Source organism: Shewanella sp. 10N.286.51.B7 (assembly GCF_002873615.1).
Taxonomy (GTDB): Bacteria; Pseudomonadota; Gammaproteobacteria; order Enterobacterales; family Shewanellaceae; genus Shewanella; species Shewanella electrodiphila.
Window position 1 is genome coordinate 1 of record NZ_MCUF01000053.1, and the last position, 53,919, is coordinate 53,919.

General features: G+C 41.3%; 43 protein-coding genes. 17 read left to right on the forward strand and 26 right to left on the reverse strand.

Annotated features, from left to right (window positions below; genetic code table 11):
- The first annotated feature begins 876 nt into the window (after positions 1 to 876).
- The 3 genes from BCU84_RS14780 (at position 877) to BCU84_RS14790 (ending at position 4,605) form a co-directional block, all read left to right on the forward strand.
- Positions 877 to 1,884 (forward strand): prolyl oligopeptidase family serine peptidase, encoded by a 1,008-nt coding sequence (locus BCU84_RS14780; protein ID WP_102528842.1) that lies wholly within the window; start codon positions 877 to 879, stop codon positions 1,882 to 1,884.
- 1,104 nt (positions 1,885 to 2,988) lie between these two features.
- Positions 2,989 to 3,405, forward strand: a complete 417-nt coding sequence (locus tag BCU84_RS14785; protein ID WP_102528843.1) for a hypothetical protein — start codon at positions 2,989 to 2,991, stop codon at positions 3,403 to 3,405.
- A gap of 606 nt (positions 3,406 to 4,011) precedes the next feature.
- Positions 4,012 to 4,605, forward strand: coding sequence for a DUF1287 domain-containing protein (locus BCU84_RS14790; RefSeq protein WP_102528844.1), 594 nt, complete (start codon positions 4,012 to 4,014; stop codon positions 4,603 to 4,605).
- Between the two features lie 93 nt (positions 4,606 to 4,698).
- On the opposite strand, the gene BCU84_RS14795 is transcribed toward BCU84_RS14790, so the two are convergent.
- The gene (locus BCU84_RS14795; protein WP_102528845.1) at positions 4,699 to 5,757 is read right to left on the reverse strand and encodes a diguanylate cyclase; all 1,059 of its coding nucleotides are present in this window, start codon (positions 5,755 to 5,757) and stop codon (positions 4,699 to 4,701) included.
- Positions 5,758 to 6,058: 301 nt separating this feature from the next.
- Complete coding sequence (gene purL / locus BCU84_RS14800; protein ID WP_102528877.1) at positions 6,059 to 9,940, reverse strand: phosphoribosylformylglycinamidine synthase; 3,882 nt, start codon at positions 9,938 to 9,940, stop codon at positions 6,059 to 6,061.
- A 417-nt stretch (positions 9,941 to 10,357) separates the two neighbouring features.
- Here purL and mltF point away from each other — a divergent pair, with 417 nt between their 5' ends.
- Positions 10,358 to 11,821 carry a membrane-bound lytic murein transglycosylase MltF gene (mltF, locus tag BCU84_RS14805; RefSeq protein ID WP_102528846.1) on the forward strand — a complete coding sequence of 488 codons (1,464 nt, stop codon included), beginning with the start codon at positions 10,358 to 10,360 and terminating at the stop codon, positions 11,819 to 11,821.
- Positions 11,822 to 11,989: 168 nt separating this feature from the next.
- Here mltF and tadA read toward each other — a convergent pair whose 3' ends face one another.
- From tadA to guaB, 3 genes are all read right to left on the reverse strand, one after another.
- On the reverse strand, positions 11,990 to 12,595 hold the full coding sequence (tadA, locus tag BCU84_RS14810) for a tRNA adenosine(34) deaminase TadA (RefSeq protein ID WP_102528847.1): 606 nt from the start codon (positions 12,593 to 12,595) through the stop codon (positions 11,990 to 11,992).
- A 204-nt stretch (positions 12,596 to 12,799) separates the two neighbouring features.
- Entirely contained in the window at positions 12,800 to 14,377 is a 1,578-nt protein-coding gene (gene guaA, locus BCU84_RS14815) for a glutamine-hydrolyzing GMP synthase (protein ID WP_102528848.1), read from the reverse strand.
- A gap of 102 nt (positions 14,378 to 14,479) precedes the next feature.
- Positions 14,480 to 15,952, reverse strand: coding sequence for an IMP dehydrogenase (gene guaB, locus BCU84_RS14820; RefSeq protein WP_102528849.1), 1,473 nt, complete (start codon positions 15,950 to 15,952; stop codon positions 14,480 to 14,482).
- Between the two features lie 121 nt (positions 15,953 to 16,073).
- Between guaB and xseA the strand changes: the two genes are divergently transcribed.
- Positions 16,074 to 17,402: an exodeoxyribonuclease VII large subunit gene (gene xseA, locus BCU84_RS14825; RefSeq protein ID WP_102528850.1), complete on the forward strand. Its 1,329-nt coding sequence runs from the start codon at positions 16,074 to 16,076 to the stop codon at positions 17,400 to 17,402.
- A gap of 137 nt (positions 17,403 to 17,539) precedes the next feature.
- Here xseA and BCU84_RS20850 read toward each other — a convergent pair whose 3' ends face one another.
- Positions 17,540 to 18,625: a choice-of-anchor H family protein gene (locus tag BCU84_RS20850; protein ID WP_241906446.1), complete on the reverse strand. Its 1,086-nt coding sequence runs from the start codon at positions 18,623 to 18,625 to the stop codon at positions 17,540 to 17,542.
- Positions 18,626 to 19,052: 427 nt separating this feature from the next.
- Here BCU84_RS20850 and BCU84_RS14835 point away from each other — a divergent pair, with 427 nt between their 5' ends.
- The 4 genes from BCU84_RS14835 (at position 19,053) to BCU84_RS14850 (ending at position 23,053) form a co-directional block, all read left to right on the forward strand.
- Positions 19,053 to 19,349, forward strand: coding sequence for a PepSY domain-containing protein (locus BCU84_RS14835; protein WP_133146647.1), 297 nt, complete (start codon positions 19,053 to 19,055; stop codon positions 19,347 to 19,349).
- 2 nt (positions 19,350 to 19,351) lie between these two features.
- The gene (locus BCU84_RS14840) at positions 19,352 to 20,032 is read left to right on the forward strand and encodes a response regulator transcription factor (protein ID WP_102528851.1); all 681 of its coding nucleotides are present in this window, start codon (positions 19,352 to 19,354) and stop codon (positions 20,030 to 20,032) included.
- 5 nt (positions 20,033 to 20,037) lie between these two features.
- A complete protein-coding gene (locus BCU84_RS14845; protein ID WP_102528852.1) occupies positions 20,038 to 21,456 on the forward strand; it encodes an ATP-binding protein in 1,419 nt (472 codons plus the stop codon).
- A 151-nt stretch (positions 21,457 to 21,607) separates the two neighbouring features.
- A complete protein-coding gene (locus BCU84_RS14850; protein WP_241906447.1) occupies positions 21,608 to 23,053 on the forward strand; it encodes a DUF3300 domain-containing protein in 1,446 nt (481 codons plus the stop codon).
- A gap of 152 nt (positions 23,054 to 23,205) precedes the next feature.
- Here the strand turns inward: BCU84_RS14850 and BCU84_RS14855 are convergent, their stop codons facing one another.
- The 15 genes from BCU84_RS14855 to BCU84_RS14925 all read right to left on the reverse strand — a co-directional run bounded on the left by BCU84_RS14855 (position 23,206) and on the right by BCU84_RS14925 (position 38,438).
- Positions 23,206 to 24,603: an ATP-binding protein gene (locus tag BCU84_RS14855; RefSeq protein ID WP_102528853.1), complete on the reverse strand. Its 1,398-nt coding sequence runs from the start codon at positions 24,601 to 24,603 to the stop codon at positions 23,206 to 23,208.
- A 33-nt stretch (positions 24,604 to 24,636) separates the two neighbouring features.
- The gene (locus BCU84_RS14860) at positions 24,637 to 25,296 is read right to left on the reverse strand and encodes a response regulator transcription factor (protein WP_102477213.1); all 660 of its coding nucleotides are present in this window, start codon (positions 25,294 to 25,296) and stop codon (positions 24,637 to 24,639) included.
- 73 nt (positions 25,297 to 25,369) lie between these two features.
- Positions 25,370 to 26,197, reverse strand: a complete 828-nt coding sequence (locus BCU84_RS14865) for an FAD:protein FMN transferase (protein WP_102528854.1) — start codon at positions 26,195 to 26,197, stop codon at positions 25,370 to 25,372.
- A gap of 153 nt (positions 26,198 to 26,350) precedes the next feature.
- The gene (locus tag BCU84_RS14870; protein WP_102528855.1) at positions 26,351 to 27,661 is read right to left on the reverse strand and encodes a DUF3570 domain-containing protein; all 1,311 of its coding nucleotides are present in this window, start codon (positions 27,659 to 27,661) and stop codon (positions 26,351 to 26,353) included.
- Entirely contained in the window at positions 27,652 to 27,891 is a 240-nt protein-coding gene (locus BCU84_RS14875; protein ID WP_102440587.1) for a DUF4266 domain-containing protein, read from the reverse strand. Before BCU84_RS14875 ends, BCU84_RS14870 begins: the two co-directional genes overlap by 10 nt.
- 4 nt (positions 27,892 to 27,895) lie before the next feature.
- Positions 27,896 to 28,375 (reverse strand): TlpA disulfide reductase family protein, encoded by a 480-nt coding sequence (locus BCU84_RS14880; RefSeq protein WP_102528856.1) that lies wholly within the window; start codon positions 28,373 to 28,375, stop codon positions 27,896 to 27,898.
- A 333-nt stretch (positions 28,376 to 28,708) separates the two neighbouring features.
- Positions 28,709 to 29,275: a cytochrome b/b6 domain-containing protein gene (locus tag BCU84_RS14885; RefSeq protein WP_157936228.1), complete on the reverse strand. Its 567-nt coding sequence runs from the start codon at positions 29,273 to 29,275 to the stop codon at positions 28,709 to 28,711.
- A 214-nt stretch (positions 29,276 to 29,489) separates the two neighbouring features.
- Entirely contained in the window at positions 29,490 to 30,956 is a 1,467-nt protein-coding gene (der, locus tag BCU84_RS14890; protein WP_102528858.1) for a ribosome biogenesis GTPase Der, read from the reverse strand.
- 79 nt (positions 30,957 to 31,035) lie between these two features.
- Positions 31,036 to 32,223 (reverse strand): outer membrane protein assembly factor BamB, encoded by a 1,188-nt coding sequence (bamB, locus tag BCU84_RS14895; RefSeq protein WP_102528859.1) that lies wholly within the window; start codon positions 32,221 to 32,223, stop codon positions 31,036 to 31,038.
- A 12-nt stretch (positions 32,224 to 32,235) separates the two neighbouring features.
- On the reverse strand, positions 32,236 to 32,856 hold the full coding sequence (locus BCU84_RS14900; RefSeq protein ID WP_102528860.1) for a tetratricopeptide repeat protein: 621 nt from the start codon (positions 32,854 to 32,856) through the stop codon (positions 32,236 to 32,238).
- Positions 32,857 to 32,905: 49 nt separating this feature from the next.
- Entirely contained in the window at positions 32,906 to 34,180 is a 1,275-nt protein-coding gene (hisS, locus tag BCU84_RS14905) for a histidine--tRNA ligase (RefSeq protein WP_102528861.1), read from the reverse strand.
- 160 nt (positions 34,181 to 34,340) lie between these two features.
- Positions 34,341 to 35,456: a flavodoxin-dependent (E)-4-hydroxy-3-methylbut-2-enyl-diphosphate synthase gene (ispG, locus tag BCU84_RS14910; protein ID WP_102528862.1), complete on the reverse strand. Its 1,116-nt coding sequence runs from the start codon at positions 35,454 to 35,456 to the stop codon at positions 34,341 to 34,343.
- 38 nt (positions 35,457 to 35,494) lie between these two features.
- Positions 35,495 to 36,499, reverse strand: coding sequence for a RodZ domain-containing protein (locus BCU84_RS14915; protein ID WP_102528863.1), 1,005 nt, complete (start codon positions 36,497 to 36,499; stop codon positions 35,495 to 35,497).
- Positions 36,499 to 37,281: a type IV pilus biogenesis/stability protein PilW gene (pilW, locus tag BCU84_RS14920; RefSeq protein ID WP_102528864.1), complete on the reverse strand. Its 783-nt coding sequence runs from the start codon at positions 37,279 to 37,281 to the stop codon at positions 36,499 to 36,501. Before pilW ends, BCU84_RS14915 begins: the two co-directional genes overlap by 1 nt.
- Before the next feature lie 35 nt (positions 37,282 to 37,316).
- A complete protein-coding gene (locus BCU84_RS14925) occupies positions 37,317 to 38,438 on the reverse strand; it encodes a bifunctional tRNA (adenosine(37)-C2)-methyltransferase TrmG/ribosomal RNA large subunit methyltransferase RlmN (RefSeq protein WP_102528865.1) in 1,122 nt (373 codons plus the stop codon).
- A 168-nt stretch (positions 38,439 to 38,606) separates the two neighbouring features.
- On the opposite strand from BCU84_RS14925, the gene BCU84_RS14930 reads away from it, so the two are divergent.
- The 4 genes from BCU84_RS14930 (at position 38,607) to BCU84_RS14945 (ending at position 42,898) form a co-directional block, all read left to right on the forward strand.
- On the forward strand, positions 38,607 to 39,785 hold the full coding sequence (locus BCU84_RS14930; protein WP_102528866.1) for a CNNM domain-containing protein: 1,179 nt from the start codon (positions 38,607 to 38,609) through the stop codon (positions 39,783 to 39,785).
- Between the two features lie 183 nt (positions 39,786 to 39,968).
- Positions 39,969 to 41,717, forward strand: a complete 1,749-nt coding sequence (locus tag BCU84_RS14935; RefSeq protein WP_102528867.1) for a bifunctional metallophosphatase/5'-nucleotidase — start codon at positions 39,969 to 39,971, stop codon at positions 41,715 to 41,717.
- A 230-nt stretch (positions 41,718 to 41,947) separates the two neighbouring features.
- Positions 41,948 to 42,250: an NrfJ gene (locus BCU84_RS14940; protein ID WP_102528868.1), complete on the forward strand. Its 303-nt coding sequence runs from the start codon at positions 41,948 to 41,950 to the stop codon at positions 42,248 to 42,250.
- Between the two features lie 138 nt (positions 42,251 to 42,388).
- Positions 42,389 to 42,898 (forward strand): GNAT family N-acetyltransferase, encoded by a 510-nt coding sequence (locus BCU84_RS14945; RefSeq protein WP_102528869.1) that lies wholly within the window; start codon positions 42,389 to 42,391, stop codon positions 42,896 to 42,898.
- 32 nt (positions 42,899 to 42,930) lie between these two features.
- Here BCU84_RS14945 and BCU84_RS14950 read toward each other — a convergent pair whose 3' ends face one another.
- The gene (locus BCU84_RS14950; protein ID WP_055025682.1) at positions 42,931 to 43,143 is read right to left on the reverse strand and encodes a DUF3820 family protein; all 213 of its coding nucleotides are present in this window, start codon (positions 43,141 to 43,143) and stop codon (positions 42,931 to 42,933) included.
- A 716-nt stretch (positions 43,144 to 43,859) separates the two neighbouring features.
- Between BCU84_RS14950 and BCU84_RS14955 the strand changes: the two genes are divergently transcribed.
- The 4 genes from BCU84_RS14955 to BCU84_RS14970 all read left to right on the forward strand — a co-directional run bounded on the left by BCU84_RS14955 (position 43,860) and on the right by BCU84_RS14970 (position 46,848).
- A complete protein-coding gene (locus BCU84_RS14955; RefSeq protein WP_102528870.1) occupies positions 43,860 to 44,606 on the forward strand; it encodes an AAA family ATPase in 747 nt (248 codons plus the stop codon).
- On the forward strand, positions 44,566 to 44,967 hold the full coding sequence (locus BCU84_RS14960) for a CopG family transcriptional regulator (RefSeq protein ID WP_133146648.1): 402 nt from the start codon (positions 44,566 to 44,568) through the stop codon (positions 44,965 to 44,967). Before BCU84_RS14955 ends, BCU84_RS14960 begins: the two co-directional genes overlap by 41 nt.
- Positions 44,968 to 45,500: 533 nt before the next feature.
- Positions 45,501 to 46,325, forward strand: a complete 825-nt coding sequence (locus BCU84_RS14965) for a M90 family metallopeptidase (protein ID WP_102528872.1) — start codon at positions 45,501 to 45,503, stop codon at positions 46,323 to 46,325.
- A 46-nt stretch (positions 46,326 to 46,371) separates the two neighbouring features.
- Positions 46,372 to 46,848, forward strand: coding sequence for a nuclear transport factor 2 family protein (locus BCU84_RS14970; RefSeq protein WP_102528873.1), 477 nt, complete (start codon positions 46,372 to 46,374; stop codon positions 46,846 to 46,848).
- A 165-nt stretch (positions 46,849 to 47,013) separates the two neighbouring features.
- Here BCU84_RS14970 and BCU84_RS14975 read toward each other — a convergent pair whose 3' ends face one another.
- The 4 genes from BCU84_RS14975 to aceB form a co-directional block, all read right to left on the reverse strand.
- Positions 47,014 to 47,922 carry an alpha/beta hydrolase gene (locus tag BCU84_RS14975; protein ID WP_241906448.1) on the reverse strand — a complete coding sequence of 303 codons (909 nt, stop codon included), beginning with the start codon at positions 47,920 to 47,922 and terminating at the stop codon, positions 47,014 to 47,016.
- Between the two features lie 140 nt (positions 47,923 to 48,062).
- Complete coding sequence (locus BCU84_RS14980) at positions 48,063 to 49,544, reverse strand: HDOD domain-containing protein (RefSeq protein ID WP_241906449.1); 1,482 nt, start codon at positions 49,542 to 49,544, stop codon at positions 48,063 to 48,065.
- 271 nt (positions 49,545 to 49,815) lie between these two features.
- The gene (gene aceA, locus BCU84_RS14985; RefSeq protein ID WP_102528875.1) at positions 49,816 to 51,141 is read right to left on the reverse strand and encodes an isocitrate lyase; all 1,326 of its coding nucleotides are present in this window, start codon (positions 51,139 to 51,141) and stop codon (positions 49,816 to 49,818) included.
- Between the two features lie 120 nt (positions 51,142 to 51,261).
- On the reverse strand, positions 51,262 to 52,917 hold the full coding sequence (gene aceB, locus BCU84_RS14990) for a malate synthase A (RefSeq protein WP_102528876.1): 1,656 nt from the start codon (positions 52,915 to 52,917) through the stop codon (positions 51,262 to 51,264).
- Between the last annotated feature and the right edge of the window lie 1,002 nt (positions 52,918 to 53,919).

Here is a 53,919-nt window from a genome sequence, read left to right on the forward strand (position 1 = left end):
TTTTAATGGTTAAATATCAAAAAATAGATTAGTGAACATTAAAATAATTGAATATTGGATTAGTTTTAATAATGGTAAAGATTAATTTTATTCGTTTGAGCTATTTTTTGAACAGATATAGAATTCGTCCTGTGTTGAGAGAAGGTCGATTGGGCTTGAACAAAATGGATTTCAAGTTACATCCCCAACTCTACTAATTTGAATTTATTACTGAGTGGAGATTTTAAAATGACTAAATTATTTGAGCGTTTCATCAATAGCTACAAACGTGTTTTTGTTGAAATGTACCAAGCGTACTAATTAGTTTTATATTGCTGCTGAATTTTGGAAACACCTTTGGGACCATGTTGAGCAGCAATACAACGGGAAATGTCTTGAGCATGCGATTAGCTTGCTATGGACATTGGACGTTACCCTTGATGTTTTGTTAGCGCAAAACAGCTCTTGCGGCTCACTTGCTACATAGAGCTTGACTAGCCCTTTAGAGTTTCGATTCTAAGGGGCTTTTTAATGCCATTCTCACTGTCTTTTTTATATCTAAAGTAAAAGATATTCAAACATACGTTTGATATAGAGTTATTGATCAACTTTGGTTGTGAAATGATTCGAGTTAAACTGGCTTGAGTTAAGTTAAGTTGAGTTGAGTTGAGTTAAGCAGCCGATGTGATGCTTCATGTTGTCATACTCGCCCAATTCCCCCGTTTATTGCCATTCAATTTGAACATTAAAAAAGCCAAAACGTTGTAACTTTGAATTTTTTGACGACATATTTTCTCTGTTGATTTAATTTTATCAATAACTTAAGTTAGTCGACTCAATACATAGACATCAAAAACAGTTTAATCACAGACGTTTAATCACAGACATGGAGTTCACGTGATAAAGTATTTTCTACTATTTACCTTGTTATTCTCTTCCTTCAGTACTCAAGCTATTCATTTAATTAACGATGATCGCATCAGTAATCAAACTGATTGCTTTAGTTCTATCTTTGCTGAATACGATACTTGGCATAAATTCATGGAAGAAAAATATCGAAACAAGATAAAAATCGAACAAAAATTCAATAAAGCACTATCACAATTTAACGCTACTTTTAGCGAAGACGATTTCAATCACTTTAAAGCGAATTTATCCTGTAGCACATTTAGTTATTCGGTAAATAACACCGAGGTGATGGGTTATGTCATAAAGCCCAGAGTATCTGACACTAAGTTACCCGTTTTAATTTATAACCGTGGTGGTAACGGTAATTTTGGCAGTGTCGTCTTTGGCGCAATGATGTACGGACTATTTCCGATTGTAGAGCAAGGCTTTGTCATCATTGGTAGTCAATACCGTGGAGTTCACGTTAAGCAGCCAAGTGCGAAAGATGAATTTGGCGGAAAAGATGTGAATGACGTTATTGCCCTACTCGATTTCATCCCAAATATTGAAGGCGCAGATCCGCAGCGTATTGGCATGTATGGTGGCAGTCGAGGTGGCATGCAAACACACTTAGCAATGAAACAAACTAACAAAATCAAAGCAATTGCTACGATTGCGGGTGTATCGGATTTACAACAAGGGTTAATAGAACGCCCAGAAATGGAAAATGTTTATAAGAAACGTATCCCTTATTATGAACTCAAAAAAGATGCCGAGTTATCAAAACGCTCTGTTATCAACTGGGCCAGCAATTTATCCCCCAATGTGCCTATCTTATTAATCCACGGCACCGAAGATAAACGTGTGGCAGCAAACCAATCTATCGTACTTGCTGATGCATTAACCAAATATGATATTCCCCATAAACTGGTGCTTTATCCTGATAACCATTATTTGAGAAACAGCAAAGAAAAGGTCAATTTGGAATTAGTGAATTGGTTTCAAAAGTATCTTTAGACACAGGGGGATTACTCAAGCTCAAAAGGAACTTACTTGTAGTTAGCCACATTTTCCAAACTTCGTTTGGATTAAGGTCGTGGCGCTTCGCCCACACCTGATTCTGATATCTGGATTTAATCCTGAATTTCCAAACTTCGTTTGGATTAACATCGTGGGTTATCCACCCACACCCGACCAAAAGGGTATCAACAGCAATACCCTCTATACTCCCTGTAAAAGAATTAGGCCCCGCTGCCCCGACGAAAAATGCTGAAAAGCGCATAATTTTCGATGGGGATTACTCCAGTTTCTGACTTCGTTTGTTGCTAACGTCGGTCTTATTCGAAAATGCTAACGCTTCCGGTGGTGCATCTGAAGTAAATGGATTTATGAATGTCACGATGGCATGGATGCCAAGGAGTGACCATGCACCTCGAAAGCTAAGATCACATCCATGTGCGCATCACGCGATTTTCTTCAACGTCCTCAATTCAAATGGAGTCTTTTAAATGTAAGGTCTACTAGCTTTAGCTCTTTAAATTATCACCAACGCAGTCAAATCGAAGAGACAATAAAGCCAGTGTAGATGCGTTCAAGACCTTCGAAAACATGGATGTTTTCGCAGAGCCCACAGGGATGTGTTTACGGCGTGTCTTGGATGTATCTGCACAAAAGCCTGCGGCAGGCAATGGGTTAGATTGAAGTAATGGTCTGCTGTAAGTTAGCCAATATAAATGAAATATAGAATTGGTGGCCTTAAAACGTTTTTGCCCCAAAATGATTTTCACTGATAGAAGTTGTTAGTAGCGCAATTAAAGCTTTAGCCTTATAAAAGCTAATGTGGGACGCAAGATATAAGACCTGCCCCCGAATTATCATATAGGCCGGAGCCTAGTGACTTTTCTTCCTGCGTGAACATTGCATTTTATGCAATGATGGCAGTTCTTTGTTTCACACAGGCAGATAAACTGGGAATCAGTTCTTTCTATGTTATAACTCATTGTTGATACAGTGGTTTACTGTTAGTCTTGAGTGATTAAAGTACTGGCGACCTGTTCTTATTAAGACCGTTCTTATTCGGAATTCAGCCTAATATACTGTTATATTTCAGGAGCAAGTATCGTGGATGCATTGGTAAAACAGACTCGAAGATATTTAGAAGAAAACTGTCAACAACTGGACTTGCATATTATCCATAGATTCCCAGTTGCTAGCTGTGAAACCGCATCATTATTGCTAGGAAAAATTTTGGCAGATAAATATCCAGAAAAAGATATTAAATTAGTTAAAGGTACTAATTCTAAAAAGTATGAAATGCATTTTTGGATTAATGCAGATGGAAATACTTTTGATATAACTGCAGATCAGTTTAAAGGTGTGACCACTCCTCTATATGGGGAAGAATCTCAAGTGATTTTAAATAGATTTGATGATTTAGAATTAATACCAATACAGCAGGCTTTATTAGAAAATGATTTTTCCAATACTAAAGTGGAACAATTCATTGAAATTTCAAATGTCATAAGAAATGAAATATAACAGATAAGGATAGGCCGCGCGTAGCCGCGTCCAACAAGTTGCTTAAACGGACGAAAAACAGTTGGCTATCGTTCGTGCCTCACTCATTTTAGCCAACTATTTTACGCCGCTTAGCAAGGCGTTACGATATATACACTTGCCATACATTTCCTAATAGGACTCATTACTTTAAGAGCTTCAAATCCAACAAGCTTCTGTCCAAACCTGAGTTAGCAGCCGTTCAAAACACACGTTCTGGATTGCATTACCTTAATGGTCACTCGGTCATTAACGGTGGTTAATGCTGTCGTCGCTTTTGGTAAACCATTCACGTTTTGTGAGTATAAGTTGGAACTTCAGCATTACTACCAACATGAGATGTACCACTGTCCCTGCTGCTTAAGCGATTGTGGTTTCAACGGCTGAGGCTTCATCATGCTTAAACCTTTAAAAAAATAACCTATATTAAGTTTATTTTGAGCAGCTACTTTCAAGCACTTACTTACATTCCTCAGCTAAAAACGCTATAAAGAAATAATAAGAATCGAACAACTGTCAACCATCAAAAAATGTTACTGCTAGCATTAGTTGTCTTATTGGTTGAGTCAGTATTTCCAAGGATGGTTAATGAAAAAGTATCTTGTTTTATTAAGTATTATTGGCTTTAACACCCATGCATCTAACTTCAATGATGACATAGTAAAAAGCTTACTCCACAGAACCACTCATCAAGTGACATACGATGGTGCTTATATCTCAATCCCCTATCCAAATGGTGATGTACCCGCCAATATTGGTGTATGTACTGATGTTGTGATCAGAGCTTATCGTGAACTTGGCGCTGACTTACAACAAGCTGTGCATGAAGATATGAAACAGCATTTTTCACTTTATCCTTCAAATAGGATTTGGGGGTTATCCACCACAGATAAAAATATCGATCATCGTAGAGTCCCTAATTTACAGACCTTTTTTAAACGAAAAGGAGAAGTGCTCAGTATCAGTGAAAATGGTACGGATTATAAAGTTGGTGATATTGTCACTTGGATGGTGTCTGGTAACTTACCACATATCGGTATGGTTATTGATCAAATAAGCGATAAAACGGGTAATCCCATGATCGTACATAATATTGGTCAGGGGCCGATAGTTGAAGACATGCTGTTTGATTATGAAATCACAGGTCATTATCGGTATGTACCTGAAAAATACAATCAATAACTCAGCCAGTAAGTCCATGTAAGACATAAAAAACGCGAATGGATTATTCGCGTGTTCGGTTATTTACATGTATTTAGATGAATCTCGTTCAAACTATGCAGGGATCATCTTATGGCTACTAATAAGTCTATCTCTTCCCTGTGCTTTGGCGTCATAAAGTGCGGTATCCGCTTCTAGAATGAAGTCATTAATCAGTTCGCACGGGTTATTAGGCTGAACTTGATTGAAGTTGAAATGACAAGCTCCTATTGAAACAGTGATCGGTGTAGAGGTTAACTTGATTGCGGCGATATCTTTCATGACTCTTTGACAAGCTATCGCGCACTCTTGCTCATTGGTGTCGGGTAACCACAATAAAAACTCTTCACCACCAATCCTGGCAACTAAATCATAGTCTCGTAATGTATTTGTAATCGTTTTGGCTATTTCAACTAACGCATCATCCCCCATTTGATGACCATAGGTATCATTAAGTTGCTTAAACTTATCAATATCAATTAATGCGATTGTTCCTTTACCTTTAACACGGCTTAGTCGGTTAATGTCTCTTTGTAATGTCTTAAGCATGCCACGTCGATTAGGGATATCCGTCAACACGTCGTAATTGGCTAAATGATGTAGCTCTTTATTCAAGGCTTTTAATTGTGTTTCTTGTTCTCTTCGGATCAGTTCAACTTCAATCCATGAGGCCATCAGCTGTAATGCATCAATATCGACTTCACGAAAATGTCTTGGGTATGGTGTTGGACTAGAGAAGTTTAACGTGCCGTACAATTTACCTTTTAATCGAATTGGTATACCAATATAAGACTCTAAACCAAATGCTTTATATGCCGGATGAACAGCATATTTATCATTTTCACCCATATGTTCTATGCCTAAAGGCCCATCAGCAAGACACGTTAAACTGCAATAGGTTTCATCAAAATTGAAACTATCACCAGCTTTAAGTGGCACTTCTTCTGGGGTCACGCAGAGCTTTACACGATAATCCTTGCTATCAATTTTAGATAATATCCCGATATGGAGTCCAAAACGCTCAAGCCCCATTTTAATTAGCTCAATGACTTGGTACTCAAAGCCTTTATGATGATCTTGGGTAATTTGGTACAGCCTGCGAATGACCTTTTCGCTGCTAGATTGCTTCGTCATTATTATTTTCCTTGGTCTAAGCATCACTACTGATTACAACAATGCACTAATAACTGTACGTCACTAAAGCGTGATTTAAGTTATGCCTTTTTATATGTCATATATCACTAAAATGAATCATAACTTACTAAAATACAAGTCACTTTATACTTTAAGAACAATATTTACAGCTTCAAGAGTCATGAGCTTTTCCTAGCCACTTGCATATATTCGTAAAGCTTAACGCATAAAAAAGGCGACCATTCGGTCGCCTTTTGCTGTTATGTAAACTTCAATTAACTCATGTTAGGTTAATTTCAAATTACCCTAACTTAACCCGTGCATTGCGGAACATACGCATCCACGGGCTGTCTTCGGCCCACTCATCTGGGTGCCAAGAGTTAGCAACGGTTCTGAATACACGCTCTGGATGCGGCATCATGATTGTTACTCGACCATCTGTTGTCGTTAGTGCAGTGATTGCATTTGGCGAACCATTTGGGTTTTGTGGGTATTGCGTTGCGATTTGACCATTACCGTCAACATAACGCAGTGCCACTGTACCTGATGCTTCAGCAGCTGCTAAGGCTTCGACAGACTTAAATTCAGCGCGACCTTCACCGTGTGATACGGCGATTGGCATGCGTGAACCTTCCATTCCTTCGAAGAAGATTGAAGGACTCTTTTGCACTTCAACTAAGCTTGCACGTGCTTCGAAACGCTCTGAACGGTTACGGACAAAGTGTGGCCAATGCTCGCTACCTGGAATGATTTCTTTCAGGTTAGATAACATCTGACAACCATTACATACGCCCAATGCTAATGTGGCATCACGCTCAAAGAAACGTGAGAACTCACTGCGAGCACGGTCGTTAAATAAGATTGATTTAGCCCAACCTTCACCAGCACCTAAAACATCACCATAAGAGAAACCACCACAAGCCACTAGACCTTGGAATTCTTCAAGACTAATGCGACCAGATAGAATGTCTGACATGTGAACATCGCGGCTTTCGAAACCTGCGCGATCAAATGCTGCAGCCATTTCAACGTGAGAGTTAACACCTTGCTCACGGATAATCGCCATCTTAGGCGCTGCGCCTTTTAAGATGAACGGCGCGGCAACGTCTTCACTTGGGTTAAAACCTAATTTAACCGTAAGGCCTGGGTCTTTAGCCTGCTGCTTAAGTTCAAACTCTTCTTTAGCACACTCAGGATTATCACGCATTGCTTGCATACGGTAAGTGGTTTCTGACCACATAGTGCGAAGCGCAACACGAGAGTCACTGAATACTGCACGCTCACCATCAACAACGGTAATCTGGTCGTCAGATGTTAAAGTGGCAACGCTATGACAATCAACACCAGCGGCGTTGAATTGTGCTTTGATATCTGCGCTTTCAGCTTTAGATACCTGAATAACCGCACCTAGCTCTTCATTAAATAAACGCTCTAAGTCGTTACCTTTTAATCCGCTAAGATCAATGTTCAGACCTGTGTTACCCGCAAATGCCATTTCAACAAGTGTGGTGAATAAACCACCGTCACTGCGGTCATGGTATGCAATCACTTTTTGCTCAGCCACTAATGGCTGAATCACTTCAAAGAAGCCACGTAAGCTTGCTGCATCATCAAGATCTGGCGCTACATCACCAAGTTGGCTGAATACTTGCGCTAAACAAGAACCACCTAAACGGTTTTGACCTTTCGCTAAATCAACTAATAACAGCTCAGTCTCACCTTTGTTGGTGCGAAGTTCTGGTGTCACAGTATGGCGAATGTCTTTTACCACGCCGAATGCAGTGATAACCAATGACATTGGTGAAGTTACAGTTTTGTCTTGACCTTCGTCATTCCAAGCTGTCTTCATAGACATTGAGTCTTTACCCACTGGGATAGTTAACTCAAGCTCAGGACATAACTCTTCACCGACTGCTTTTACTGCTTCATAAAGACCAGCATCTTCACCTGGGTGACCTGCTGCAGACATCCAGTTAGCTGATAACTTAATGTCTTTGAATGAACCAATGTCAGTACCAGCAATGTTCAAAATTGATTCTGCTACAGCCATACGTGCTGATGCGCCAAAATCAAGTAGTGCCAGTGGCGTACGCTCACCGATAGACATTGCTTCACCGGCGTAGCTATCAAAGCTTGATGCCGTCACTGCGCAATCGGCAACAGGTACCTGCCAAGGGCCAACCATTTGATCACGGTTAACTAAACCCGTTACAGAGCGGTCACCAATGGTGATAAGGAATGACTTATCAGCAACGGTTGGTAAATGTAAAATGCGTGATACTGCATCTTTAACTTCAATACCTGCTTGATTAAGCGCAGGTGATTCAGCTTTTGCTGAAACCACATCACGGCTCATTTTAGGCGCTTTACCTAAAAGCACTTCAAGCGGTAAATCAATTGGCTTGTTGTCAAAATGGCTATCTTCAAGCGTTAGGTGCTGCTCTTCAGTGGCATCACCCACTACAGAAAACGGCGCGCGTTCACGCTCACAAATTTTTCTGAAGGTTTCTAAATTCTCTGGCGCTACAGACATAACATAGCGCTCTTGTGATTCATTACACCAAATCTCAAGTGGGCTCATGCCAGGCTCATCTGAAGGCACGTTACGTAAGTTAAATAGTGCGCCTCGGTCTGCATCATTCACAAGCTCAGGGAAGGCATTTGATAATCCGCCTGCGCCCACATCGTGAATAAATTGAATTGGGTTGTCGTCACCCATCTGCCAGCAGCGATCGATCACTTCTTGACAACGACGTTCCATTTCTGGGTTTTCACGTTGTACTGAAGCAAAATCTAAATCTTCGCTAGATTGACCTGATGCCATTGATGAAGCAGCGCCGCCGCCTAAACCAATGTTCATTGCAGGGCCACCTAATACGATAAGCTTAGCGCCTACAGTGATTTCGCCTTTTTGAACATGGTCTTCACGGATGTTACCTAAACCACCAGCAAGCATAATTGGCTTATGGTAACCACGGACTTCAACGCCGTTATGGCTTGATACTTCTTGCTCGTAAGTACGGAAATAACCCACTAACGCAGGGCGACCAAATTCATTGTTAAATGCTGCGCCGCCTAATGGGCCTTCAGTCATGATTTCTAGTGGCGTAACAATACGGCTAGGTTTGCCGTAATCGCCTTCCCATGGTTGGACAAACCCTGGAATTTTAAGGTTAGAAACACTGAAACCTGTTAAACCCGCTTTTGGTTTAGAGCCACGGCCTGTTGCACCTTCATCACGGATTTCACCGCCTGAACCCGTCGCTGCACCGGGGTATGGGCTGATAGCTGTTGGGTGGTTATGGGTTTCTACCTTCATCAAGATATGCATTGGCTCGGTGTGGTAGTTATACACACCGTCTTGATCTGGGAAGAAACGACCTGCAACACTACCATTCATAACTGCAGCGTTATCTTTATAAGCTGACAATACGTTATCTGGCGTAACTTCAAAGGTGTTCTTAATCATTTTAAATAATGATTTAGGCTGTACTTGACCATCAATAGTCCAGTCAGCATTGAAGATTTTATGACGACAATGCTCTGAGTTTGCTTGGGCAAACATCATTAGCTCAATATCGTTTGGATTACGGTTTAAGCGAACAAAGTTATCCACTAAGTAATCAATTTCATCTTCTGCAAGTGCAAGACCAAGCTGAGTGTTTGCAACTTCTAACGCGCGGCGACCTTCTGCAAGAATGTTGATGCTCTTGAAGGGTAATGGCTCAGTGCGCTCAAACAGTACTGATGCAGCGGCAAACTCAGGTAAAATCACTTCAACCATACGGTCGTGGATTAAGCCTTTTACTTGCTCTAATTGCTCAGCGGTCAATGACGCGCCTGCAACGTAATAAGCAACGCCACGTTCTAGACGTTTTACTTTGCTTAAACCACAGTTTTTGGCAATGTCAGTTGCTTTTGATGACCAAGGAGAAATGGTGCCTGGACGAGGAGTGATAAAAAATAATGAACCTTCTGGAGCATGAGATTCAATGGCAGGTCCGTAGGTTAAAATCGTTTCAAGCTGTTGATATTCTTTATCGTCAAGCTTTTCACTGATATCAGCTAAATGGACATACTCAGCGTAGATTTGCTCAACAGGAAGGGCTGCAGTTTCACAGGCCTCCATAAGCTTTTGGATTCTAAAAGCTGAAAGTGCTGGGGCTCCGCGAATGATCTCAATCACGTCAATTCACCTTATGATTATATTGGCAGGGTAAGAATTGGCGCTATTATAGGGAATCACACTTTATAAATCACCTAAGAAGGCTTGCTAGAACAGTGTTTCCCGTTAACGAAAACAATCAAAACAAAACCACAATCTACCCACGATATATTTCAATAACATTTCATTCGTATTTAATTTTTTTAAATTCGATTTTACTAATAAATTCAACCGTATAATTTAACACTGATTCTCATCGGGCTAGGTGAAATACAAAACTACTGCTAAAGTATATTTATTAGATATTGTTTTTAAATCGTACTTTGAAGCTCGCATTAGAGGCGTTATGGCTTTCAATTAGTGGATAAACGGCCAACAAGCCCACACTCACTGAGATTTCTCGCCATCACTAACATGCTTCATCCATAGAGGGACATGACCAAACTGTTAAAGATCGTCGCAATCATTTCAATTACTTTGCTGCTCAGCGCTTGTCATCAAGCGAATATGAAAGCAACAGAGTTCATTGAAGAAACACCTCAACGTACCGTTCTTAAGGTAGGAACACTCTACGGCTCGCAAACCTATCTCAACTCAGATCAAGGTGAAAGTGGTTTTGACTATGAAATGGCGGCAAAGTTTGCCGACTATCTCGATGTGCCGTTAGAAATGATCCCCTACCATAATCGTCAGCAATTATTTGAAGCATTACGTCTGAAACAAATCGATATCGTTGCTGCTGCTATTACGACGACCAAAAATCGACGTGAACAGTTTTTGCTTGGTCCTACCCTTTATGAAGTTAACCAAGTTCTTATTTACAAATCTGGCAACCTAAAACCGCGAGACTTTAATAAGCTTCAAGGTGATGTCATTGTCATTTCTGAATCAGCTGCCGTTGATACCGTGATAAAGCTGCAGCAAACCAACCCTAATTTAAGCTGGCAGCAGGTCGATGATAAAGATAACGAAGAATTGTTTTCTATGGTGGCTTCAGGTGAGGTGTTATATACCATTGCCGACTCCAACAGCTTGCTAATCAATCAACGTTATTTACCTGAACTACGTGAAGGTATCGTGCTTGACGAAAAAACTGAAGTGGTGTGGTTACTACCGCCGCTTGATAGCGACCGATTAATGAGCGCTTTACTGTCGTTTTGGCATAATCAAAAACGTAACGGCACCCTAGAGCACCTGAACGAAAAGTACTTTGGCCACGTTAAGCGCTTTGACTATGTGGATACTCGCGCGTTTATTCGTGCAATTGATAATGTGCTGCCTGAGTATCAAGCTTTATTCGAAAAACATGCCGGTAATTTAGATTGGCGAAAACTGGCCGCGGCGGGTTATCAAGAATCACATTGGAATCCTAAAGCACGCTCGCCTACTGGTGTTCGCGGTATGATGATGTTAACTCAGCCCACTGCCAGCTCTGTTGGGGTGGATAACCGCCTTGATGCCGAGCAAAGTATTCGTGGTGGAGCGATTTATCTGCAAAAGATGATTGATCGATTGCCAGCGTCCATTCCTGATAGTCAGCGAATTTGGTTTGCCCTTGCCTCCTATAACGTGGGTTTAGGTCATGTTGAGGATGCCCGTAAAATTACCCAAGGTATGGGAAAAGATCCCAGCGCATGGCGCGATGTAAAACAAGTCTTACCCTTATTACAGCAACGTAAGTATTATCAGCACACACGCTATGGCTATGCTAGAGGCAGTGAAGCTGTGCATTATGTGGATAATATTCGCCGTTATTATGACACCCTGGTTTGGGTAGATAATCAGACCAAACAACTGGAGTTAGAGTTAGAACAAACGGAAGCGTTAGCAGAAGAAACAGGTTCGCAGACTGATGATATTGATAACCCTGAAGAACTCATTAACTCAGCTGCGCAATAAATTCGTCATCGAAACGGTTTATCATAAACCGTGCAGTCATACATGCAGTGACACATTTAACCATACAGTCAATATAGGTGCACAATGAGAAGACCCAATATGAATAATAATGCCCGTCGCCGTAGCAGCATTAAATTGAAACAACGTAGAATGCTAAACCGTCAAAAGTTATTCTTTGCCTTTTTGCAGCAACAAGTCTGATTGTTGCTTTAGCAGCTTTTTCAGTGCTTTTTTCTCATCACGTCGACGTTTAAAAAACTGACTCAATTGACTCGCACATTCTTCAGCTAAAATGCCAGAATCTACCGTTAACTGGTGATTGAAGTGCGAGTCTTGTAATAAATTAATCACACTTCCCGCCGCCCCTGTTTTTAAGTCTTTTGCGCCAAACACCACCCGCTCAATGCGGCTGTGGATCATTGCACCTGCGCACATTGGACAAGGCTCTAAAGTGACATACAAGGTCGCACCTAGCATGCGGTAATTGTGTAATATTTTACCTGCCGCGCGAATACACTGCATTTCAGCATGAGCACTGGGGTCGTGTTCTGTAATGCTTAAATTAAACCCTGACGCAATTAACTTATCATCTTTAACTAAAACTGCGCCAACAGGCACTTCACCCAGTGCTTCTGCTTCACTCGCCAACGCTATTGCCACACGCATCCATTTCTCATCTTGAATAGCAAGCAGGGCTAACTCTTCTTCAGTGAATGGCTTGGTCTGACTTGCTTGCTGTTTTTGGCTGATGCTAAGTTTGTTTTCTAACGTCATTAGTGTCTCTTAGGTATACCGATGATTTATATTTCGCGATGTTTAGCTGATTGCAAATGGTTTAAATATTCAGGTGTACAGTGTGTGACTTAGCCTGACTTCAGCTGATTATACGCCAAACAACAATAAATTTATCCCAATAAAAAAGGCGCCTAAGCGCCTTTTTTGTCTTTAATCAAAACTGATTGGAAAACGAATGAAAGTTTATTCCCATTCAATGGTTGCAGGTGGCTTACCTGAAATATCATAAACCACACGCGAAATACCATCGATTTCGTTAATAATGCGGTTAGATACACGACCTAAGAAGTCATAAGGTAAGTGTGCCCAATGTGCAGTCATGAAATCAATGGTTTCAACAGCGCGCAAGGATACAACCCAATCGTATTTACGACCATCACCCATTACGCCAACTGAACGTACTGGTAAGAAAACCGTAAATGCTTGGCTGACTTTGTTATAAAGGTCGGCTTTATGCAGCTCTTCAATGAAGATAGCATCAGCTAAACGCAGTAAGTCACAGTATTCTTTTTTCACTTCACCCAGTACACGTACACCTAAACCCGGTCCAGGGAATGGATGACGGTAAAGCATGTCGTATGGCAGACCTAGCTCTAAACCAATTTTACGTACTTCATCTTTAAATAACTCACGTAATGGCTCAACTAATCCCATTTCCATATCATCAGGCAATCCGCCTACGTTATGGTGAGATTTAATCACATGGGCTTTACCTGTTGCACTGCCAGCAGATTCAATGACATCTGGATAAATAGTGCCTTGTGCTAACCATTTGGCATTAACACATTTCTTTGATTCTTCATCGAAGATATCAACAAAAACATGACCAATGATTTTACGTTTAGCTTCTGGATCTGCTTCGCCAGCCATCGCATCTAAGAAACGGTTCTCTGCATCAACGTGAACAATGTTCAGTCCAAAATGATCGCCAAACATATCCATCACTTGCTCTGCTTCGTTTAAACGCAATAAACCGTTATCAACGAATACACAAGTTAGTTTGTCACCAATTGCGCGGTGAAGCAGCATAGCCACAACAGATGAATCAACACCACCTGATAAGCCTAAGATAACTTCGTCATCACCGATTTGTTTTTTAAGTTTTTCGATAGCATCTTCAATGATTGAAGATGGCTTCCAGTTAGCATCACAACCACAAATATCGAGGGCGAAGTGCTCAAGCATACGCTTGCCCTGGCGAGTGTGCGTGACTTCTGGGTGAAATTGCACACCGTAGAATTTCTTGTCTTCATTAGCCATTGCAGCGAAAGGACACGTTTCTGTTTTAGCAACAGTTACGAAACCTTCAGGAATTTCTGATACTTTGTCGCCGTGACTCATCCATACGTCTAGTAATGGCTTGCCTGTTTCGCTAATGGCATCTTCAATGCTTTTGAATAACGCTGATTCAGTTTGCAGTTCAACTTGTGCGTAACCAAACTCACCTTCACCCACACCTTGAATAACTTTACCGCCTAATTGCTCAGACATGGTTTGCATGCCGTAACAAATACCTAAAACAGGCACGCCTGCATTAAAGACATATTCAGAAGCACGAGGCGAGTTTTCGGCTGTAACACTTTCAGGGCCACCGGCTAAGATGATGCCATTTGGAGCAAATCCTTTGATTTGCTCTTCAGATACATCCCAAGCCCAAAGCTCACAATAAACACCGATTTCACGAATACGGCGGGCGATTAACTGCGTGTATTGCGATCCAAAGTCGAGGATCAGGATTTTATGCTCATGAATGTTGCTCATGGGATACCTTATATCTGGTTTTACTTATAGTAGGTGTACTTTCAATCTCAATGAATTTTAAGATTGAAAAAAGGCGACAATCACATTGCCGCCTTTAATGTATTAAGAACCGCTGCGATAGTTCGGCGCTTCTTTACTGATTGTCACGTCATGGACATGAGACTCGCCCATACCAGCAGAAGTGATTTTTACAAATTCTGCTTTTTCGTTTAACTCTTGAATGGTTGCACAACCAGTAAGACCCATACATGAACGTAAACCGCCCATATGTTGGTGAATAATTTCTTTTAATTTACCTTTATAAGCTACGCGACCTTCAATACCCTCTGGTACTAATTTGTCAGCGGCGTTATCGCTTTGGAAGTAACGGTCAGATGAACCTTGTGTTTGCGTCATCGCACCTAAAGAACCCATACCACGGTATGACTTATAAGCGCGGCCGTTATAAAGTTCAGTTTCACCTGGCGCTTCTTCAGTACCAGCAAACATTGAACCGGCCATGATGCATGATGCACCCGCAGCTAATGCTTTAGCTAAATCACCAGAGAAACGAATACCACCATCTGCAATAACAGGGATATCTAAATGCTTAATCGCAGCTGCGGCATCTGATACAGCAGTAATTTGCGGTACACCAACACCTGTAACGATACGAGTAGTACAAATTGAACCTGGGCCAATACCCACTTTAACGGCATCAACACCAGCATCAACTAAGGCTAATGCACCTTCAGCTGTTGCTACGTTACCGCCAACAATTTGTAAATCAGGGAAAGCTGCGCGAGTATCGCGAATACGTTGCAATACCCCTTCAGAGTGACCGTGTGAAGAATCAATCAGCAATACGTCAACACCTGCTTTAACTAATGCTTCAACGCGTTCTTCGTTGCCTGCACCAGCGCCAACAGCAGCACCAACACGTAAACGACCTAATTCGTCTTTACATGCATTCGGTTTACGTTCTGCTTTTTGGAAATCTTTAACAGTGATAAGGCCTTTAAGCTTAAAGTTAGCATCAACTACTAATACTTTTTCAACACGATGTGAATGCATTAGGGTTTGAACTTCATCTAGCTTAGTCCCTTCAAGCACAGTAACAAGACGATCTTTCGGCGTCATGACTTGCTCAACGGTACGGCTCCAGTCAGTAATAAAACGAACATCACGGCCAGTGATAATACCCACAAGCTCTTTCGCATCGTTAATCACTGGATAACCAGCAAAACCGTTACGTTCAGTCAGTTGCTTAAGTTCAGCTAGCGTGGTGCTTGGCGTCACTGTAACAGGCTGCTGTACGATACCAGCTTCATAGATTTTAACTTTACGAACTTCTTCAGCTTGTTGTTCGATCGTCATGTTTTTATGAATAAAACCTAGACCACCTTCTTGCGCCATCGCGATCGCTAAGCGAGCTTCAGTTACGGTATCCATAGCTGCAGACACAATTGGTGTGTTTAATTCAATTTTTTTAGTCAGACGAGTTTTCAGAACAGCGGTATTTGGGAGGACGGTTGAGTGAGCAGGCACTAGTAGTACATCATCAAATGTTAGTGCGTCATTTCTTAATCTTAACATGCAACATCTCCCAGAAAGTGTAGGGTTTAGAAAGGGTAAATATTGCGGCGGGATTATACCTTGCATATTTAGGTTGGTAAATGGAAAATAGTGAAAAAATACTATTGGTCGGTTGAATTTGATGAAAAGCTCGAAAAATAATGTTTACACCGTTTCCCGATTAAACGGTGAAGTCCGCCAGCTGCTTGAAGGAGAGCTAGGAAAGGTGTGGCTTGAGGCCGAAATCTCGAACTTTGTTTCCCCAAATTCAGGTCATTGGTATATGACCTTAAAAGATAGCCGCTCGCAAATTCGCTGTGCAATGTTCAAAGGCCGTAATCAATCAGTGCCTTTTAAACCTGTTAATGGCCAACAAGTATTAGTTAAAGGCTCTATCAGTGTTTACGAGCCTCGTGGTGATTATCAATTACTCTTGGAATCAATGTTACCTGCAGGTGATGGATTACTCGCACAGCAATATGAAGCACTTAAACTGAAATTAGCCGCTGAAGGCTTGTTTGCAACAGAAACTAAGCGCCCATTACCGCAAAACATTCAACGAATAGGTGTTATCACCTCAGCAACTGGCGCTGCCGTAAGAGATGTGGTCAAAGTACTATCGACGCGCGACCCATCAATCGAAGTGGTGATTTACCCTACACAAGTCCAGGGAACCAGTGCCAGCAAGCAAATCATCAGTGCTATCACTACAGCCAATAAACGCTTAGAAGCCGATGTGATACTGCTTACCCGTGGCGGCGGCTCATTAGAAGACTTATGGTGTTTTAATGATGAAGACTTAGCCCATGCGATTTATAACAGTGCCCTACCCGTTGTTAGCGCTGTGGGTCATGAAATTGATACTACCATCAGTGATTATGTCGCGGATGTACGAGCGCCAACGCCATCAGCGGGTGCCGAGTTATTATCGGACGATAAAGGCAATAAGACGCAAAAGCTCAACCTGACGTTTTCAAGATTACGCCAGGCTATGCGTCATTACTTATTGCATCAAAGCACACTACTGACTGAGTTAAGCCACCAGCTGCAACGTGAAGATCCTAAAAGACAACTACAACAACTTGAGCAACGCTTTGATGAAATGCAGCTAAAACTTGAGTCGGCCATGCAATACAAATTATCTAACGCAGCGTTAAAACAACAACGCTTGAAAGGCCATCTTCAGCAGCAATCCCCAGCTCATAAGTTAACGTTAGAACAAAACAAAGTGAGCTATTTAAGTAATCGACTTAACGATGCCATGAAAACAAGATTAACTAACGCCAATCAACAAGTCAGTTACAGCGCACATCAGTTAGAAACCGTTAGCCCATTGGCCACATTAAGCCGTGGTTACAGTATTACCCGAGACGGTAAAGGCAATATTTTACAAGATGCGAAGCAAGTGAAAACGGGCGAAATACTGACAACTCAACTTAATCAAGGTGAAGTAAAGTCAGTTGTGTCATAGGTGGTAATTGGCAACTGGCAACTGGCAACTGGCAACTGGCGTTAATATCAACACGCCTTATCAAAAACCAGAAAAGTCCCGCATTCGCGGGATTTTGTTTTCATAATCACAAGGTTCATCATTAGAGAGACTGCAACTTAAGCATTCAAGTTTGAACGTCTCATTGCTAGAAGTAGCAACATCAATAATCCACTCCAAGCCAAGCTACCACCGCTAACGATGACCTCAGTTTCAACGACTTCAATATATTCTTCTTCGTACACTTCATCTCTGTCACTACTTTCTAGTGGTAAGGCATATAAACCATCAGACTCATCTGCACTTAATGTCGCGACAATATCTTCATAGCCAAACTCATATAAATCGATAAGGACATCGTAATAATCAGTTTTGTATCCCTGCGCTAAGGTTGTCAGTACTTCATAATCATCATCGGTGGCATCACCATAAATGGTAAACACTTCGGTAGAGTAATAATGCTCCCATGGACCACCATTTCGGCTTAAATACAGCTCAGCATAAACATTAGCAGGCTCACCTTGGGTAAAACCATAGACATCAGCATCAAAGGTCACGCTAAAAGTTTGATAAAAACCATCTTCATCAAAATCATCAAATAGACGGCTATAAGCCTCATAAATATCAAAATCGCGATAACCAATAATAGACTGCTGCGATACGTGATTAGTTAATAATTTACTATTTGATGACTGACTTTCAATGCTGTTATTTGTTGTTACTGTATTGGCTGTTACTGGATTGGTTGCTGCTGCATGAGTTGCAGAAGGAGTTGTTGCTGCATCTGTTGTAACTTCATTTACTGAAGTTTCTAATTTGGAAAGTGCTTGAGACGCTTGGTTGACACTGTGTAATGCATTGACAGATAACTGCCCTGCTTGGCGTAAACTCGTTATGTACTCGCGCGTTGCACGCTTAGGTAATGGCTTTCCTTGCGCCGCATCAGATTTGCGTTTGGCTTTCTCATCCGCAATCAATTGCAGCAAGGTTTGTTTTTGCTCAGGTGATAATGAAGCTTTACCTGCTGGTTCACTTAAAGAGGCAGCACCACTAACTTGCCTCCCCTCACTGACAACAATCATGTCTTGCTCATGTTCGTCAGCGTACGCAGTCGGCGCAAGCGTTAGCATTAATGCGCAACTCACTTTAGTAAAAACACTAATCACCTGACTGAAACGGTTTTGCGTTATCAATTTAATATCCATTTTGTATTCCCTCTCATTCAGATTTAACCGCAAGAGTAAATTGCACTTAATCACTCAAAGCTTGTTATTGATGAGTTGTTATTTAAAAGGAATCAAAATGAATGCAAGCTGAACACGAAAAATGACTTACATGAAATTGACTTAGATAAAAAATGACTGACATAAATAACCAGCAGCTGCGCCACTGCAAGCTATTCATCTTCTATTCATACAAACCAATCCATACTTTGAGCGAATACCAAAGCAATTGATATTCATCGATGCAGATGTTTCTATATTGAAAGGGATCTTTTACACTGATAACTGATTTTAAAGATAAATATTGATGTGGACGCTGATAATGAGCAAATTAAACAAGAGATTATGCACTTCCCTGCTATCGTTTCTATTGTTTTCAATAACAATGGGGTCGGTTCAGGCTGCGCCTATGTCAGTTATTACTAATCTCAGCAGTGCTATTTCAATCAGCTCTTCAGTAAATATTGGTCACCCTGGGTTTAATAACAAAACCAAAGGCGGTTCAGGTAAATCCCAATCTTTAGCCGTGAAGAGTTCTTCACAAGCGGCGCAAATCGCCAAACGACAATACTCCGCAAAAGTGCTATCAGTGCAATCGACAAAAGTGGGTAATTCAACGGGCTACCGAATTAAATTACTCTCTAATAATGGCATGGTGTTTTATGCCACCGTTAATGCGCGTACCGGTTCAATTTCAAGGAATTAGCCATGAGAATATTGTTAGTAGAAGATGATTTAGGCTTACAGAGAAACCTTACTGAGCATTTACAAGCCGCTAATTACAGCGTCGATATATCATCTGACGGTGAAGATGGCTTATTTCAAGCAACTGAATATCAATATGACGCCGCGATTATCGATGTCGGCTTACCTAAAATTGATGGTTTGAGCCTAATTACGCAACTTCGTCAAAAACAGATTGATTACCCAATCCTTATTTTAACCGCTAGAGACGGCTGGCAAGACAAGGTACTTGGGCTAGACTCTGGCGCTGACGATTACCTTACTAAGCCGTTTCAACCTGAAGAGCTTGTTGCCCGTTTAAATGCATTGATACGCCGTTCAGTGGGAAAAGCTAGCCCGACAGTGACTAACGGACCATTTAGTCTCAATACTCGCACCCTTGAGCTAATGCATTTACAAAACCCCATTATTCTCAGTAGTTCAGAGTTTAAATTATTTGAATACTTCATGCTGCATCAGGGCGAAGTCATTTCTAAACCCACCTTGATTGAACATATCTATGATCAAGATTTCGACTTAGACTCAAATGTCATTGAAGTATTTATCCGCCGTCTGCGCAAAAAGCTCGATCCTGACGGTGAATATAAACTGATAGAAACCTTGCGCGGTCAAGGGTATCGCCTGCGACAATTAGCTGCAGGCTAGTCGTCATGAATTGGCTGAGCACATTCAAAACCCAATGGCTTAACAAGCAAGCAAGGTCAAATTTTCTTAGCGGGATTAATTCATTAAAAATCAGATTAATGCTCAGCGGCCTGTTGTTGATTTTGGTATTACTCCCGCTAATTGGCATCACAGTTAATGGTGCTTTCCAACATCAAATTACCCAATCGATTAATAACCAGTTACGCGCTTATGTTTATTCAGTGTTAGCTGTCGCTGAAGTCAAAGATGAACACGTCGTCATGCCCAATTATCTATTAGAAAACCAATTTAATGTGATTGGCTCTGGCTTGTATGCCCTTATATCTTCAGAAGATAAACTGGTTTGGCACTCAGAATCTTTTCTAGGCTTAGATTTACCCACGAATCAATCAACAGCATTATTACTGCCAGCACCTCCAATGGGCCAAGGCCAGCTCACCCAAGTTCGTTTTGATGATTTAGCAGGTAACAGCAACAATAACCATGTTGTGTATAGCTTTAGTGTTAGCTTTGAAACCAATGAAAAACCCCTGGCAATCACAGTACATATTGTTAAAGATGACGCTGACTATCAACAGCAAGTGAGTGAGTTCAGCACCACTCTCTGGACTTGGCTTATCGTGCTCATGATTGTATTGGCTTTGGTTCAGGCTATTTGGTTATTCTGGACATTAAAGCCATTAAACCAGTTCACGAAAGAGCTAGCATTAGTAGAGCAAGGCCAACAAACACGATTAAATCAACATTACCCCAACGAGTTAAATGCTGTCGCAAAACAACTCAATGTATTGCTAAACACAGAGCAACTTCAGCGCCAGCGCTACCGAAATGCGTTAGCCGACTTAGCTCATAGTTTAAAAACGCCATTAGCCGTGCTGCAAAGCCAAACGGACTTAAGTCCTGACTCTAAAGAGCAAGCAAATAATATTAATAACATCATTAGTTATCAGCTCAACAAGGCTAAATCCAGTGCCAATCAAGCATGGCATTTAGGGGTTAGCATTGATGATGTAGCCAGCAAATTAATTAGAACCTTAGCTAAGATATATCAACAGTCACACATTGATATCGACTATCAAGCCCCTGCTAAACTGGTATTTAAAGGCGAAGAAGCGGATTTACATGAACTGCTGGGGAATCTGCTCGATAATGCTTGTAAGGCGGCTAAAACGCAGGTTTGTTTATCGGTAACAAAAACTGACTCCAGCTTAAGTTTTATCATTGAAGATGATGGTAATGGCTTAACTGAAGTGCAGCGCCAAAATATTTTTGAGCGTGGTATTCGCGCTGACACCTACAATCAAGGACATGGCATTGGTCTAGCCATCGTTCAAGACTTGGTTAATAGCTACCAAGGTGAGTTAACAGTTGCTCAATCAGAGCAGTATGGCGGCGCAAAATTTACAGTCACCTTTAGCCATTAAGTCTTTATCCATTTAATTGGCTAAATAGCGACTAAAAGATTATCTCATTTAGTTAGCCCTATCTAATACACTTTCATCTTGTGTTCATTTTCACTTAGTTATTCTATCCCTAACATTCGTAAAGTACCGATGTTTGGTACATGGAGATAAAATGACACTATTATCTATCCCCAATAAACTATTAAAAGCTGGGCTAATGAGCCTGTGCTTACTGTCACCAGCGGCGTTAGCTGTTGATAGCCAATCCAATGGCAATAATGACGCTCAATTTGAGCAGTCTCAGCTTTCTGAAGCGCAGTTAGCACAAATGTTAGCGCCTATTGCACTTTACCCAGACAGCTTATTGACGCACATTTTAATTGCAGCAACGTATCCGCTTGAAATCGTTCAGGCGCGTCGTTGGGAGCAACAAAATAGCAGTTTAAGTAGCAGTCAAAAAATGCAGCAGGCTGAACAACAAGATTGGGATCCCAGTGTCACTGCCCTTGTCGCTTTTCCTACCGTACTTGAGAAACTCAATGAAGATTTAGACTGGACTCAAGAACTCGGTGAAGCTTTCTTGCAAGATGAAGCTATAGTGCTTGCCAGTGTTCAGGCGCTTAGGCAGCAAGCAGATGAAGCCAATAGTTTTGATGATATGGAAAACATGACCATCACCCGTGAAGAAAAGCAGATCATTATTGAGCCTGCCCGTACGGAAGTGGTTTATGTTCCCTATTACGATCCAAGAATTGTTTACGGTAGCTGGCGCTGGAATGCATACCCACCAGTATATTGGCGTTATCCATCTTATGTGCATTACCGCCCGAACCGCCCAATTTATTGGGGACCAAGTGTTTATATCAACTTTAACTACTTCTTTGGCGCGGTGCATTGGTCAAATAGACGCGTGGTGGTGATTAATCATCATAAGACTCGTTACTATCGTAAGCCCCATAAGATTGCCTATAGCCAAGGCTCACACCGCTGGAAGCACAAACCAGCTCATCGCCGCGGGGTTGCTTATAAAGCGCCGAGAGTAAGCCATAAGTATGATCGTGCCCGTTACAATAACAGCCACAAGCTGGCTCATGCTCAAAAACCTGGTCATAAAGGTAAGCCAGCACAGCTGCATAACTCTAAGCCAAGCCATATCGCAAAGCAGCAACGTGTTAATAAAGCATTAAAAAATAATCATAATGCTAAGCCGAGCTATAGCTCAAGACCCAGCACTAAGCCCAGTACTAGACCGAGCACTAGACCAAGTAATACGAATAAAATGCATAATGGCCAGCATGATAAAGCGCTGAGAACGGCAAATAAATCACAGCCAAACCGTTCAAATAAGGCTAATCAAAGCCAAAAAGCGACCAAGCAACCGAGCAGCAGACAAGCGACAAACAGGCAGGTTACTAATAGACAAGCGACCAGCAGACCGACTGTTAATAAACAGCAAAGTAGCAAGCACTATAACCAAACAGCGCGAGTGAATAACAACCGTAGCGCCCAAAACCACAGCATCAAGCCGCAGCAAAGAGCGAGTAATACATCCCACAACAACCGTGGTGGTAGTCGCTCAAGCAGTCATCACTCGTCGTCTAAACAGCGAGTGAAATAAACTGCGCTTTGGCTTAGTCAAAAGCTGGGCCAGAAGTTGAGTCAAAAGCTGAACCAGAAGTTGAGGCAAAAACTGAGTCTGAAATAAATAAAAAGCCTGAATCACATTCACTGTGACTCAGGCTTTTTTATCCCAAGATTAAATAAGTTAGTTTAATTGGGTAACACAATGTTGACCTTTAGCCCTTGAGGCTTAGCTTGATGAAAACTCATATCACCTTGATGCAACATAATGATGAGCTGACAAATGGATAACCCTAGCCCTGCACCTTGGGATACATTTTCATCAACCCGATAAAAACGGTTCTTGGCTAAATCAATTTCGCTTGCAGACATGCCTATGCCTTGATCAATGATATTTATAACGCATTGGTTAGCATCTTGCTCAGCGCGAATGCTAATAACCGATTCTTTAGGGCTGTATTTACAAGCATTTTCGATAATGTTTTTTAATACTAATTCAAGATAAAAGCTATCAGCTTTAACGGTAAATCCCTTAGGAATATCAAGCTGCCACTGATAATCGGCCACAATATGCACTAACTGATTAATCACATTATCAATTAGGCTTTGTAAGTCGCATTCAGTTTTATTAATCGCTTCAATGGCATCAACCCTTGAGAGTAATAACAGTTGTTCAACGGTATGACTCATGCGCGTAATGCCCTGCCCCATGGCTTGAGTATAAGGCATTACTTGTTGCTTTAAGCTTTCATCGGTTGATGAATTAATCACGCTTTCTAAACCATCACCATGAAGTTTGATGATGGCTAAGGGCGTTTTTAACTCGTGGGCGGCATCAGCACTAAAGCGTCGTTCGCGGCTCATCATATCGGCAATACGGGCTAAATAACTATTAAGCGACTGCTGAATTGAAATAAGTTCTGACGGTAAGTGGATATTAATTGGCGCTAGATCTTGAGCGCTGCGATAAGCTAAATGGCGCTCGAGTAGCTTGATGGGCTTAAATAAATAGTAAGTCACCAATAGCATGATAAGCAACATGATAGGCGCAATAATCAGTGGCGTTCGCCAGCTATTGGCGTTAATTTTATCCACCAACTCTTGGCGCACATCATCACGCTGTGCAGTCACTATCCACACCTGTTGCGCCGTTGAAAACAAGCTGTACACATGCCAAGTGTGCTCACCGACGGCCTTATACACATAGCCGTGGTTAAAATCCGTTAACGGTTGCTCGCCAGTATTATCGGAGTATGCAAGTAACTCACCTGCTGCGGTAAACAGTTGAAATGACAACTTACGCTCGTAGGATAGAGTTTCTACCGTAGACTGCTCGGCAAAGGTTTCTATGTCAGACTCTGACACATGAAAGCGAATAGGTTGCTCAATTAAGCTTGCTACTTTGGCGGCAGTAAGCCTTTTGACATAAAACAAATCCAGCACTTTAGCGGTTTGTACCATTTCAGCATCAAATAGCTCTTCTATCTCGTACATGGCATCGCGGCTACTCAGCACACTGGCAACGGATACGGTCAGTAAGATACCGACTAACATCAATAAACTAAGGGAGAAACGTAACGAAAACATAATATCCTTTTATGATCTACTGACCATTAATGCTTATTGAATTTCAGCTAAAATATAGCCAATGCCTCTAACGGTTTTAATCAGTTCTGGGGCCATTTTTTTACGTAAATGATGAATATGCACTTCAATGGAATTACTGCCGACTTCATCCCAACCATAGGTTAATTGCTCAAGCTGACTGCGGGTTAGTACTCGCCCTGCTGATTGGGCAAACTCCAATAACAATTGATATTCCCGTCGTGGCAGGTTGATTAATTGCTCTCGAAAATGCACTTCACAACAACTGAAATCGATGGTCAATGCGCCGAAACTAAATTGATTGTTATCTAAGCCGTGTTGGCGGCGAACAATCGCTCGCAGTCTGGCAACTAATTCCCGCACATCAAACGGTTTACTGAGATAATCATCTGCGCCAATGTCTAAACAGCTTAAGCGAGTATCAAAATCCGTATTGGCGGTCAGCACAATAATCGGCAAAGATACTCCCGCTTTACGCCAGTACTTTAATAAATCTTCGCCATTGCCATCAGGCAAACCTAAATCAAGAATAATGGCGCTAAAATCTTCATTATCCAGCGCCGCTAATGCTTGGTTATAAGAACATAAGTGATCCACTTGGATCCCTTCTTTAGCCAAACTCAAAACCACGCCTTGTGCTAATAACTGATTGTCTTCTACTAACAATACCCGCATCGGTTATTCCTTTATTGTTCTTATATATTGTTCTTATGTATTGCTTTTATAGCAATTAAAGCGCGATTTAAGCTTATCTAAACACTTTGAAGTCAACACCTTGCCCACTCAAAAAGGCTTCAGCAGCTGCGCCTTTTAACATTGCCATGGTCGATAGCATTCCCGCGGTAACGCTATTTGGCCCTAATACCGTCACTGAAAGCGGCGCTTGCTCCACAGGATAACCTGTTCGAGGATTAATAATGTGGCCATAGCGTTTTTGATCCACTTCAATGTAGCGCCGAGTGGTGCCGCTAGTGGCTAATGCGCCTTGGCGTATGGTTAACAGCGCCGCGGCATTATCCAATTGCTGCGGGTTTTCAATCCCCACTTGCCAGCCATCTGGGTTAAGGATGGGACAGGCAATATCGCCGCCAAAATTAACTAACACAGAGATATCAGGCCAACGCTTGCTGAGTAATTGCGCTGTACTATCCACCGCATACTCTTTGCCTATGCCACCAAAATCTAAACTCATTGCTGCAGGCATAGTCAATTTGCTGTCAGTAAAATCAATGGCGCTAAAATCCACTAGCTTTAATGCCGATTTAATCGCACTAGCTGGTGGCACTTGATGGCTACCATCAAAGCGCCACAACTTCATTAAAGGACCTGCGCTGATATCAAAAGCGCCGTCACTTAATTGATAACATTGCTGGGCAAATTGCAGTAAATGTGCGGTTTCAGCATCAATGTTAACCGCCTGCCCTTGGGCATTATTGAGTTGCCAAACAATATTACCTTGTAAAAAACGGCTATATTTACGCTCTATTCTACTGGCTTCAGCCACCGCGATATTTAACATCTGCTGGGCAATCTTCTCATCATCTAGTCGCATTAACATTTCACATGGACTTGCCATGGCGCTAAATGAACCTAAAAAGCCCCAAGGGCGACGTGTAAGCGTCGCGACCTGTGGGGCCTTAGATGTAGCGGCTTGTGATGTAACAGCGGCTTTATTTAACAATTTCAATAACTCTGATGTTTTGCGTTTATTTATCTTAAGACTATTTATTTAAAACGAATAGCTTATTTGAGCTACGATTGCTTTCACCGATGGAAATAAATCCTGATTATTTAACTCACCAGGGATATCTGTGCCGTTGTTTTCAGGGTTTTGCTGATAATACTCAATACGATAGCTCAGTTCATGGCCGCCAGATAAGCGATGGCCAAACTTAAGCCCTACCGTATATGCTGACATGTCACCAATGCGATAATCCGCACTGGCATACTCAGGTAATGCTGCTTCTGTACGCAAAAATGGCTGATAAAACTCAGCAGCTTGCTGCTGGTAATAACGCAAATGCAGCTGGCCATATAAGCTTGGAGTAAAGTAATAGCGATAATGGGTTTCTAAAGTGTGCGCTTGAATATCCCAGTCATCAGTATTGTAGCGATAAGAGAAATCAATCACCCCTGAGTCCAATGCGCCTTTTGCTAACAAGAAAACACTGTGCTTAGTGCGCGAGTCTGGGCGGTTTTCGTAGCGATAACCATGGGACTCACCATTACCATCGACCATACTGAGAATTTTATAGGGATCGGTCATATAACCCGACACACTTGAAAAGCCGTAGTTAGCTTGCATTAACCAATTGCGATTCAAGATTTGGGTCACACCTAGCATTACATCAGCGGTTTGCTTGGTATCATCACCGTCTAATCGAGTGGCGTCAAATGCAGCTTGAAAGGCATCATCGCCATCATAATCACCGCGAAATACCATTTCTGATAATGCCACAGGACGACCGCCCACAGGATCAACAGTATCATTCGTATAGGCACCCGATAAGGCAAGGGTGGTGTTGTTTTTGTTAAAACTGCGCTCCACCCCCGCATTTAAGCCTAATGATAAATAATCATATTCTTTAGAACCATAAACACCTAAGTTAACCGTCCAGTCAGGATTTAAAATTTCCTGCCAATTGGCACTTAACTGCACCCGGGTATCTTGGAACGTATCATCAAGGGGCGTTTCACCTGGGGCGACCGTATACTCTCCCTTACCTGAAGGTCGAGTAAAGGTTTGGCTGATGGATTGTGCTACAGCGCCAGAGGCTGAAGCGCCGGTTAAGCTGTCGACAACGATTTTCATATCTAGCAGCGAATCTTCGCCAAAGGCTTTTTGCACATTACCAATAGCTTCAACGGCTTGTACACGATCTTGCTCACCGTAATACATAATGGCGGCATCGACCTTCCAATCATCATTTGCCGGTACCGGCTCTTGTGCGTTGGCTTGTTGTGACAACAAACTGCAGCTAGCCATGGCCAAAGCGCTAGCGATGCTTTGTTTCGGCGTTAGTTTCGAAGTTAGTTGCATCCACAACCTCCGCCAGCTAATGAGCGTCCGCCACTGGTGCCTTCTTTACTGAAGTAAATATGGTCATCCAATGCTAAATCTAACTTTTCATTATTAAGTGCCATATCAGCGCGGGCAAATTGATCCTTCTCCCACGGCTCTACACCTAAACTCGAACAGCCCGCTAAACTGCTGATAATCGACAAGGCCAATAACAGCTTAATATATTGCTTAAAACTCGATTTTTTCATCGTTTTACTCCTTTAACAACAGTTGAATTTCTTGCTCGTAAGCAGGCTTATTCTTGTCAAAAAAACCAACATGACGCTGAACTAATTCACCTTGGCGGTTAAATAAATAGCTACTTGGCATACCAGGTAAATCAAACTCCCTTGCCACATCCCCTTCTGGATTAAAGCGTAAATTAAAATTAGCGGGGATTTTAGTGAGGAACTCATGGGCTAACTCAGTATCAACATCAAGATTGATAGCAACCACTTCAAAGCCTTGCTGCTGGTATTTGGCCTGCATCTGGTTCATCCAAGGAAAAGACTTTCGACATGGACCGCACCATGATGCCCAAAAATCCACATACACCACCTTGCCAGCAAACTCTTTCAAGCTAGTTTCGGTGCCATCTTTGGTGAGTACAGTATGCTCAAGTGAAGGCGCGGCAAATAATGGGCCGCTAAAGGCCAATGTGAGTAACAAACTCGCTAGTAATGATCGCTTCATGGAGTCTCGCTTTGTTAGTTTTAATTTTTGAGGAGTCATGAATGACTAATTTTTAATGATTCAATATCATCTAAGTTAAATCTTCAATCTTAAGGTTTTATTAAGCATTGTGACGAGTTAGTTTAACAGAGTGTTAAGTTGGAGAGTTAAATAGGTAAAGATTAACCCGTTAACAAGGTCTGACGAGTATAGGATAGCGAACAAGAGTTGGTTAATGAGGACTAATAATCACCGCGCTAGCACTAACGCCATGACGCGGTCTTGAAGCAATAGCTAGAACAACCGCTGATACGCTGCTCAATAGGCTTAGTTCAACACAACTGGTGACTGTGTTTACCCGCCGATGATTCTCGAGACTAAGCCCTTATCGTGGGTAAATTCGGCCAGTATTATTCCGGCCAAATGCAAACTGATAAACGGAATAAAATACCACAAGGCAAGTTTATGCACGGTTTCAGCTTGGTGTTCAATTGACTCTGGCCCAAATTCAATCAACAAGCCTGTGGAGACCGATAACGCAATACCCAGATAAAATAGCCAATATACCCACGCTTGAAATTTTTCACGGCCGCTAGCCTGTTTACTGAGTGCGCTAGGGTATTGTAAGCCGCATTTTGCCATGTAGATAAACCGCAGCGACACAAAAACAGCCACCGCATAGCCAAAATAAAGATGCCACTTAAACATCACATTACGAATGCTTTTAGCAATAATGACGGCTTGTTTATCACTGATAAGTAAATCAAGCTGCAATAATCCTTGCTGGATCATCTCAGCCATATGATTTTTTTCCATCCAGCCTAAACGCAGTAAGATGGTTAACAGCATCACCAACATTGACAGCGCAAGCCCCCAATGCAAAAGACGATGGATAGCAGGAAAATGGCGGCGAGTACTCATAAAAACCTCAGTGATTGAAAGTGAATTATGACTATAAGTGGTAAAACTTAACATTCGCTTATGCTAGATCATTTCAAGTTTCACCTTACCAAACCATTAACTGTCAATAACCTCGGTTCAAACTCCTCAGTTCAAACACCAGTAAATCAGAGACATAAAAAAACCTGAATCACTTTGCAGTCATTCAGGTTTTGCTTAACTCACAGAAAATAATTTATTTTTTGCGGCTATTAATGTGGCTCATTGCGCGTTTACGGCGACGCTCTTGACTAATGGTTAGCTTTTCATGGCGGCCTTCAAATGGATTAGCTCCCTCTTGAAAGCGCATTTGAATTGGCGTACCCACAACTTTCAATGAACGACGGAAGTAGTTCATCATGTAACGTTTGTATGAGTCAGGTAACTTACTCACCTGGTTACCATGCACGACAACGATTGGCGGATTGTAACCACCAGCATGAGCATATTTAAGCTTAACACGGCGACCATGTACTAATGGTGGCTGATGATCATCTTGTGACATTTGCATAATACGCGTCAGCATTGACGTACTCACACGACGTGTCGCACTGTCATAGGCTTCTTCAATAGATTCGTACAAGTGACCAACACCAGTTCCGTGTAATGCTGAAATAAAGTGAATACGGGCGAAATCAATAAAGCCTAAACGGCGATCTAATTCACTCTTAACACTTTCTTTAAATGACTGGTCAAGGCCATCCCATTTATTCACAGCAATGACGATTGCGCGGCCCGCATTCAATGCAAAACCTAATAAACCTAAATCTTGCTCAGAGATACCATCTTGCGCATCAATCACTAACAATACTACGTTAGAATCTTCAACCGCTTTCAACGTTTTAATCACCGAGAACTTCTCGATAACTTCATGTACTTTTGCACGGCGACGAACACCAGCTGTATCGATCAACACATACTCACGACCTTCACGTTCCATTGGAATGTAAATGCTGTCACGAGTTGTACCCGGTGCATCGTAAACCACAACACGTTCTTCACCTAAAATACGGTTAGTCAGCGTTGATTTACCCACGTTAGGCTTGCCAATAATCGCAAGTTTAATCGGTAAGTTTTGTAGACGCTCTTGCTCCGCTTCGGCTTCTTCTTCGGTGTATTCACGAACTTCTTCACCGTCTTCATCAGCATCTTGACGAGTAATACCCATAGCTTCAGCATAAGGAGCCAGTGAATATTCAATCATATTGGTCACGCCGCGGCCTTGCGCTGCTGCCATTTGATAAACTTCACCTAAACCCAGCGACCAAAACTCAGCGCAAGCTGAATCAGCGTCAATACCATCAACTTTGTTGGCAACAACAAAGGTGGTTTTATCACGGCTACGTAAATGTTCTGAAATCGCTAAGTCAGCAGAAGTAAGACCTGCGCGCGCATCAGTTAAGAATAATACGACATCAGCTTCTTCAATCGCAGCAAGCGACTGTTCAGCCATTTTGGTTTCGATCCCTTCTTCAGTGCCATCGATACCACCAGTATCAACCACAATAAATTCGTAACCAGATAAAAACGCACGACCATATTTACGGTCACGTGTTAAACCAGGAAAATCGGCGACAAGCGCATCTCTTGTGCGAGTAAGACGGTTGAATAAAGTTGACTTACCAACATTAGGTCGCCCCACCAGGGCCACTACAGGGATCATGATTTTGCCTCTAAAAACTTTTAAATAAAAAGCCCCCGGAACACACTTCCAGGGGCTCTAATAAGGTTTACTGGTTAATTTATGGCAGGATTACAGTAGCTAGCTTCCCGCTGCGACCTTGCACATAAACTTTGTCTCCAGCCACTACCGGCTGCGAGAATAAACCATCACTATCAACCTCAACTCGACCAGCGACTTCGCCAGTGCTGCGATCGATAAAGTGCAGATAACCTTCAAAGTCACCTACAACAATATAAGAACCAATAACTGCAGGAGAAGTTAAACCACGGTTTGTTAACGTAGTATTACTCCAAAGTTCTAGACCATTTCGTCTATCTACTGAGTAAATACGACTATGGTCATCAACGACATAAAGTCCAACCCCTGCTGCGGCGAGTTCATTAAAGCTTGAGTACTTACGTGTCCAAACAACACGACCCGTTCTAAGCTCCATTGACACCAAGTTACCATTGTAACTTACCGCGTATAAATTATCGCCCAAAATTAACGGTGTCATATCCACATCAGCCATACGAGTAAACTCGTTACCGCCAGTTGGAGTAAACACAGCTTGTTCCCAAGCCACTTGACCGTTATTTTTAACAATAACTGATATTTTACCATCAGCAGTCCCTAAGAAGAAACCGCCTGAGTCATATGCCGCTGAACCTGTACCGCGAAGGGTTAGGTTTGGCAGTTGCATTTCATGAGTCCATAACTTGCTGCCATCTTCAATTGAAAATGACTCAAAGTTACCATCACTGGTATGCACAGCGACTGAATCTTCAGACACTGTTGGCAATGATAATAATTCGCCGCTTGCAATAGCATGCCAAGCCGTTTCACCGGTTTTAGCATCAAGCGCTACAAGCAATCCTGACTCGCCACCAATAAAGACTTTATTACGGCCAACGGTTACGCCTGCAGCAATACGGGCTTGTCTGGTATTAGCTAGCGCAGTATCTTTAAATTCTGACGCTAAATCTTTACGCCAAGCGACCTTGCCTGTTTCTTGATCGTACGCGATAACAGTACCGTTACGATCAGCCACATAGACGTGACCATAAAAAACAGCAGGTTTAAGTTGTGAGTAGTAATCACCCACACCATTGCCTACGCTGACTTCCCAATTTACCTCAGGAAATACTGTTGCTTGGATTTCAGTTAGTTCTGTTACAACTTCTTCTTCATTATCGCTTGAAGAACAAGCAGATAGCATAGCGACACTTAAGCCCGCAGCTAGCAAGGTTTTGCATAAAGACTTCATTCGGCTAATTCCTTATGCCTTGTTTAAATTGTCTAGCTTCATTTGTAGAGCAGGGCTTGATAACGTGCCGCCATTATCTACCGCTGCTTGATAAGCAGATCTTGCTTTATCCATGTCGCCTTGACGCACTAAGAAGTCGCCTTTTAACTCGTCACGTTGCGCATTGAACGCTTCATCATTCACTTGTTCTAAAGTTGCTAATGCAGTGCCTAAGTTACCTTGCTCAGCTTGAACACGTGATAAACGTATCGTTGCTAAAGATGCTAGTGAAGCACCTGGGTTAGCTGCAATAATTTTAGTGAAGGCTGCTTCAGCTTTATCTAGCTCACCAGCTTCAACAGCCGCTTTAGCAGACATTAGTTCAAGCAATGCTTGATAACCTTGTTGATCATGTTGCTGACCAAAATCGCTTACTGCAGCCATCACAGCTGTGCTGTCTGTACTATTAGCAGTAATGCTTTGGAATGCTTCAGACGCTGCTTCAGCATTTTCAATTTTTACGTCAGAATAGTAATTCCAACCGTATAATCCACCTAGACCTACTACCGCACCTACAATGATTGAGCTGCCGTAATCTTTCCAGAACTGCTTAATAGCATCTACTTGTTGTTCTTCTGTGCTATAAATATCCACGCGCACTTCCCCTTTCTATTCAGTTCTGTTTATTAGCTATCGGCTAATATTAAAATAATGATTTAATCGTGGTCGCCAAATCGTCTCGGGCAACCAAAAGTTGTTCGTTCTTATTTCTCAATGGCTTAACTGCAACCTGTTGGTTCTCAATTTCGTTCTCACCAATGATTAATGCATACTCAGCACCACTTTTATCAGCACGCTTCATCTGCTTTTTAAAGTTACCGCCACCACAATGACTCATGACTTTAAGCTGTGGCAGGCTTTGACGCAACTCTTGTGCAATTTTAATTGCTTCAACTAAACAGTTTTCACCCATTGCTGTGACATAAACGTCAACAACTGGGGCAACATCTTTGTTTAGTTCAAGGGTTTCTAGCAGTAATACAATACGTTCAAGACCCATTGCAAAACCAACTGCTGGCGTATCTTTACCGCCTAATTGGCCGACGAGTCCATCATAACGACCACCTGCTAAAACAGTGCCTTGAGAGCCTAAGCTATCCGTCACCCACTCGAAAACAGTGCGGTTATAGTAATCTAATCCACGAACAAGGCGAGGATTAACTGTGTATTGGATTCCAACAGCGTCTAAGAGTTCACATAAGGTTGAAAAATGTGTTTTCGACTCTTCACCTAAGTACTCCATCAATGCTGGCGCATCGGCTAACAAAGCTTGAACTTGTGGTGATTTTGAATCTAATACACGCAGCGGATTTGAGTACATACGACGCTGTGAGTCTTCATCTAATTGTTCTTTATGTTGCTCAAGAAACGCAATCAGTGCATCACGGTAGGCCGCGCGCTCAGCTGGATCGCCTAACGTATTTAGCTCTAACTTAACGTGTTCAGTAATCCCAAATGATTCCCAAAGACGCGCTGAAAGCATTAATACTTCAGCGTCAATGTCTGCACTTGGAATGCCGTACACTTCAACACCAAACTGGTGGAATTGACGGTAACGACCTTTTTGAGGACGTTCATGGCGGAACATAGGGCCCATGTACCATAAACGCTGCTCTTGGTTATAAAGTAAGCCATGTTCATTACCAGCGCGTACGGTAGAAGCTGTACCTTCTGGACGTAAGGTTAAGCTGTCTTCGTTACGATCTGCAAAGGTGTACATTTCTTTTTCAACGATATCGGTCACTTCACCGATTGAACGTTTAAAAAGATCGGTTGATTCAACAATCGGAGTACGAATTTCGCTATAGCCGTATGCGCTCACAGTAGAACGGATAACCGATTCTACTTTTTGCCATAATGGGCTTTGCGTTGGCAGAATGTCATTCATTCCGCGAATTGCTTGGATCTGTTTAGCCACGTTTTGCCTACTTGTGTTAACTCGCCGTCGTATCGTGTTCAAAATAAAATCGTTTTGTTCGATTTAAAATCGATGACCGAGGACTTAAATTAATCTACATGCCTTACACAAAAAAACACCTACCATCGCTGGTAAGGTGTAATTGTTGTCTAAAACAAACTTATTCTGTTGCGTCTTTAATATCGATTCTGTTTTGCATTATCGCTGCTTTCGCACGAATCTTAGCTTCTAACGAATCCACTAAATCATTGTTATCAAAGCGCTCTTTTTGACGTTTCCCGTCATCATAATAACCACTTTTACCATGGCTACCGGTTAAACCAATATCTGAAACTAATGCTTCACCAGGGCCATTTACCACACAGCCAATGATAGAAACATCCATTGCTGTGGTAATGTCTTCAAGGCGCATTTCAAGTGCATTAACAGTATTGATCACATCAAACTCTTGACGAGAACATGATGGACACGCAATGAAGTTAATGCCACGGCTTCTGATACGTAGCGACTTTAAGATATCAAAGCCCACTTTAATTTCTTCAACAGGATCCGCTGCTAACGAAATACGTAAAGTATCACCAATACCTTCAGCCAGTAACATGCCTAAACCAACTGCAGATTTAACCGAACCCGCACGCGCTCCGCCCGCTTCGGTTATGCCTAAATGCAATGGCTGTTTGATTTGTTTGGCCAGTAAACGATATGACTCAACCGCTAAAAACACATCAGAGGCTTTTACGCTGACTTTAAACTGGTCAAAATTAAGACGGTCTAAAATATCCACATGGCGCATTGCTGATTCAAGTAAAGCTTCAGGTGTCGGCTCATGGTATTTATCCATTAGATCTTTTTCTAATGAACCACCGTTTACCCCTATGCGAATTGGAATGTTTTTATCACGCGCACATTCCACAACGTTACGAATGCGTTCTTCGTTACCGATATTGCCAGGGTTAATACGTAAACAATCAACCCCATATTCAGCCACTTTAAGTGCGATTCGGTAATCAAAGTGAATGTCTGCAACAAGCGGAACATTGACACTTTGTTTAATCAACTTAAATGCTTCAGCTGCATCCATTGTAGGAACTGAGACACGCACAATGTCTGCACCTACTTTTTCAAGTGCACGAATTTGTGCCACAGTCGCTTCAACGTCAGTCGTTTTGGTGTTCGTCATCGACTGAACTGCGATAGGCGCACCATCACCGATAGGAACATCGCCAACATAAATACGGCTTGAAGGGCGGCGAATAATAGGAGATTCGTTATACATAATCTGTTGCTCTACTGCTTACTTAATTACAATTAACATTACACTCTAGGTAAGGTTAACCTAGCCACACGGCCTTCGGAGAAATCAGCTAAACTGATGTCTTCGCCATTAAATTTAATCGTTACAACTTGCGGGGCACCTAAAATAAGCTTGAACGGTGCAACGCCTTTAGCTTCAACAATTCTGCTTGAACCTTTAACGCCATCAACCAGTGTTTTACCGGTTGCATCAACCACGTTAACCCAACAATCAGCTGTAAAACTCATGCTCAATGCGTCATTTGCAGCTAGTGCATCAGTTTCATTTGAAATCACAAGTTCATTTGAAACTACAGGTTCATTGGCAAGCTCAGTTGCTGCGTCAGAAGTTAATGCACTGGCAGATTGCAAAGTCTCGGCGACATTGTCTTGCGCATTATCCAAGGAGGTTGTCAAAGCTTGAATATTGTTCTCTATATCAGATTCATTCGCTGACGGTTCCACATAAGCCAGTTTAGGGTCAATTTCTGGCTCTAATAAATCTTCAGTTTGATTTACCTCAGTGACACTTGCCGCAGCAACTTCTTCAGCGGTAGGTTTTGATAAATCAATCCCACTGAGTAATGAATCTTTTTGTACCCACCAAACCACTAACAGTGCGAGTAATGCGAAAATGATTAAGTAAGTTACTATCGTTAAACGACTATCACGAGCTTCACGAGTCGTCTTACGAGAAAAACTTTGCATTGCCGCTGTTTCGTCTGGTAATTGTTGGGCAAGACATTGCTGCAAAGCATTAGCATCTGCCTCAACGTATTTGGCATAATTTTTTGCATAGCCGCGCGCATAAGTTGCCGATGCAATATTATCAAAGTTATCGTTTTCAATATCTTCAATGATGCCAGGACGTAAATGTAGCTGTGTTGCTACGGCTTCAACTGATAAGCCTTTTGCTTCACGCGCTGTCCGTAACAGCATCCCAGCGGTTGAGACTTCTTCTAGTAAGTCAATTTGGTCAGCATCATTCCCATCTGTATGGGTGTTTTCGTTTTTATTATTTGTCATTAATGCAAAGTAGCCCTGTATTCTTTCGCTTGTTCTGAAGCAGGATATTTGGCGATTAACGTAATGCCATAGCGTTGAAGCGCTTCATCATCTGCTAACTCACGCGATATTTTAATTCCTAAAGCTAAACTTTCAGGCGTTTGCTGCGCCACACGATGAAACCGCTGTAAATTGGTTTTAGCCGCATCATAATCACTTTCTGCGATAGCTAAATCAATCAGCTCCATCAATGTAGATTGTCTTCTTGGATCGTAACGCAATGCACTTTCAAAGTACTGCTTAGCCTTTTCAGGTTCACCAGCAGAAAGACTGCACACACCTAAATTTTCATAGCTTGATGCGGTGCGGGTATATTCTTTTGCTTCAATCGCATTTTTAAACATGACTTCGGCTTGACTGAATTTATCTTGTTGACATAAAAACACGCCAAAGTTGTTCATCGCATCACCCGTAGCATCGCTGGTGTTAATAGCTTTGCGATAAGATTCTTCTGCGCGTACTACATCATCAACGGTTTGATAGTAATAAGCCATAGCGGTATGCACTGCGCTTAATTGCGGTGCATAATCAACTGCACGATTCAAATTAAACTTTGCCTGTTCCATGTTGCCACGTTTTAAATAGGTCAAACCAAGCTGCATTCTTTCTTTCGCAGCTGAAGTTTTATCCAATGTCCTTTCAGAAACTGGAATATCTGTACCACTATACGTTCTTTCTGTAACACAACCCACTAAAGGTAATGATAAGGCAACAATAAATAAAAACTTCGGCAATCCGTGCATACTTCTTACGCCTATTAATCTATACAAACAAAGAGTTAATCCATTGTGACCGAAATAGCACTTTCTTGCATGCGTTTTTTCGCCATACGTTTAGTTCGGTCACGAATATCACCCGCTAATTGACCGCAAGCAGCATCAATATCGTCTCCGCGAGTCTTACGTACAATTACGGTTAACCCATATTCCATCAATACTTTCGAGAAACGGTCAATCCTAGAATTAGAAGAACGACCATATGGTGACCCAGGGTAAGGGTTAAATGGAATTAAGTTAATTTTACACGGTGTATCTTTCATCAACTTAGCCAGCTCATGTGCTTGGTCTGTGCTGTCGTTGATATGATCTAGCATGACATATTCTACGGTCACGCGACCACGGTTGGCATTTGACTTGGTTAAGTAGCGACGAATACCCGCAAGAAACTCTTCTAATGGGTACTTCTTATTCACTGGCACTAACACATCACGCAATTCATCATTTGGTGCATGAATACTTACTGCAAGTGCAACATCTATCGCATCACCTAACTTATCAAGCGCGGGTACCACACCTGAAGTTGATAATGTTACCCGGCGTTTTGATAAGCTAAAACCAAAATCATCCAGCATGATGTCCATCGCAGGGATGACGTTGGCTAAATTCAATAACGGCTCACCCATGCCCATCATCACAACGTTAGTGATAGGACGGTCACCGGTATCTTTATGGAAACCTAAAAATTCTGATACACGCCAAACTTGGCCGATGATTTCAGCCACGGTCAAGTTACGGTTGAAGCCTTGCTGACCTGTTGAACAGAAAGTACATTCTAGTGCACAGCCTACTTGCGATGATACACACAAAGTCGCTCTGTCTTCTTCAGGTATATAAACCGTTTCAACTTCTTGGCCTTGGCCTACATTAATAGCGAACTTAATCGTGCCATCATCTGACTTTTGGAAACTGGCAATTTCTGGCGCAACCACTTCACACTTACGCGATAATTTAGCGCGTAATGCTTTGTTAATGTTGTTCATTTCTTCGAAGTCGCTAACACCAAAGTGATAAAGCCATTTCATCAATTGATCAGCACGGAACGGTTTTTCGCCCATTTCGGTGAATAACGCTCTCATTGCCTTTCGATCAAGATCCAATAAATTGATCTTTTTTTCACTCATGTTGTCTAACCTCAAAAAACCTAAAACCTGCTAGCGGGCGGCGAATTATACAGATCCTTACAAAATTTCGCCAGTGTCACTGCATTAAAGCTTTGATACTTTCACGACTGTGCTAAAATTTCTGTGGACTAATATTGGTCTGCCATATGGAGGTGTAATTCCACCTTTATGATAACTCTTATCATTATAGTATTTATCGCCATTGCAATCTCATTTCTTTGTAGTGTTTTTGAAGCGGTATTACTGTCTGTTACCCCTAGTTACATTGCCAACTTGGCAAAAACTAATCCAAAAGCTGCAAAACGGCTTGATAAACAGAAACAAAATGTGGAATCACCACTGGTTTCTATTCTGACATTAAACACCATAGCTCACACCGTCGGCGCTGCAGTAGCAGGCGCACAGGCAGCAAAAGTTTTTGGTGATGAAATGCTCGGCGTATTCTCTGGTGTGCTTACCTTCTTGATTTTATTCTTTTCTGAAATTATTCCGAAAACATTAGGTGCAAACTATTGGCGCTCTTTAGCCTCTCCGGTTTCGCTCATTTTAGTGTGGATGGAAAGAGCCACTAAACCGTTAATTTGGATGTCATCACAAGTGACAAAGTTAATGGGTAAAGGCGACGAAGGACAATATATCCGTCAAGAAATGAGTGCGATGGCAGAAATTGGCCGCCAATCAGGTGAGCTAGACAAGCAAGAATCTGCGATTTTAACGCAAATGCTGTCAGTGAAAGAAATGCCAGTATCTGCAATCATGACCCCAAGAACTGTGATGTTCAAATTACCGATACATTTATCTCAAGGTGAATTTGTCACGCAATTCTTAGCTAAGCCTTTTACCCGAATTCCGGTATATCAGGATGACCCAGATAATATTATCGGCTACGTTAACCGTAATAATATCATCCAAGCAGAACGATATACGCCTAAGGAATCTATCGGTGTATTGAAAAAGAACCTGCTAGTGATACCTGAGACGGCTAAGATATTACCGATTTTCGAATTAATGATTAAGCGCAATACCAAAATTGCCATGATTGTTGATGAATATGGTTCTGGTGAAGGTATTGTTACCTTAGAAGATATTGTTGAATCCTTACTAGGCTTGGAGATTGTCGACTCCAATGACCCCGTCACTGATATGCAACAATTAGCTCGTAAGTTATGGAGCACTCGCATGAAGCATAAAGGCATTGTATTGTCTGATGATGGCGAGTTCTCTAAACAAGATACGATAGTCGCTGAACAAGCCAAACAAGGTGCTCAACAAAACAATAAGCCTCTTGTCAAGCCAGTCAGTGAACCACTTACTAGAGATAAAAAATCGAGTGATAAAAAGCTGTAAATAAACACGACATAAAATGGCTTTTATACAAACATTGATTCAAATATAAAGGGAGCATTGCTCCCTTTTTTGACCAAAAAATATCTTTACTGCGTACATCACAGGTGAAAACGAACAGAGTCGAGTTTGTAACCTAGCAAGGGGCTCCTACAATCTTTCTCCCTTGTAAATATAGAGGAAATGATGCCGAAAAATTACACGCTATCGCTCGCTCATATCAATGATACCCACTCAAATTTCGAGCCAAGCAAAATTAAATTTAATTTGTCCGTTGATGGCCAAGAGTATCAAGCTGAAACCAAAACGGGTGGTTATGCTCGCCTCTGTTACCAAATAGAAACTGCCAGAAAAAAAGCCCACGATGACCAACAAGCATTTTTATTTCTTCATGGCGGTGATAGCTTTCAGGGCACGTTATATTTTCGCGAGTTTAAAGGTGCTGCCAATGCGCACTTATTAAATATGTTAAATCCTGATGCCATGGTGTTGGGTAATCATGAAATTGATGCGGGTAACAGCCCGGTTTTAGCCTTCTTAAATCGAATTGAATTTCCACTATTAGCTGGCAATATGGATTTAAGCCAGGAAGTCACCGATAAGGAAGGTCGATTAAAAGACCATCCCATGTTGCTTGATTATGATCCGCAGTTAAAGTGCGCCAAGGTGCTGTTAAAACCTTTCTATGACAAAAAAATTGCCATTGTCGGTATCACCCTTGATCAAATGCCATTAATTGCAAGACCCGACCCCGACACTCACTTTATTAACGCTATTGATACTACAGTCAACACCGTGACTATGTTGAAACAGCAAGGTATTGACCACATTGTCATATTAAGCCACTTAGGGCTGGACCAAGACCGTGAGTTAGCCGAAAAAGTTGACGGAATCAGTGTTATTGTTGGTGGTCACTCTCACACACTGCAAGGCAATTTTAGTGACCTAGGCTTAAGCCACACAGAATACGCAGAAGTGATAAATCACACCCCTATCATTCACGCAAGTAAATATGCGGAAGTGTTGGGGCTTGCTGAAATAGAGTTTGACGTTCAAGGCAAGTGTACTGCCATTAATGGCGATAACTACTTTATGCTCGATGAGCAGGTGGATGTTTCATTAATCCCAACTGAGGCGAACGCGGCTAAGCAAATCACGTCTGAACAGATTGCCAAAGTGACCAAACAGTTACAATCCCACTCTGGTGTATTAGGCGATGAAGCTAATCAAGCAGTACACGACACTATTATGCGGGATTATCGCCCTGCGTTAAACGCCCTCGAAGAGCAAGTACTCGCCCATATTCCACGAGATTTGATCCACACTCGACTGCCCAGCAAGCACTTCCCCCATGGCAGTGAAATCGCGCCTTGGGTGTGCCGTAGTATGTATAAAGCCACTAAATTATCTGAGCCAGAATTAGACTTTGCATTACATAATGCCGGCGGCGTAAGGCAATCATTAAATAAAGGTAACTTATCCGTCGCTGATGTACTCGGGCGAATATTACCGTTTGAGCTGCCTTTAGTTAAATACCAAATCCAAGGCCAATACTTATATCAAGTGCTAGAGTCGTCGATTAATGCTGCCACTAACAATGGCGTCACTGGCACAGGTGCTGGCAGCTTTCCGTATACTTATGGGATTAGATACTTCTACGATGGGAAGTTAGAAAAAAATCAACGCATTACCCTTATCGAAGAATATCGACAAGGGCAATGGAGTGAGATAGACAAAGATAAGCTGTATATCGGCGTTTCAAGTGCATACACCGCCGCAGGAAAAGAAGGTTATGACGCATTACTCAAGGCGCACTGGCAACAAGATTTGCACACCATGACCTTGCCAGAAGCCTTTGTCGATTTTGTATCTCAACATGGCAATTTAATTGAAAACCCATTACAACCTAATGTGTATTATATTAGCCATCGATAAAATACAGCCTTAGATTGAGCCATTAAAAATTAAGCTTAACTAAAAATAGAGATGCATAAGAAAAACGATACATTAGCCAAGATTAATATTATTTATGATAATGTAGACTTCACAAATCTGCAGCTGATCACAGACCCTGTGCTAGCTTCATGATTTAATAATGTATCTTTATGTGGATTCATGACTTGAATCATTGCAAATATTAGCCTAATCAAATAGGAAACAATTTCATGAAAGCAAAATTAATCAAATTAGCAGCGGCTGCAACATTAGCATTAGGTGTTTCTTCAGCTTGGGCTGCTGGTATCATGCACCAAGGCGAAGTATTAGACACAATGAACAGCGGTGGCTACACCTACGTACAAGTTAAAGGTGAAGACAAAACTTTCTGGGCTGCTGGCCCACAAGTTGACATTACTAAAGGCGACACTGTTAGCATGAACGAGCAAATGTGGATGAATGATTTCACCAGCAGCACGCTAAACAAAACCTTTGAAGAATTATTATTTGTAGGCAAAATCGAGAAGAAATAACTCGCTTTAGTTTCAGATAAATCAATAATCGGCTAATTTATATTAGTCGATTTTTTTTGGTTAAATGTTCCAGTGGATCATTGATAATGACATTTAAACCTTGTGTTAATTTTATAAATTCAACATCCGAATCTACCTATGAGTAATCTTTTTTCTATTGTTCAGTTTAAGCCAAAGTTTGCTGAAAAAGTCAGTCAATTAGTTCACCTTAGTGTCCAGCACATTGACCATCCTCGCTATAGCCATGAGCAATTAAACGCATGGTCAACAGCCCCTCGCTCAAGAAAACACTGGCAACTGAGATTGCAGCGCAGTCAAAGCTGGGTAATGCTCAGCGATACTCAACAAAGCGAAACAGAGGATATCGTGGGGGTTATCAATGTGGAAACCGATTTTCATCATCGAGGCTATATTGATAGTGTTTATATATCGCCATTGTTACAGCGACAAGGGTTGGCAAATCGGCTTTATCAAACTCTGGAATTATGGGCCCAAGCACAAGGCTATACATCACTGAGTGTCGATGCATCTTACTTATCGAAAGGCTTTTTCCTTAAGCAAGGTTTTAAACAAATACAGCCAAGCTATCAAATCACTAAAGACCAAGTCATTAATGGCTTTTATATGACCAAAAACCTGCTGAAGTAATCTAATACTCAACTAACATAAAAACGACAAACTCACTTTTTAAGTAATGGCTGCAGCATTTCTTCTAGGCCATTCAATTTCACTTCATACATTAACGCTAACTGCTCGCCCAATTTTCCCTCAGGAAAACCTTTGCTATGAAACCAGACTAAATAAGGTTCCGGTAATTCCAATAGTTTTCTGCCAGCATACTTACCAAATGGCATTTTTTGATTAATTGCTTCTAAAAGTAGTGCTTCATTCATCTAGATTATATTCCAACATTTTTTATCACATTATACTTTGACTATATTTATTTGGCTTGATAATCGCCAATGAAATAAATTAACTCATCCTACAGCTTAGAGATTCTCGAAAATATATATGAGCTAGTATCGATTTGAGCAAGTATCGATTTAAAAAATACAGCTTTGAGTTAGCACAGCTTTGAATTAGCACAGCTTTGAACTAATACAGCTCAGGTTTACTGCAACAAACTCACTAAATTATTGCTGTTTGGTTAACGCTATACAAGCTACATGAGAAGATCCACATTGATAACTGCATTTTTATCTCCATTTTAAATATAACATTTAGAAATATAAACTAACCCTATAATACTTTTTAGCTATTAAATAAGCTTGTTCGCCTATCCATTTTTCTGTGTAACTGAATAACAAAATGACTGCGTCAATGTTTTAACGCCCTAAACCACTCAATATCAACCAATTCACCTAACCAACTTTGGCTAAAAACCAATCAGTCAAAAAGCCGCCAATAATGCTGATAAGTCAAAAAGACACCAGCGAGTCAAAACGGCCTTATCGTCAATTTACCGCCAATTGACCTGTTACAACTCACCACATAAAGTTAATAGCATAAAGGTTAAATGTTACTTAAGATTTAACCGAAAGTTTGACTAAGTATTACTGCAACGAGTGTTTATAAAGTGGTTCTCGTTGCCCCATCAGGAGATGTAAAGATGATCATATTAGTCGGTGGAGAAAAAGGCGGTAGTGGCAAAAGTTGCCTTGCACAAAATGTCGCTGTATTTCTCGCAAAAGATGCTAAAGCAAGCATTATCATGGTTGATTGTGACCCACAAAGAACCACGTCAGACTGGATCCAAGCAAGAAACAATAATCCTGAACTTCCTGCTATTAATTGCGTGCAATTATACGGAAAAATACGCAACGACTTACTTAGTCTCGAACAACATTATGATTACGTCATTGTCGATTGCGGCGGACAAGATAACTTAGCCCTTCGTGCGACACTTTCAGTGGCATCACATGCCTTAATGCCATTACGCCCTAAACGTCGTGATTTAAAGACCGTTGAACACATGGACGATATCATCGCAACTTGTAAGATGATTAACCCTAAAATGAAAGCTTCATTTGTTATCACCCAATGCCCAAGCTTACCTAATCAAGCCGGTCGAATTTTTGAAGCAAAAGAAGTGTGTAACACTTTCGATATCAACGTGCTTGAAGCAATCACATACAGCCGAAACATTTACGATGACAGTGAAGAATCTGGTTTGTCAGTCATTGAAATAGACCCTAGCGGAAAAGCAGCTAACGAAATTCGCAATATTGCCTGCGAATTGCTGGAAGTTGAGAATGCAGAACAACTTATCCAACAACGTAATGATGCAGGTAACGTTACGCAGCTGAGGGGGACTTATGGGGCTAGCAGATCTCAAGAAAAACGTTACGCCATGTAAAGCACAATTTTCGCCGCAGATGTCGGTTGATGACTTTATTGAAGCAGCAAACTTGTATGCCATGGGGAAACCACAGCGTCATACTCTTTCGAACGATGATTCTAATAAGCACGCAATGGAACAATTATTTGCGTTAACCGAAGCCAATGAACCGCTAAATGCAGATTCAAGCAAAGGGAAACCAAAGCCGTTCAGAAGAGCCACATTTACATTAAGTGAAGCAGCAATTGAGCAATTAACCGCCATGAGCTTGAGTAGCCATTCAGCTAAATCTAAATTGATCAGACAACTGATCCAGCAACACTTTTTGTTATCAGAGCAAGAACAACGAGCAATTGAAACTGACATAAACATCAAATAGTCAGCAAATTAAAGGAATCTACATTTAAAAAATAAACTGAAAATACTAGGGCCTGTTGATCTTTCAAGGTTGTTTTTACAGCGAGTTGTTGGCCATTTATACAAGGCAGAGACTTTGTGGTGTAGTTATTCTACATAAAAAGTCGATAACGCAGTAAAAATGACCAACAAACGCTGCCCAAAGGGTTCGACTAAAAGCGCTTTACTCTTTGTTGGATGCATCTTTGTCAATAAAAGGGGCTTAGATGAATAGGCATCAACTCATCCGCCTCGATTAAAACGCTTTTATTTCGAACGAAAATTAACCAGCAAAGATCAACAGGCCCTAAGCATTTACCCAATAATTAATTTGAGTAACGCACTAAAAAAATAAAAATCCCTCCCCCCTCTTTGCTGGCATCAACTTTTGTTGATTGCCAGTTTTTTTATGACTAATTTACACTAGCTTTATTAGCTATATCTAAACTTACCCTTGAAAATCATACTTAATCGCCCAATAACCTATTTAAGCTTATTACTTATTAACGAGGGCATATGTTTGCACTATTGGCTTTGATCATTGTTTCAATTATTGCCATTGGCCTTATTGTGTCCAAGCCAATGCGAACTCAGCGTCATAGAGAAAAAATAACGCTGCAACCATTTCCTAAAGCGTGGCGAAACATACTTAAGCGTCGATTCCCTTATTTCAAAGCGATGCCAACCGATCTTCAACTGCAACTTAAAAAACACATTCAAGTGTTTATTGCAGAAAAGGAATTTGTTGGCTGTGACGGCTTTGAGATTACAGATGAAGTCAAAGTCACCATTGCGGCTCAGGCATGCTTACTACTGCTGAATCGTAAAACGAACTTTTACCCAAAACTGAAACAGATTTTAGTATATCCATATGCCTTTATTGTCGAAAAAAGAGGCACTGACTTTGCTGGAGTTGAATCTAATCAACGTAATGTTTTACTCGGTGAATCATGGGGGAATGGGAAAATTATATTATCCTGGAAAAGCACTCTTGATGGTGCCGCAGATCCATTTGATGGTCAAAACGTCGTGATTCATGAATTCGCACATCAACTCGATCAAGAAAATGGCCAAGCGAACGGTGCGCCACCTTTGCGAGACATTACAGATTATTCAACCTGGTCGAAGGTGTTAGGTCAGGAGTTTGAAAACTTACAACACTGTGCAAAACAACAAGTCCCCTCATTGTTTAACTATTATGGCGCGACTAACCCTGCTGAGTTTTTTGCCGTTATTAGCGAGACCTTCTTTGAAAAACCCCATGAATTTTACCAACGACACAATTTGCTTTATAAAGAGTTAAGCCAGTTTTATCAGCTTGACCCCATCAACTGGCACTAGTGCCATACTGAGTTGATTTAGTATAAAAATACAACAAGGAATTTCCATGCAAAAAGCGCTTCTTACCTTTCTATTAACCAGCAGTTTATGGGTAATGTCATCACTTCCAGCAGAAGCCAATGACACGATTTCAGTTGAGTCGAGACAGCAAGCCAATACTTTATTAGATAAACTCCATCAAGATGCCAGTGATGCTAATTGGGATAGCTACTTTTCACTTTATGATGAGAAAGCCGTTTTTCTTGGTACCGATGCGACTGAGCGGTGGGATATGAGCCAGTTTGCAGGTTATGCAAGACCCACTGATGGATGGCACTATGAAGTTAAATCCCGCCAGTTACTACAATTTGACAATACCATCGTATTTGATGAGTTACTACATAGTGCAAGTTACGGTTTATGCCGCGGTACAGGTGCATTGCAACTCACTGAAAATGGTTGGAAAATTGTGCAATACCACTTAAGCATTGCTATCCCTAATGAAAATGCTAAAGCCGTAGCCAAGCTTATAGGGGCAGGATAATAGGAGTAGATTAATAGTTGCTGGTTAATAAGCCCAGAATACTATTTGTCATGATGGCCAATGGCATTAACCCGTTGGCCATCATTATTGGCAGTTTTGTTAATAGCCTTAGTTTACGGCTTTAATTTATAGCTTTAGTTAATAGCCTTAGTTTATAGCTTGGGCTTATTCTGCACTATAAAACTGCTTAGCAATGATACGTACTATCTCGTTTTTTAACCATTCAGGCCCATAATCATTCATATCGTTGTGTCTGGCTTTTTCAATCGTGACTACAGAAATATTTGCTGCATCTTCATCAACGCCAGGAAGCACACCTTCATCTGCAGGATAATCACTTGCTCGTATAGATAACACTTCAATATCAGGACTTCTTGGCAGAGCCACTCTGCGATGATCTAACGTAATAATACGAGCAATATATTGCACCTGTTTATTTGTGCTTTTGTTTGCCCCTGCACCATTTAGCTTTGATTTGTTGCTAACAACACCGTAATCAGCTAACCAAGCTGAAATATCGCCGCCATTAGAGTGACCCACCAGGGTGATATGATTAAAGTCATAGTTTGCATAATGATGAGCTTCAGCATGAAGCTCATCTCCGCTAAAGTACTCGTGAATGAAATCCAAAGTATTTGCGCCGCGCTGCCAATTTTCAGATCGTGTTTCCATAAATGGCTGAATACCTGATAACGAAGGATCTGACGGTAGCTCATGACGAACCGCAATAACTAGCGTGCCATGTTGCTGAAAGAAATGGCTAATGAATTGATAATCAGTATGCAACAATCCATACCCAGAACTTAGAATAACCACAGGGCATGGTTTATCTGGCGTACAAGCGAACTTAGATGCAGGATTATATAACTCAACAGGAATTAATCTATTTCGAGCAGTATCCATAATCTCAAGTGCTTGAGAAGCTTGTGGTGGATTAAGCGTTAATTCAGACGTTGAAGCTGTGAGGCGAAATGAGGTAATAAGGCTGCACAATAAGCTGCAGCACACTATAAAACGGTAAAGAGTTGAACGACTACAAAAGGAATTAAAGCCATTATTTGAAAGCATTTTCATGTTTAAAACTAACCTCGTGTGTAAAATCAAGCTCATGTTTAAGCAGTTTCACAACAGTAATCCTCTTCAAAGTAACGACCACTGTAGGTAAAATGCGTAAAACACAAACCTGTTGATATGTGAGTTTAAGTGAATATTTGTTACTTTACCGTAAGCCCAAAGCAAAGATTGGCCAATTGAGTTAAATGACAAAAGCTATCAAAATCTTGTTGAGTAAGCTGCCTTGCAGAAAATTGTTTGTCCGCATAAAACAAACCAATCGCTTTATCATTAACGACAATGGGCGCAACCATAACACCATGTTTAAACTGGCTTAAGTCAAAATCTGAACCAATAAAAGCATCCATATCAGCAGGTGCTCTTTCATCAAACTCGTGCAACCACTTCGCCTTTTTACTGTTTATGCTTTGCAAAAATGGATTACTGTCGCCTGACATTTCAATTAAAAGTTTTTGCTTGAATTTATCCGCATCATCACCAAAAGCAATCCGTGGTGATAGTTGTTTTCGATTAGGAGACAGTAACATCACTGCGCAGCGATCAACTCCTACACCGTCTAATACCCCTTCTAATGTTGTTTGCACAACTTGATTAAAATCGGCTTTGTGAATCGCAAACTCTGTCAGCTCACGTAATTTTTTCAGCTGAAGAACCAAATTAGCTTCTCTAAACTGCTGCAAAGGTTCAGGCTTATCTAATGTCGATATTATTTCTGCGGTATCTGGCAAGTGTTGAACAAGTTCAATGGCACCATAATCTTCAGCTAAACGTATCGTTGCTTCAGCACAGCGACTCAGCCGCGCTTTACATTGCTCTAAACTGATATTTTGAATTTCAGCAGCGGCAGTTAATAATTCATTTAGCTTTTCAGCATTTACATGGGGCTGATTCAAAGCATCTGTAATTTCGTTAGCTAAAAATATACTGCGAATTTCAGGCATTCTTTCATCAGGGTGTGACAAAGATGTGGTAAGCACATCCCCTAAGCCCCAAGCTCTAGCAATGCTTTGCGTTAACTGCGAGAACGAGGTACCAAGTTTTTCCCTGACGATAACTTTCTGCTGCTTGGGCGAATCACACGCTAATAAGGCTTGGTCTAAATGATCAACAAAATCACCGCCAATACTCCAAAAAGCACTTTCACCGATTCGATATAATAAAGAGGCGATAAACACCTCTTCACGCAAGGCTTCATCATAATCTTTGAGCATCACTCTCGAAATCATTGCCGATTGAAATGAGTGCGCCATCAATTTGATTAAACGCTGATAAACAGATTCGGAAAGGTTATGATTTTCTAAAAGACTCGTTAGCAGTTTGGCGGTAATGCAGATATTACGAATGGTATCAAAGCCGAGCACGACTGCTGCACGGCTAACTGTAGTTACATGGCTAGTACCTTTATTATAAATAGCACTATTGGCAACCCGTAAAATACGCGTGGTTAAGGCATTATCGTGCAAAACACTTCGACCAAGAGACGCTAATGAAGACACATCATCCTTAGCAAGTTTCTCTAAGTCTCTAATAGTGGAACATAAAGCAGGCATTTCTTGATCACTAATACGTTTAGTCCAGTAATCGACACCTTTTGTTATGGTTAGTGAGGTTTTCAAGTACATACTCATCAATTATGACAGTATTTTTACTATAACCTTTTAATAACAATAAACTCATTATTTTTTGCAAAAAAAAACGGCTCCGAAGAGCCGCAACACAAGCGAATGGTTGAAAACTTACTGGGTAGGAAGTTAAAAATCCTCGCATTAAGAACCACTGCTAGCTTTCGCTAATATTCCGAATACTGGATAAAAACCCGATGAAACCTGTAGGTGAGTAACACCGGGGTAAATCAGCTGCAAAGCAGCTAAACTGTTACAAAGTTAATAACGATTAAAACTGTTCTTCTTCAGTAGAGCCTGTTAACGCTGTCACTGATGACTTACCGCCTTGAATACAAGTAGTGACTTGGTCAAAGTAACCAGTACCCACTTCTTGCTGATGCGATACGAATGTGTAGCCTTTTTCAGCTGCTGCAAATTCAACTTCTTGTACTTTTTCAACATAGTGCTTCATACCTTCACCACGTGCATAGTCATAAGCTAAATCGAACATGTTGTACCACATGTTATGAATGCCCGCTAACGTAATGAACTGGTACTTGTAGCCCATGTTCGAAAGTTCTTGTTGGAACTTCGCAATCGTTGCATCGTCCAAGTTCTTCTTCCAGTTAAATGAAGGTGAACAGTTATAAGCGAGTAATTGGTCTGGGTACTGTGCATGAATTGCATCAGCAAATTTCTTTGCTTCTTCAAGACATGGTTTAGCAGTTTCACACCAAATCAAATCAGCATAAGGTGCGTAAGCTAGGCCGCGAGAAATAGCTTGGTCGATACCCGCATTAACACGGTAAAAGCCTTCTTCAGTTCGCTCACCAGTGACAAAGTCACGGTCATAAGCATCGCAGTCAGATGTCATTAAATCAGCTGCGTTAGCATCGGTACGTGCAATTACCAGTGTTTCAACACCGCTTACATCAGCCGCTAAACGTGCAGCAACTAACTTTTGAACCGCTTCTTGTGTAGGGACTAATACTTTACCGCCCATGTGACCACATTTTTTAACTGACGCTAACTGGTCTTCAAAGTGAACACCCGCAGCACCGGCATCGATCATTGATTTCATTAGCTCAAATGCATTCAGTACGCCACCAAAACCAGCTTCTGCATCAGCAACAATCGGTAAGAAATAATCTGTGTAATTTTCATCACCTGGATTCACTTCTTTGCCCCACTGAATTTGGTCAGCACGACGGAATGAATTATTAATACGTCCCACTACAGCAGGTACTGAGTTTGCAGGGTATAAAGACTGATCTGGGTACATAGTGCCCGCTAAGTTAGCATCAGCTGCTACCTGCCAACCTGAAAGATAAATCGCTTCAATACCCGCTTTAGCTTGTTGTACAGCTTGACCACCTGTTAATGCGCCTAAAGAGTTCACATAACCTTTCTTTGCACCGCCATTAATTAGGCTCCAAAGTTTTTCAGCACCACGCTGTGCGATGGTATTCTCAGGCACAACCGAACCACGTAACTTGACGACTTCTTCTGCAGTAAACGGACGCTTAACACCTTTCCAACGTGGGTTTTCAGCCCAATCCTTCTTAATCGCATCAATCTGTTCTTGACGAGTTAGTTGCTTATTAGTGTTAGACATAGTGTTACTCCTTCCTGTGTAATTCGTTTTGTTATGCTATTTAATGTCGGTATTCACACCCCAATGTGTCATACCATTTCTATCTATTAAGCTTGTTACAGCTTGTTGAACTCTTTAAAACTAAGCAGTTAGTAGCTCGTAACCTGGTAAAGTTAAGAAATCAACCAGCTCATCTGAAGTGGTAATTTCATCAAATAAACCCGCCGCTTGATTAAACTTACCTTGGTTAAATCTTTCGCTGCCAAGCTCTTGCTCTACTGTGCCAAGCTCTTCGCTGAGCATGCTTTTGAACAATGCTTTTGTGACTAACTTTCCATTTGATAATGATTTTTCGTGTTGAATCCATTGCCAAATAGAAGTACGTGAAATTTCTGCGGTTGCTGCATCTTCCATTAAGCCGTAAATCGGCACACAGCCATTACCTTGGATCCATGCTTCAATGTATTGCAGCGCGATTCGAATATTTAAGCGCATCCCAGCTTCTGTTCGCTCACCAGCACAAGGTGCTAGTAGCTCATCAGCTAAAATGGGTGCATCAACATCACGAGTAATATGTAATTGGTTAGTACCAGTACCGATGTAGTCGTTAAAGATGGTCATTGCAGTATCAGCAAGACCTGGATGTGCAACCCAAGTGCCATCATGACCATTGCGAGCCTCTAGCTCCTTATCGCCTTTAACCTTTTGTAAGATGATTTCATTTTCTTCAGCTGTTTTAGCCGGAATTAATGCCGCCATGCCGCCCATCGCTAATGCGCCACGTTTATGACAAGTCTTAATCAGTAAGCGTGAATAGGCACTTAAGAAAGGCGTATCCATGGTCACAGCTTGTCTATCGGGTAAAACACGATCGGCATGTTTATTAAGTGTTTTGATATAACTAAAGATGTAATCCCAACGTCCACAGTTCAAAGCCACAATATTTGAACGAAGTTCGTAGAGGATTTCGTCCATCTCGAATACCGCAGGCAATGTTTCAATCAAACAAGTACATTTGATGGTGCCAGGCTTTAAACAAAAACGTTCTTCAACAAAAGCGAATACTTTTGCCCACCAGCGAGCCTCAACATGGCTTTCAAGTTTTGGGATATAGAAATAAGGGCCACTACCTTTAGCTAATAACTGGTGGTAGTTGTGATAAAAGTACATTGCGAAATCAAATAATCCACCAGGGATAGCTTCGCCTTTAAATTCAACATGTTTCTCTTTTAAATGCAGACCACGAACGCGGCAAATTAATACAGCTGGATCTTCATCTAAGGTGTAATGCTTACCCGTGTTTTCTGCTGTAAAACTGATATCGCCTCGAACAGCATCACGTAAGTTAATTTGACCTTGAACCACCTTTTCCCAACTAGGTGCTAATGAATCTTCAAAATCTGCCATGAATACTTTCACGTTGGCGTTCAGGGCATTAATAATCATTTTACGATCTACAGGACCGGTAATTTCTACTCTACGGTCAGTGAGATCTTCTGGCATGCCACGAATGCTCCACTCACCATCACGAATAGCGCGAGTTTCTGGCAAAAAATCTGGAAGCTCACCATTATCAATGCGTTGCTGCTTTTGTTTACGCTTACTCAGCAGCTCAGGTACTTCTTCATTAAACTCTTCACACAGCGCAGCAAGTAAAGAAAGCGCGCCATCATTAAAGATTGTTTCTTGGCCAGGGACCTTTGGACCAATTAACGCAAGTTCTGCGCTTGTTGGTAATTCAGTATCAGCACTTGGCTGCGATTTAGCATATTTAGCCACTAATTGTTCTGCTGTCATATTAAGCCCCTTGAGCATAAGTCAGTTTTAAAAAGAGAGAAGCCTGCACATTAAGCATGACTTTATAGATGAAAGCGGGTTGCGCTCTATTTCTCTATCTCCAAAACAAACCTGCCAAAATTTAACCACCAAATGTTTGTTTCGTACTAAAACCTAACCAGAAACGTTTGCATTTGCAACAGCTTAAAATGACCTAAAAACAATCAAAAACATGAAGGCAAATTGGTATTACCAAGAAATAGAAAGACTCAAATATATGTTTTAAATAAACTTTTAGGCGGAACAGATTTTTAACATAATCTTAATGGTAAATTGTCTTACAACTTAACCAGACGTCACAAAAGGTAATTTAAATGGTAATAAAGAAACATAGTGTAAATTTTAATTTACTTAAATTTTATGTATTTATACCAAAGTAGAATCAAGCTTTTGTTTTGAACTAACCTAAAGGTAAAGCAACCTAACTTATTAAAAACAATGACATAGATAAAGCTCCTTCAAAAGTGGATTCAAACAAGCGTTTTAAGTTGACGTTTACGTTAACGAAATGACAATAGTAGAATAATTACTCTAGAGCTTGACCGATGTTGCCCGATCAACATCACAGAATTTCTTGGTTTCAATGAAAATAAATCGATTTTTTTTATTAAAAAGTAAAAAAACTGTCATTTTTCGATTTTTGAGCTGAAAAACCATCAAAGACACCGCAGTGACTAGAAGGATTAACTACACGCTTCAACCATATATTCCCCCTCAACTTATGACTTAGGAGAATATGAGGCTAATTCAGAGGGCGTATGATTTACTAAAGCGTTAATTGAAGCGTTAATTGAAGCGTTAGTTGAAGACTTAGTGCAGGGGGTAGCAAACATGATGGGAATAATCAGACATTAATAGCTAGCCTGCATATGGATGAGCGAACACAGCTAGCGGTTGTAACCGAGCTTTCATGATCAACAATGAGTAAATTAGTGGTCAAATAAATAGTTAAATGAATAGTTA

Bases quoted from the DNA above. Each gene is read 5' to 3' on its own strand.
- BCU84_RS14790 (WP_102528844.1), top strand. From the start codon at position 4,012: ATGAAAAAGTATCTTGTTTTATTAAGTATTATTGGCTTTAACACCCAT.
- BCU84_RS14795 (WP_102528845.1), bottom strand. From the start codon at position 5,757: ATGACGAAGCAATCTAGCAGCGAAAAGGTCATTCGCAGGCTGTACCAA.
- mltF (WP_102528846.1), top strand. From the start codon at position 10,358: ATGACCAAACTGTTAAAGATCGTCGCAATCATTTCAATTACTTTGCTG.
- tadA (WP_102528847.1), bottom strand. From the start codon at position 12,595: ATGACGTTAGAAAACAAACTTAGCATCAGCCAAAAACAGCAAGCAAGT.
- guaA (WP_102528848.1), bottom strand. From the start codon at position 14,377: ATGAGCAACATTCATGAGCATAAAATCCTGATCCTCGACTTTGGATCG.
- guaB (WP_102528849.1), bottom strand. From the start codon at position 15,952: ATGTTAAGATTAAGAAATGACGCACTAACATTTGATGATGTACTACTA.
- xseA (WP_102528850.1), top strand. From the start codon at position 16,074: ATGAAAAGCTCGAAAAATAATGTTTACACCGTTTCCCGATTAAACGGT.
- BCU84_RS20850 (WP_241906446.1), bottom strand. From the start codon at position 18,625: ATGGATATTAAATTGATAACGCAAAACCGTTTCAGTCAGGTGATTAGT.
- BCU84_RS14835 (WP_133146647.1), top strand. From the start codon at position 19,053: ATGTCAGTTATTACTAATCTCAGCAGTGCTATTTCAATCAGCTCTTCA.
- BCU84_RS14840 (WP_102528851.1), top strand. From the start codon at position 19,352: ATGAGAATATTGTTAGTAGAAGATGATTTAGGCTTACAGAGAAACCTT.
- BCU84_RS14845 (WP_102528852.1), top strand. From the start codon at position 20,038: ATGAATTGGCTGAGCACATTCAAAACCCAATGGCTTAACAAGCAAGCA.
- BCU84_RS14850 (WP_241906447.1), top strand. From the start codon at position 21,608: ATGACACTATTATCTATCCCCAATAAACTATTAAAAGCTGGGCTAATG.
- BCU84_RS14855 (WP_102528853.1), bottom strand. From the start codon at position 24,603: ATGTTTTCGTTACGTTTCTCCCTTAGTTTATTGATGTTAGTCGGTATC.
- BCU84_RS14860 (WP_102477213.1), bottom strand. From the start codon at position 25,296: ATGCGGGTATTGTTAGTAGAAGACAATCAGTTATTAGCACAAGGCGTG.
- BCU84_RS14865 (WP_102528854.1), bottom strand. From the start codon at position 26,197: ATGGCAAGTCCATGTGAAATGTTAATGCGACTAGATGATGAGAAGATT.
- BCU84_RS14870 (WP_102528855.1), bottom strand. From the start codon at position 27,661: ATGCAACTAACTTCGAAACTAACGCCGAAACAAAGCATCGCTAGCGCT.
- BCU84_RS14875 (WP_102440587.1), bottom strand. From the start codon at position 27,891: ATGAAAAAATCGAGTTTTAAGCAATATATTAAGCTGTTATTGGCCTTG.
- BCU84_RS14880 (WP_102528856.1), bottom strand. From the start codon at position 28,375: ATGAAGCGATCATTACTAGCGAGTTTGTTACTCACATTGGCCTTTAGC.
- BCU84_RS14885 (WP_157936228.1), bottom strand. From the start codon at position 29,275: ATGAGTACTCGCCGCCATTTTCCTGCTATCCATCGTCTTTTGCATTGG.
- der (WP_102528858.1), bottom strand. From the start codon at position 30,956: ATGATCCCTGTAGTGGCCCTGGTGGGGCGACCTAATGTTGGTAAGTCA.
- bamB (WP_102528859.1), bottom strand. From the start codon at position 32,223: ATGAAGTCTTTATGCAAAACCTTGCTAGCTGCGGGCTTAAGTGTCGCT.
- ispG (WP_102528862.1), bottom strand. From the start codon at position 35,456: ATGTATAACGAATCTCCTATTATTCGCCGCCCTTCAAGCCGTATTTAT.
- BCU84_RS14915 (WP_102528863.1), bottom strand. From the start codon at position 36,499: ATGACAAATAATAAAAACGAAAACACCCATACAGATGGGAATGATGCT.
- pilW (WP_102528864.1), bottom strand. From the start codon at position 37,281: ATGCACGGATTGCCGAAGTTTTTATTTATTGTTGCCTTATCATTACCT.
- BCU84_RS14925 (WP_102528865.1), bottom strand. From the start codon at position 38,438: ATGAGTGAAAAAAAGATCAATTTATTGGATCTTGATCGAAAGGCAATG.
- BCU84_RS14930 (WP_102528866.1), top strand. From the start codon at position 38,607: ATGATAACTCTTATCATTATAGTATTTATCGCCATTGCAATCTCATTT.
- BCU84_RS14935 (WP_102528867.1), top strand. From the start codon at position 39,969: ATGCCGAAAAATTACACGCTATCGCTCGCTCATATCAATGATACCCAC.
- BCU84_RS14940 (WP_102528868.1), top strand. From the start codon at position 41,948: ATGAAAGCAAAATTAATCAAATTAGCAGCGGCTGCAACATTAGCATTA.
- BCU84_RS14945 (WP_102528869.1), top strand. From the start codon at position 42,389: ATGAGTAATCTTTTTTCTATTGTTCAGTTTAAGCCAAAGTTTGCTGAA.
- BCU84_RS14950 (WP_055025682.1), bottom strand. From the start codon at position 43,143: ATGAATGAAGCACTACTTTTAGAAGCAATTAATCAAAAAATGCCATTT.
- BCU84_RS14955 (WP_102528870.1), top strand. From the start codon at position 43,860: ATGATCATATTAGTCGGTGGAGAAAAAGGCGGTAGTGGCAAAAGTTGC.
- BCU84_RS14960 (WP_133146648.1), top strand. From the start codon at position 44,566: ATGGGGCTAGCAGATCTCAAGAAAAACGTTACGCCATGTAAAGCACAA.
- BCU84_RS14965 (WP_102528872.1), top strand. From the start codon at position 45,501: ATGTTTGCACTATTGGCTTTGATCATTGTTTCAATTATTGCCATTGGC.
- BCU84_RS14970 (WP_102528873.1), top strand. From the start codon at position 46,372: ATGCAAAAAGCGCTTCTTACCTTTCTATTAACCAGCAGTTTATGGGTA.
- BCU84_RS14975 (WP_241906448.1), bottom strand. From the start codon at position 47,922: ATGAAAATGCTTTCAAATAATGGCTTTAATTCCTTTTGTAGTCGTTCA.
- BCU84_RS14980 (WP_241906449.1), bottom strand. From the start codon at position 49,544: ATGTACTTGAAAACCTCACTAACCATAACAAAAGGTGTCGATTACTGG.
- aceA (WP_102528875.1), bottom strand. From the start codon at position 51,141: ATGTCTAACACTAATAAGCAACTAACTCGTCAAGAACAGATTGATGCG.
- aceB (WP_102528876.1), bottom strand. From the start codon at position 52,917: ATGACAGCAGAACAATTAGTGGCTAAATATGCTAAATCGCAGCCAAGT.